General features: G+C 65.8%; 49 protein-coding genes, 1 tRNA gene and 2 pseudogenes (2 of these 52 running past the window's edge). 16 read left to right on the top strand and 36 right to left on the bottom strand.

The window, feature by feature from the left end:
• Positions 1-1,528: the 5' portion of a protein meaA gene (locus M9952_02265; protein ID MCO5311746.1), read on the bottom strand. 467 nt of this gene lie to the left of the window's left edge; the window shows 1,528 of its 1,995 coding nt (coding positions 1-1,528); it begins with the start codon at positions 1,526-1,528; the stop codon falls past the left edge of the window.
• A 283-nt stretch (positions 1,529-1,811) separates the two neighbouring features.
• On the opposite strand from M9952_02265, the gene M9952_02270 reads away from it, so the two are divergent.
• Positions 1,812-2,066 (top strand): hypothetical protein, encoded by a 255-nt coding sequence (locus tag M9952_02270; GenBank protein MCO5311747.1) that lies wholly within the window; start codon positions 1,812-1,814, stop codon positions 2,064-2,066.
• 16 nt (positions 2,067-2,082) lie between these two features.
• On the opposite strand, the gene M9952_02275 is transcribed toward M9952_02270, so the two are convergent.
• From M9952_02275 to M9952_02285, 3 genes are all read right to left on the bottom strand, one after another.
• Positions 2,083-3,681 carry a glycosyltransferase family 39 protein gene (locus M9952_02275; protein ID MCO5311748.1) on the bottom strand — a complete coding sequence of 533 codons (1,599 nt, stop codon included), beginning with the start codon at positions 3,679-3,681 and terminating at the stop codon, positions 2,083-2,085.
• 118 nt (positions 3,682-3,799) lie between these two features.
• The gene (locus M9952_02280; GenBank protein MCO5311749.1) at positions 3,800-4,384 is read right to left on the bottom strand and encodes a hypothetical protein; all 585 of its coding nucleotides are present in this window, start codon (positions 4,382-4,384) and stop codon (positions 3,800-3,802) included.
• Positions 4,385-4,466: 82 nt separating this feature from the next.
• Positions 4,467-5,531 (bottom strand): pirin family protein, encoded by a 1,065-nt coding sequence (locus M9952_02285; protein ID MCO5311750.1) that lies wholly within the window; start codon positions 5,529-5,531, stop codon positions 4,467-4,469.
• 242 nt (positions 5,532-5,773) lie between these two features.
• On the opposite strand from M9952_02285, the gene M9952_02290 reads away from it, so the two are divergent.
• Genes M9952_02290 through M9952_02300 form a run of 3 tightly spaced genes read left to right on the top strand, consistent with a single transcriptional unit; the run spans position 5,774 to position 8,961 of the window.
• Positions 5,774-6,853, top strand: coding sequence for an iron ABC transporter permease (locus M9952_02290; GenBank protein MCO5311751.1), 1,080 nt, complete (start codon positions 5,774-5,776; stop codon positions 6,851-6,853).
• Positions 6,850-7,701: a heme ABC transporter ATP-binding protein gene (locus M9952_02295; protein MCO5311752.1), complete on the top strand. Its 852-nt coding sequence runs from the start codon at positions 6,850-6,852 to the stop codon at positions 7,699-7,701. The genes M9952_02290 and M9952_02295 overlap by 4 nt, the downstream gene beginning before the upstream one ends.
• A gap of 21 nt (positions 7,702-7,722) precedes the next feature.
• Positions 7,723-8,961, top strand: a complete 1,239-nt coding sequence (locus M9952_02300) for a TIGR03862 family flavoprotein (GenBank protein ID MCO5311753.1) — start codon at positions 7,723-7,725, stop codon at positions 8,959-8,961.
• 61 nt (positions 8,962-9,022) lie between these two features.
• Here the strand turns inward: M9952_02300 and M9952_02305 are convergent, their stop codons facing one another.
• Positions 9,023-10,309, bottom strand: coding sequence for a beta-lactamase family protein (locus M9952_02305; GenBank protein MCO5311754.1), 1,287 nt, complete (start codon positions 10,307-10,309; stop codon positions 9,023-9,025).
• Positions 10,310-10,392: 83 nt separating this feature from the next.
• Between M9952_02305 and M9952_02310 the strand changes: the two genes are divergently transcribed.
• Together M9952_02310 and M9952_02315 are read left to right on the top strand one after the other, a co-directional pair.
• Positions 10,393-10,812, top strand: a complete 420-nt coding sequence (locus M9952_02310) for an SRPBCC family protein (protein MCO5311755.1) — start codon at positions 10,393-10,395, stop codon at positions 10,810-10,812.
• A 75-nt stretch (positions 10,813-10,887) separates the two neighbouring features.
• Positions 10,888-11,400, top strand: coding sequence for a nuclear transport factor 2 family protein (locus M9952_02315; GenBank protein ID MCO5311756.1), 513 nt, complete (start codon positions 10,888-10,890; stop codon positions 11,398-11,400).
• 64 nt (positions 11,401-11,464) lie between these two features.
• Here the strand turns inward: M9952_02315 and M9952_02320 are convergent, their stop codons facing one another.
• The 6 genes from M9952_02320 to M9952_02345 form a co-directional block, all read right to left on the bottom strand.
• Positions 11,465-11,890 (bottom strand): hypothetical protein, encoded by a 426-nt coding sequence (locus tag M9952_02320; protein MCO5311757.1) that lies wholly within the window; start codon positions 11,888-11,890, stop codon positions 11,465-11,467.
• A gap of 74 nt (positions 11,891-11,964) precedes the next feature.
• The gene (locus M9952_02325; GenBank protein ID MCO5311758.1) at positions 11,965-12,618 is read right to left on the bottom strand and encodes a hypothetical protein; all 654 of its coding nucleotides are present in this window, start codon (positions 12,616-12,618) and stop codon (positions 11,965-11,967) included.
• A complete protein-coding gene (locus tag M9952_02330; protein MCO5311759.1) occupies positions 12,615-13,511 on the bottom strand; it encodes a hypothetical protein in 897 nt (298 codons plus the stop codon). Before M9952_02330 ends, M9952_02325 begins: the two co-directional genes overlap by 4 nt.
• Positions 13,508-14,374, bottom strand: a complete 867-nt coding sequence (locus M9952_02335) for an ATP-binding cassette domain-containing protein (protein MCO5311760.1) — start codon at positions 14,372-14,374, stop codon at positions 13,508-13,510. Before M9952_02335 ends, M9952_02330 begins: the two co-directional genes overlap by 4 nt.
• Before the next feature lie 10 nt (positions 14,375-14,384).
• The gene (locus M9952_02340) at positions 14,385-15,233 is read right to left on the bottom strand and encodes a hypothetical protein (GenBank protein ID MCO5311761.1); all 849 of its coding nucleotides are present in this window, start codon (positions 15,231-15,233) and stop codon (positions 14,385-14,387) included.
• Entirely contained in the window at positions 15,230-15,808 is a 579-nt protein-coding gene (locus M9952_02345) for an RNA polymerase sigma factor (GenBank protein ID MCO5311762.1), read from the bottom strand. The genes M9952_02340 and M9952_02345 overlap by 4 nt, the downstream gene beginning before the upstream one ends.
• Before the next feature lie 311 nt (positions 15,809-16,119).
• On the opposite strand from M9952_02345, the gene M9952_02350 reads away from it, so the two are divergent.
• Complete coding sequence (locus M9952_02350) at positions 16,120-16,449, top strand: hypothetical protein (protein ID MCO5311763.1); 330 nt, start codon at positions 16,120-16,122, stop codon at positions 16,447-16,449.
• 163 nt (positions 16,450-16,612) lie between these two features.
• Here M9952_02350 and M9952_02355 read toward each other — a convergent pair whose 3' ends face one another.
• The 3 genes and pseudogenes from M9952_02355 to M9952_02365 all read right to left on the bottom strand — a co-directional run bounded on the left by M9952_02355 (position 16,613) and on the right by M9952_02365 (position 17,213).
• Positions 16,613-16,792: a HigA family addiction module antitoxin gene (locus M9952_02355; protein ID MCO5311764.1), complete on the bottom strand. Its 180-nt coding sequence runs from the start codon at positions 16,790-16,792 to the stop codon at positions 16,613-16,615.
• Positions 16,767-16,934 (bottom strand): annotated as a pseudogene (locus M9952_02360) (type II toxin-antitoxin system RelE/ParE family toxin). The gene M9952_02355 and the pseudogene M9952_02360 overlap by 26 nt, the downstream one beginning before the upstream one ends.
• Positions 16,935-16,994: 60 nt before the next feature.
• Positions 16,995-17,213 (bottom strand): annotated as a pseudogene (locus tag M9952_02365) (hypothetical protein).
• 749 nt (positions 17,214-17,962) lie between these two features.
• On the opposite strand from M9952_02365, the gene M9952_02370 reads away from it, so the two are divergent.
• Complete coding sequence (locus M9952_02370; protein MCO5311765.1) at positions 17,963-18,808, top strand: Fic family protein; 846 nt, start codon at positions 17,963-17,965, stop codon at positions 18,806-18,808.
• A 133-nt stretch (positions 18,809-18,941) separates the two neighbouring features.
• Here M9952_02370 and M9952_02375 read toward each other — a convergent pair whose 3' ends face one another.
• Positions 18,942-19,244: a hypothetical protein gene (locus M9952_02375; GenBank protein ID MCO5311766.1), complete on the bottom strand. Its 303-nt coding sequence runs from the start codon at positions 19,242-19,244 to the stop codon at positions 18,942-18,944.
• 162 nt (positions 19,245-19,406) lie between these two features.
• A tRNA-Gly gene (locus tag M9952_02380) sits at positions 19,407-19,477 on the bottom strand.
• A gap of 61 nt (positions 19,478-19,538) precedes the next feature.
• Between M9952_02380 and dcd the strand changes: the two genes are divergently transcribed.
• Positions 19,539-20,108: a dCTP deaminase gene (gene dcd, locus M9952_02385; protein MCO5311767.1), complete on the top strand. Its 570-nt coding sequence runs from the start codon at positions 19,539-19,541 to the stop codon at positions 20,106-20,108.
• A gap of 95 nt (positions 20,109-20,203) precedes the next feature.
• Here the strand turns inward: dcd and M9952_02390 are convergent, their stop codons facing one another.
• The 4 genes from M9952_02390 to M9952_02405 form a co-directional block, all read right to left on the bottom strand.
• Positions 20,204-20,677: a hypothetical protein gene (locus M9952_02390; GenBank protein ID MCO5311768.1), complete on the bottom strand. Its 474-nt coding sequence runs from the start codon at positions 20,675-20,677 to the stop codon at positions 20,204-20,206.
• A gap of 31 nt (positions 20,678-20,708) precedes the next feature.
• Complete coding sequence (locus tag M9952_02395) at positions 20,709-22,958, bottom strand: heterodisulfide reductase-related iron-sulfur binding cluster (GenBank protein ID MCO5311769.1); 2,250 nt, start codon at positions 22,956-22,958, stop codon at positions 20,709-20,711.
• Positions 22,959-23,071: 113 nt separating this feature from the next.
• Positions 23,072-23,494: a cyclic nucleotide-binding domain-containing protein gene (locus M9952_02400; protein ID MCO5311770.1), complete on the bottom strand. Its 423-nt coding sequence runs from the start codon at positions 23,492-23,494 to the stop codon at positions 23,072-23,074.
• 302 nt (positions 23,495-23,796) lie between these two features.
• On the bottom strand, positions 23,797-25,308 hold the full coding sequence (locus M9952_02405) for a glycosyltransferase family 39 protein (protein MCO5311771.1): 1,512 nt from the start codon (positions 25,306-25,308) through the stop codon (positions 23,797-23,799).
• Positions 25,309-25,501: 193 nt separating this feature from the next.
• On the opposite strand from M9952_02405, the gene M9952_02410 reads away from it, so the two are divergent.
• Complete coding sequence (locus M9952_02410) at positions 25,502-29,035, top strand: AAA family ATPase (GenBank protein MCO5311772.1); 3,534 nt, start codon at positions 25,502-25,504, stop codon at positions 29,033-29,035.
• A gap of 49 nt (positions 29,036-29,084) precedes the next feature.
• Here M9952_02410 and M9952_02415 read toward each other — a convergent pair whose 3' ends face one another.
• The gene (locus tag M9952_02415) at positions 29,085-29,720 is read right to left on the bottom strand and encodes a peroxiredoxin (GenBank protein ID MCO5311773.1); all 636 of its coding nucleotides are present in this window, start codon (positions 29,718-29,720) and stop codon (positions 29,085-29,087) included.
• Positions 29,721-29,959: 239 nt separating this feature from the next.
• Here M9952_02415 and M9952_02420 point away from each other — a divergent pair, with 239 nt between their 5' ends.
• Positions 29,960-30,304 carry a hypothetical protein gene (locus M9952_02420; GenBank protein ID MCO5311774.1) on the top strand — a complete coding sequence of 115 codons (345 nt, stop codon included), beginning with the start codon at positions 29,960-29,962 and terminating at the stop codon, positions 30,302-30,304.
• Positions 30,305-30,548: 244 nt separating this feature from the next.
• Here M9952_02420 and M9952_02425 read toward each other — a convergent pair whose 3' ends face one another.
• From M9952_02425 to M9952_02445, 5 genes are all read right to left on the bottom strand, one after another.
• A complete protein-coding gene (locus M9952_02425; protein ID MCO5311775.1) occupies positions 30,549-31,424 on the bottom strand; it encodes a hypothetical protein in 876 nt (291 codons plus the stop codon).
• Positions 31,425-31,754: 330 nt separating this feature from the next.
• Positions 31,755-32,504: a type I pantothenate kinase gene (locus tag M9952_02430; protein ID MCO5311776.1), complete on the bottom strand. Its 750-nt coding sequence runs from the start codon at positions 32,502-32,504 to the stop codon at positions 31,755-31,757.
• 16 nt (positions 32,505-32,520) lie between these two features.
• Positions 32,521-33,729, bottom strand: coding sequence for an L-2-hydroxyglutarate oxidase (lhgO, locus tag M9952_02435; GenBank protein MCO5311777.1), 1,209 nt, complete (start codon positions 33,727-33,729; stop codon positions 32,521-32,523).
• Between the two features lie 108 nt (positions 33,730-33,837).
• The gene (locus M9952_02440) at positions 33,838-35,883 is read right to left on the bottom strand and encodes an ATP-binding protein (GenBank protein ID MCO5311778.1); all 2,046 of its coding nucleotides are present in this window, start codon (positions 35,881-35,883) and stop codon (positions 33,838-33,840) included.
• 56 nt (positions 35,884-35,939) lie between these two features.
• Complete coding sequence (locus M9952_02445; GenBank protein ID MCO5311779.1) at positions 35,940-38,426, bottom strand: DNA topoisomerase IV subunit A; 2,487 nt, start codon at positions 38,424-38,426, stop codon at positions 35,940-35,942.
• A 300-nt stretch (positions 38,427-38,726) separates the two neighbouring features.
• Here M9952_02445 and M9952_02450 point away from each other — a divergent pair, with 300 nt between their 5' ends.
• On the top strand, positions 38,727-40,493 hold the full coding sequence (locus M9952_02450) for a right-handed parallel beta-helix repeat-containing protein (GenBank protein MCO5311780.1): 1,767 nt from the start codon (positions 38,727-38,729) through the stop codon (positions 40,491-40,493).
• A gap of 61 nt (positions 40,494-40,554) precedes the next feature.
• On the opposite strand, the gene M9952_02455 is transcribed toward M9952_02450, so the two are convergent.
• Together M9952_02455 and M9952_02460 are read right to left on the bottom strand one after the other, a co-directional pair.
• Positions 40,555-40,992 carry a hypothetical protein gene (locus M9952_02455; protein ID MCO5311781.1) on the bottom strand — a complete coding sequence of 146 codons (438 nt, stop codon included), beginning with the start codon at positions 40,990-40,992 and terminating at the stop codon, positions 40,555-40,557.
• Between the two features lie 97 nt (positions 40,993-41,089).
• On the bottom strand, positions 41,090-41,482 hold the full coding sequence (locus M9952_02460; protein MCO5311782.1) for a MarR family transcriptional regulator: 393 nt from the start codon (positions 41,480-41,482) through the stop codon (positions 41,090-41,092).
• Positions 41,483-41,645: 163 nt separating this feature from the next.
• Between M9952_02460 and M9952_02465 the strand changes: the two genes are divergently transcribed.
• Positions 41,646-43,511, top strand: coding sequence for an ABC transporter ATP-binding protein/permease (locus M9952_02465; protein ID MCO5311783.1), 1,866 nt, complete (start codon positions 41,646-41,648; stop codon positions 43,509-43,511).
• 19 nt (positions 43,512-43,530) lie between these two features.
• On the opposite strand, the gene M9952_02470 is transcribed toward M9952_02465, so the two are convergent.
• The 5 genes from M9952_02470 to M9952_02490 form a co-directional block, all read right to left on the bottom strand.
• Positions 43,531-44,544 carry an LLM class F420-dependent oxidoreductase gene (locus M9952_02470; GenBank protein ID MCO5311784.1) on the bottom strand — a complete coding sequence of 338 codons (1,014 nt, stop codon included), beginning with the start codon at positions 44,542-44,544 and terminating at the stop codon, positions 43,531-43,533.
• A 33-nt stretch (positions 44,545-44,577) separates the two neighbouring features.
• Positions 44,578-45,384 carry a crotonase/enoyl-CoA hydratase family protein gene (locus M9952_02475; GenBank protein MCO5311785.1) on the bottom strand — a complete coding sequence of 269 codons (807 nt, stop codon included), beginning with the start codon at positions 45,382-45,384 and terminating at the stop codon, positions 44,578-44,580.
• A gap of 57 nt (positions 45,385-45,441) precedes the next feature.
• Positions 45,442-46,632, bottom strand: coding sequence for an ATP-binding protein (locus M9952_02480; GenBank protein ID MCO5311786.1), 1,191 nt, complete (start codon positions 46,630-46,632; stop codon positions 45,442-45,444).
• Between the two features lie 104 nt (positions 46,633-46,736).
• Positions 46,737-47,768, bottom strand: coding sequence for a Gfo/Idh/MocA family oxidoreductase (locus M9952_02485; GenBank protein ID MCO5311787.1), 1,032 nt, complete (start codon positions 47,766-47,768; stop codon positions 46,737-46,739).
• Position 47,769: 1 nt separating this feature from the next.
• Positions 47,770-48,888 carry a Gfo/Idh/MocA family oxidoreductase gene (locus M9952_02490; protein MCO5311788.1) on the bottom strand — a complete coding sequence of 373 codons (1,119 nt, stop codon included), beginning with the start codon at positions 48,886-48,888 and terminating at the stop codon, positions 47,770-47,772.
• A 155-nt stretch (positions 48,889-49,043) separates the two neighbouring features.
• Here M9952_02490 and M9952_02495 point away from each other — a divergent pair, with 155 nt between their 5' ends.
• Complete coding sequence (locus M9952_02495; protein MCO5311789.1) at positions 49,044-51,248, top strand: hypothetical protein; 2,205 nt, start codon at positions 49,044-49,046, stop codon at positions 51,246-51,248.
• 105 nt (positions 51,249-51,353) lie between these two features.
• On the opposite strand, the gene M9952_02500 is transcribed toward M9952_02495, so the two are convergent.
• Positions 51,354-54,062 carry a hypothetical protein gene (locus tag M9952_02500; protein MCO5311790.1) on the bottom strand — a complete coding sequence of 903 codons (2,709 nt, stop codon included), beginning with the start codon at positions 54,060-54,062 and terminating at the stop codon, positions 51,354-51,356.
• A 31-nt stretch (positions 54,063-54,093) separates the two neighbouring features.
• Between M9952_02500 and M9952_02505 the strand changes: the two genes are divergently transcribed.
• Entirely contained in the window at positions 54,094-54,870 is a 777-nt protein-coding gene (locus M9952_02505) for a hypothetical protein (protein ID MCO5311791.1), read from the top strand.
• Between the two features lie 67 nt (positions 54,871-54,937).
• Positions 54,938-55,621 carry a hemolysin III family protein gene (locus tag M9952_02510; protein MCO5311792.1) on the top strand — a complete coding sequence of 228 codons (684 nt, stop codon included), beginning with the start codon at positions 54,938-54,940 and terminating at the stop codon, positions 55,619-55,621.
• Between the two features lie 39 nt (positions 55,622-55,660).
• Here the strand turns inward: M9952_02510 and M9952_02515 are convergent, their stop codons facing one another.
• Complete coding sequence (locus M9952_02515) at positions 55,661-56,776, bottom strand: site-2 protease family protein (GenBank protein ID MCO5311793.1); 1,116 nt, start codon at positions 56,774-56,776, stop codon at positions 55,661-55,663.
• A 60-nt stretch (positions 56,777-56,836) separates the two neighbouring features.
• A protein-coding gene (locus M9952_02520; protein MCO5311794.1) for a DUF2889 domain-containing protein crosses the window boundary here: on the bottom strand, positions 56,837-57,671 show its 3' portion. 227 nt of this gene lie beyond the right edge of the window; the window shows 835 of its 1,062 coding nt (coding positions 228-1,062); its start codon lies beyond the right edge, outside the window; it ends in the stop codon at positions 56,837-56,839.

Below are 57,671 nucleotides of genomic sequence, written 5' to 3' on the forward strand. Positions count from 1 at the left end.
CGGTGGCAGCGGCAACTCCGGTCGGCGCCCGAAACTCGCCGAAGACTTCGCGCAGACACCCTGCCCACTCACCGGTGGTACCTCCGGCATGGGCCAACGCAATCGTGGCGTCCATGATGTTTTCGTCGCTTCGAGCAACGCGCTCGAGCTCATCGAGAGCGGCTTCGACCGCGCCGTTGTCTCGCTGCTTACGCCACTGCTGAAGTTCGTCGATGGCCGCCTGCTCCACCGCAGGGTCGACCTTCATGATGTTGTCTTCGCCGCCGAGCGGTGACGGCTCGGTTTCGGTGAAACTGTTGAGCCCGACAACGGTTTGTTCGCCCGACTCGATTCGGCGCATGCGTTCGGTATGGCTGCGAACCAGACGGCCCTTCATCTCGTCGATGGCCTCGAACGCTCCGCCGAGTTCGAGGATCTCGTCCAGTTCCGCCTGAGCGGATTCGATCAACTCATTGGTCCGGGCCTCGACGACCTTGGACCCCTCGAAGATGTCCCCGTACTCCAGCAGGTCGGTTTCGTACGCGAGCACCTGCATGATGCGAAGCGACCATTGTTGATCCCAGGGGCGGGGAAGGCCCAAGGCTTCGTTCCAGGCCGGAAGCTGCAATGACCGGGCGCGTGCCGACTTCGACAACGTCACCCCCAGGGCCTCCAACACGATGCGCTGGATGTTGTTTTCCGGTTGGGCTTCGGTAAGTCCGAGGCTGTTGACCTGCACGCCGTAGCGGAAACGACGCGCCTTGGGGTCGGTGATGCCGTAGCGCTCCTCGGTGAGGCGGTCCCACATCTGGGTGAAGGCCCGCATCTTGCAGGTTTCCTCGATGAAGCGGATTCCGGCATTGACGAAGAACGACACCGACGCCACGACCTCGGACATGGCATCGGGCGAAACCTGGCCCGAATCGCGCACCGCGTCGAGCACGCCGATGGCGCAGGCAAGGGAATAGGCGATCTCCTGGGTGGGCGTCGCACCGGCCTCTTGAAGGTGATACGAGCACACGTTCATGGGGTTCCAGTGGGGGATGTTGCGGTTGCAGTACGCAAACATGTCCACGATCAACCGGCGCGATGCCTCGGGCGGGAAGATGTACGTGCCTCGGGACAGGTACTCCTTGACGATGTCGTTCTGGGTGGTTCCGCGAAGCACCTTGGAATCGACACCGTGGTCCTCGGCGTTGGCGACGTACAACCCGAGCAGCCAGGCGGCCGTGGCGTTGATCGTCATCGAGGTGTTCATCTCGCCCTGAGGGATGCCGTCGAGCAGCGTGCGCATGTGGCCGAGATGCGAAACCGGAACGCCGACCTTGCCGACCTCGCCGCGGGCCATCACGTGGTCGGAGTCATATCCGGTCTGAGTCGGGAGGTCGAACGCGATCGACAGCCCGGTCTGACCCTTTGCGAGGTTGGTGCGGTACAGCTCGTTGGAGGCCTTCGCCGTGCTGTGCCCTGAATAGGTGCGCATCAACCAGGGGCGATCCTTTGGCCGGGCCTGATCGGTGTGCGCGGTTCCGCTCGGTGTGTCACCCATGTCGACATTGTCCAACATCGATCGGTGTCGCGGCGAATGGTGTCGGTAGACGTGAGCGATCGCTCATGTGGGGCAACCGTCTGCAGCGGTGCGAATTACAGCTCCGGGGCGGAGCGAGGGTCACGTTGCGCCAGCACCTGGAAAGCACTGGTGGCGATGCGTTTGGAGGGAGAGATGTGTCCCCCACTCCATAGCCCCGGCTGTTTGTCCAGTGGGGGCGAATCCACTGGCACAATGTGTATCGACGTCTCAGCGGAGACCTTGAGTAGAAAGTTCCGATTTCGTGGTTTCGGCCTCATTCCTGGCTCAGGACGACCTCACGCTCTTCCTGGGTGACGACCTGATTCCGTGGCTGATGCTCGCGGTGGGCGCGGCGCTCGCCGTCGCGAACGTCGCGGCCTATGTGCGGCCCCCGTTGGTCGATCCGAAAGATCCGGATTCCCCGCGCCGCCCACCCGCCCCGCTGGCACGGGTCGTGCCCTTTGCCGTCGTCGGGGTGGTGTTGGCGCTCTGGGCGCTGGCGACCTTGCTGAGTTGACGGATTCGCTCTGGGGTCAGCCGGCGAATGCCATGACGGTGACCGGCTCGTAGAAATCTTCCATCTTCGGTGAGATGAGCCGCTCGGGAGCCCGTTGGGAGGCGAGGGTCTCGACCACGGCGCCACATTGGCCTTCGAGCGTGAGGAAGCCGTCGCCGAACACGGCAAACAGCGGTCGGCCCTGGGCCAGTTCCAACACCGCGGCCCCGAACGCTGCCGGGTCGTTGTTGGCGTTGCGCTCGGCGTAGTCGACCCAGTCCACGAAGTGCGGATCACCGAAATCGGGGTAGCGCACGACGTCGAATTGGTTCTCGTCGAGTTGGCGCGACATCGACGGCCCGAGTTGATCGGGACACACGACGACGACCCCGCGATCGGATCGGGAGCGGATCGCATCCGCGGCGACGCCGACCTGGGAGCGGTCCTGGCGGTTGGACAGGAACACCCCGGCAACGCTCAGGAGCGCGACCGCGATCAACACAGCGTCTCGCGCCCGACCGTTGGCGAAGCGATTGATTCCGAGCGCGGCGAGGAGGATGACGAACGGGAGGTACACCGACGCGTACCGCGGCGCGAACGCCATGCCGTTGACGAGCGCGACCGCGCTGGCGATCACCACGGTGCCGCACAAGAGCACCAGCGGTACCAGCGCGTCGGAGTTGATCGCCGTGCGCAACTCGATGGCGTTGGCCGAAACGCTTCGCCCGGTGATGGCGATCAGGAGGATGCAAACGAGCACGAAGCTGCCAAGCTGCGCCTCGCTGTACGCGCCACCGGTGAACTCGACCAGCGACGTCACGACCAGGTTGGTGATTCGAAACGACGGCGCCCACGGGGTGCCGGTGTGTGCGCTCTGGTAGAGCATCGTCGGGAGCCACGGGACAAACGCGAGGCCGCCAACGCACATCGCCACAGCCGTCATCCAGGCGCCGCGTGCGTTCGACGGGTTGCCGTTGCGGTGGCTGCGTACGGCGACCCACACGACGAGGAGCCCGGCGGTGGCGATCAGCCACAACGACCAGTACTGCGTCCACAGCCCGGCTGCGGTGGCGACAGCGACCGCGACGAGCCGCAGTGGCCTGGGTGTCTCGAGGGCCGCGCTGACAGCGATGAAGCCGGCGAAGGCGATCAGGGTCAACAGTGAGTACATGCGGGCTTCGCTGCCGTATCGGAACGCGTAGGGCGACAAGGCCAACAAGAGCATCGCGGTGACGCCGACGCGCCGTCCGCCGAGGCGACGTCCAGCGAGGTAGGCGAGGGGAAGTGTGGCGATCGAGATGACCGTCGACAGCGAACGAACCGCGGCATCGCTGTCTCCGAACACCGACATCCAGCCGTGAAGGAGGACGTAGTACAGGGGCGGATGGCCGTCGTGGCGGAGTGCGTCGGCGATGTCTCCGAGCGGGAGCTTCGCGATGTTGACGCTGAGTGCCTCGTCCAGCCACATCGGCGTGTCGACGAAAAACCGTCCGAGGACGAGTGCGGCCGCCGTCAACGCCAGCACGGCGGTGACGATCGGGTGGGCGAACTGTGCGATGGTGTCGCGTACAGGGCGGGGCGTGCTCGCGGCGGAGTCGTCAGGAGCGGGAGACTCCGTGGTGTTGGGTGTGGTCATGGTGGGCGATCGTCTGTGGTCGGCGAAGCGGCTCGCGTGCCGGTGTCGGTGCGCGGCGTGGGGCGCGCTGAACGATAGTGCCCGGCGCGTCCGCTGCCGAAGTGCCCGGGGGCGAGGGTCAGTGAACCGACACGGCGGTGACCAACTCGTCGACCCAGCACCTCTGGGCGATGGCGTCGGTGAGCTGCAACAAGTCTTCGATCGCCTCCTCGGCGGCCCACGGCATGATGACGGTCGAGGCGCCGAGCTGAGGGTCGTGTTCGACGCGCAGTTGTACGTCGCGAAGTGCTTCGCGAGCGTCGGGGTCGTTTGCGATGGCGTCTCGGGCCATCGCCCTTGCGGAGTCCATGACCGCGTCCGCGTGCAACGTTGTGGCGAACGCGGAGATGCGCCGCTGGTCGGAGGGATTCACGACGGCGACCGACACGCCGTTGGTGGTGACCCGGTGGCCACCGAGGCGGATCGCTGCGAGGTCGCCGATCCAGCCGAGGTCCCGCACGATGTCATGATTCGAGACCATTCGGGCCACGAGCGAGCGGAACTCACACGGCGTCATGTCGGGGCTGAGCGACCGGTCGTGACTGATCACGAGTGCCTGGCCGTGGCGCGGTGCCAGCTCCAGTCCGACGTGGGGGATCGCGTGCGTGAGCGTCGCTGCGAGCCGGAGCCGTTCGATGAGGTACGTCAGTTCGTCGCCAAGCATGCACAACAGTATGCGTTAGGGCACCCTAACGTGCAAGCTCCTGCTGGTTACTCGTCGCGCGATGTCGTGGTGGTAATCCCTGTCAGGGTGTCGGTGGAGACTCTCGCCGTCCGTCGCTGTGCAGCGCGAAGCGCGCCTCGTCACGGGGATGCGCCGGGTCGTCGGTCGGCCACGGCCACCCTCCGAATTGAGTGCGTTGGTAGTCGTCGAAGGCCTGTTGTATCTGCGCCTTGGTGTTCATCACGAACGGCCCGTAGCGCGCCACCGGTTCGCCGATCGGGCGGCCCTGCAGGACGAGAATCTCGACCGGGCCCGTCGCCGCTTCGATCTTGAGCGGCGCGCTGGCATCGACGAGGACGCCGCGGGATGCCTCGATGTCGCGCCCGGCGATCCGCGCCCCCGCCCCGTGAAAGACATACAGGGTGCGAACGGTCTCATCGCTTTGCGCCGGCGGGAGATCGAGCGACGCGTGCTCGTCGAGCACGAGGTGCCAAATGGCGACATCGGCCTCGGGGCGAGCGGCCCACGAGTTGGGCGGTGGGGCCTTCGGCGTCGCATCACCGAACGGTCCGGCGACGACGGTCACCGTCGCGCTCGCGCCGTGTTCGTTCACGATCGACACCTTGGGCGTGTCCTCTCCCCAGAACATGGTGAAGTAGGGGTCGACCATCTTGTCGTCCGCTGGGAGGTTCAACCAGATCTGGAACAGTTCGGTCGGGTTGCGTCGGTCCTGTTCGATCAGCGGAAACATCTCGCTGTGCACGACGCCGCGACCGGCGGTCATCCACTGTGTGTCGCCCTTGCCGAACCTCGCTGCCGCGCCCATCGAGTCGTGATGGTCGATGTGTCCGGTGCGTACGTAGGTGACTGTTTCAAATCCGCGGTGCGGGTGTTGCGGGAACCCCGGAACCGCGCTGCCGTGGTACATCGACCAGCCGTTGAGACCGGTGAAATCGGAGCCGATCGGTCGCCCGGCAGTCGACTCGACGGGAGCGAGGCGGTCGTCACCCGCGGGGAAGTCGTCGAGGTGGTGAGCGGTGAAGAGGAACGGGTCGATCGTGGGCCACTGCTGTGCAAGTTCGACCACTTGGAGAATCGGATCGGTCGTCGTTGAGCCGCCGGTGGTGGAATTCTGCTCGTGTGCCATGCCATACCCAACAGCTCCGAGACCCCCGGTATTCCGGCGGTCCGGGGCCTGCGGGCCGGGTCGGGCCGACCGTCGAGACGGCCGAGTGTGGCACCACAGCCAGCTTCGCCTGAGTTTGTGACGGGCGCGGCGACGTGTAGTGTTAGGCCCGCCTTATTCGGGCCGGACCGACCTGCAGCGGACGGGCGCCGAGGCGACAAACCTTCCGAAGTCCCGAACCCGCCGAGGAGCGAGTCACCGCGATGTCGTCCACTGCGTCGAAATCCGATCTGGCGTCGGCCACCTCCGCTCGTGTGAGCGTCACCGCGGTGTTCGGAGTGCTGATCGCCATCGTGGTTCTCGGCACGATCTACTCGGCCGGGCGCGGTCAGTTGCCGATCAGCCCCGGCGAGGTGGTCGGATCGATTCTGCGCAAGGTCGGGATCAGCGGCGGTGCGGAGATGACCCACCCCAACGGTGACGTGACGCTGTGGAACGTTCGCTTTCCACGAATTGCGATGGCGTTGCTGGTGGGCGCCGCCCTCGCGGTGGCGGGTGCGGTGATGCAGGGAATCTTCGGCAATCCGCTCGCTGAACCATCGGTGATCGGCGTGTCGTCAGGGGCGGCGGTCGGAGCCTGTGCGGCCATCGTGTGGAAGGTCGCATGGTTCGGTGCGTACACGACGCCGGTCTTCGCGTTCGTCACGAGCCTCATCACGACGTTCGCGGTCTACGCCATGTCGCGACGCGATGGGAAGGCTGAGGTGGTCACGATCGTGTTGATGGGGATCGCCGTCAACGCCTTGGCCTCGGGTCTGGTGGGCTGGTTTGTGTTCATGGGCGATACCGCGGCCCGCGAGCAGATCGTGTTCTGGCAACTCGGAAGCCTCAACGGCAGCAGGTGGCAACAGGTGTGGGCGGTCGCACCGCTGATCGGCATCGGATTGATCGGCTCGGTGCTCATCGCCCGTCAACTCGACCTGCTCGCGCTCGGTGAACGGTCGGCCCGTCACCTCGGGGTCAACGTCGAACGGCTTCGCCTCATCGCCATCGTGTTGTCCTCGCTGCTCGTCGGTCCGGCGGTGGCGTTCTCGGGCATCATCGGGTTCGTCGGGCTGATCGTGGCTCACCTGATCCGCATGCTCATCGGGCCGGCGCATCGACGTCTGATCCCCGCGGCCGCCCTTGGTGGTGCCAGCGTGTTGTTGATCGCCGACGTGATCGCCCGAACCGCCAAGGACTACGCAGATCTCCCCATCGGCATGCTCACTGCGGTGGTTGGCGGCCCGACGTTCTTCTTCCTCATCCGCAAGACACGCAAGCACGCGGGCGGCTGGGCATGACGCGCATGATTTTCGGCGCCACGCCGAGGGTCCCGTCGCCGGTCGAACTCGGCGATGTCGTGTTGTCAGCGAAGGACCTCAGCGTCACGATCGCGGGCAACACGATCCTCGACAAGGTGTCCCTCGAGGTCCGATCCGGTGAGATCGTCGCGCTCGTGGGCCCCAACGGGGCCGGCAAGTCGACGCTGCTCGCAGCGATCACCGGTGATCGCGACTGCGACAGCGGCACGGTCGAGATCGGCAACGCGCCGGCATCGGAGTGGACCCAACTCGAGTTGGCCATGCGTCGCAGCGTGCTGTTGCAGCGCATCGAGATGTCGTTTCCGTTCGCGGTCGCCGAGGTCATTCGGATGGGACGCGAGCCGTGGCGCAACACCGACCTTGAAGACGAGGACGACGAGGCGATGGCTTGGGCGGTCGAGGCGACCGACGTCGGCCACCTGCTCGATCGGTCGTTCACAACGTTGTCGGGTGGCGAGCAGGCGAGAGCTGCGCTGGCCAGAACACTTTCGCAGCGCACAGCGCTGTTGATGCTCGACGAGCCGACCGCTGCGCTCGACATCGCCCACCAGGAACAGGTGTTGCGGGTCGCCCGTGAGCGGGCCCGACTCGGCGATGCGGTGGTGGTGGTGCTGCATGATCTGGCGCTTGCCGCGTCGTACTCGGACCGTGTGGTGATCTTGTCCGAGGGACGCGTGGTGGCCAGCGGATCGCCGATCGACGTGATGACCGATGAGTTGTTGAGCTCGGTGTATGGCTGTCGTATCGAAACCATGGCTCATCCCCGCACCGGCGCACTGTTGATCTTCCCGGTGCGCGACGACGTCGATTCGTTCGCTCAGGGCTGAGGGCGCGGCAACACTGTTCCGATGTCGTTCAGTGCGATCGTCGTCGGCGGAGGACCGGGTGGGCTCATGGCCGCCGAACACCTGGCAGCCGCCGGCGGATCGGTGCGGCTGTTCGAGCGGACGCCGTCGGTCGGCCGCAAGCTGTTGCTCGCCGGTCGATCAGGGCTCAACCTGACCCATTCGGAACCGACCGACGAGTTGCTTGCCCGTTACGGAGCGGCAACCGGCCGGCTGTCGGAAGCGATTCGTCGTTTCGACGCCGACGCGTTGCGTGAGTGGGCGCGAGGCCTGGGGGAGACGACCTTTGTGGGGTCGAGCGGCCGTGTGTTTCCCGAGGCGATGCGAGCCAACGGATTGCTGAAGGCGTGGATCGCCCGACTCGATTCCCTCGGTGTGGAGATCGTCGTCGGTCATCGTTGGATCGGCTGGGGCGACGATGGGGTGTTGCGCTTCGAGACAAGCGACGGTGACGTGGTCGAGGCGGGCGCGGACATCGTGGTGTTGGCGCTCGGCGGTGCGAGTTGGCCGAGCGTGGGTTCGGATGGCCGGTGGGTCGAAGCGGTCAGCGAGGCCGGCATCGCAGTCGCGCCACTACGTGCAGCGAACAGCGGCTTCGAGGTGGCATGGACTCCTCAGTTTCTGAACAAGCACGAAGGCGAGCCCATCAAGAACGTCGCCGTGACCTGCGGTGATGTGTCGTCCCGAGGGGAGGCGGTCATCACCGAGTCCGGGGTCGAAGGCGGGGTGATCTATGCGGTCGGAGCGGTGCTGCGCGACGTGGCGGAGGCGAACGGTTCGGCGACCGCAATGATGAACTTGCACCCCGACCTGTCGCGTGAGCGTCTCATCGAGCGGTTGGCGCGGCGGCGAGCCAAGGACACGCTGAGCACGACGCTGAAGCGCAGTGGCCTCGAGCCGGTGAAGGCGGCGCTGGTGAACGAGGTGCTGCGTGCTCCCGGGCAGCTCGGTGGGAGAGATGCTCCGGGGGCGAGTGATGTCGAGGCACTTGCGGACCTGGTGATGGCATTGCCGTTGCGGGTGCTGGGCCCGACGCCGATCGACCGTGCGATCAGCACCGCCGGCGGCATCTCGTTCGACGAGCTCGACGAGCGTTTCATGATTCGTCGGTTCCCCGGAACCTTCGCTGTCGGCGAGATGCTCGATTGGGAGGCCCCGACCGGGGGCTACCTCTTGCAGGCGACGTTCGCGACGGCGGTCGCCGCGGCGAACGGTGCGCTCGACTGGCTGAGCGAACGCTGAGCGAGCGCTGAGCAGGTGGTGTTGTCGACGCGCCCTTGGTCGGTTCAGTCGTGGGCCGCGTTCAGTCGTGGATCGCGGCGACCACGCCGGCGATGAACCCGGCGGTGTCCCATCCGTCGCTTGGAGCGATGGTGCCCTTGCCAGGGATGAACCCGTTCGGTGGGTACACGGCGAACAGGTTCGGATCCGCCACGGCGGGGCCCGGATCCTTCACGTAGGTCCCGTTGCGGACGACGACGAGGTCGAGGCTTGGGATAGCGAAGATGTACTGGCCGTCGAAACCGCGGGCCATGAACATGTCGTCGGGAACTCCCGGGTAGTCCTCGAGCCACCATTGGTACCCGTACTGATCCGGAGACGTCGGGGCGCCGGTGAGCGATTCCTCCACCCAGCTTGCCGGTACGAGTTGGGTTCCGTCCCAGTTGCCGTCGTTGAGATAGAGCCAGCCGAACCTGGCGAAGTCGCGGCTCGTGGTGTCGACGCAGCAGTAGGTGAGCGTGTGGCCGGCGGCGTCCTGCCACCAGTCGGCTTTGGAGAACTGCATCGGGTCGAACAGCTTCTCGCGGGCGTAGTCGTCCGCCGACATGCCGGTCGATTGGGCGATCACCTCGCCGAGGAGGAGCGACACGCCGCTCGAATAGTTGAACACCGTGCCCGGTTCGGCTTCCTTCGGTAGTGCTGCGGCATACGCGAGCTGGTCGGCGTGACTGGTCACCAAGGCGATGATGTCGGAGGGGCCGTTGCTGGGGTTGTAATCCTCGTTCCACTGCAAGCCGGTCGACATTTGCAGGACATGACGAAGGGTGATGTCGCCGAGCCCGCGTGCCTCCCAGTCTGGGAACCAGGTCGTCATGGGGGTATCGACGCTCGAGATCTTGCCCTCGTCGACGGCGATGCCCACGAGCGCACTTGCGAAGCTTTTGGCCACCGACCAGCTCGCTGCCCACGAATCGGCTGCGGCGCCGTCGGCGTAGCGTTCGGTGACGATCTTGCCGTGGCGAACGACCACCACCCCCTGGGTGTTGGCGGTTGGGATGAGCGCTGCGTCGAGCGCGTGTTCGAGCGCCTCGGCGTCGAACCCTTCCGTCTCGGGGGAGGAGAGTTCCCAGTCGGCGCCCGGAAAAATGACCTCGTCCGGCGAATCGGCATCGTTGGTGTCGGAATCCGCACCGGCGTTCCCCGTGGGCGCCGACGTCACCGACTCGACGATCGTCGAGTCGGCATCCTGGTTGTCGGCTGAGGTATCGCCCGGGTCGCTGCGGCACGCGGAGAGCGGGGCGATGGCGAGCAGGAACGCAAGCACAGCGCGTTGGGTCCGGCGCGTCGTGGTCCGGGGTGTGATCGACATGGCAGGAGTTTGGCAGGACCCGATTCTCCGGGCGCGGAAAACGACGGCGTCGACTTCGCATCGTCGACCTATCGTTGCGATTGGTGTTTGAGCATTCGATTGAAATCGCCGCCTCGCCCGCGGCCGTGTTCGCTGTCTGGACCGACGTGACGCGTTGGCCGGAATGGACCCGTTCGGTGACCTCGATTGAGATGGTCGGCGACCTGCCATTGCAGATTGGCGCGAAGGTCCGGATTCGCCAGCCACGACTCGGCACGACCACTTGGACGATCAGCGAATTCGAACCCGATCAGGCGTTCACGTGGGTCAGCTCGGCTCCCGGGCTGGCCGGCCAGGCCACCCATCGCGTCCAACAGACCCCGACGGGCACTCGGGCCACGATGAGCGTCGATCACACCGGGTTCCTGGCACCCATCGCTCGAGCGCTCACCGCCGGTATCACGCGCCGGTACCTGACCTATGAGGCCGAGGGGTTGAAGGCCCGCGCCGAGTCCGGTGAGTGACCGCGCCGTCACCGACATCGAACCGATCGGTGTTGCAGGGGCGTTCGGCGACTGCCGTGTAGGTAGGCTGCGGCGGTGGGTGACATCATCGAACTGACACACGACGACCTGGTGAACATCGAGCTGCTCAAGCGCTTGAAATACCGGTATCTACGGTGTCTCGACCTGAAGATGTGGGACGACCTCGCCGAGTGTTTCACCAGCGACGCCACCGCGAGCTACGGGGGCGGGGCGTACCAGTTCGACGGGCGTGATGCGATCATGGAGTTTCTTCGGACGTCGATGGGGAGCGAGTCGATGCTCACGAGCCATCGGTGCCATCACCCCGAGATCGACCTGGTCGACGCGGACTCGGCGACCGGAACGTGGGCGCTTGACGACGTGGTGATCCTGTCGGACTTCGGCCTGACGATCCAGGGTTCGGCGTTCTACGAGGACCGCTACGTTCGGGTCGACGGTCGATGGCTGATCGCTCACACCGGCTACAGGCGTATCTACGAAGAGATGTATCCACGCGAATCGGTGGACGGGCTCCGATTGACGGCGTCGTGGTGGGGGACCGACGGACGCTCCGAGTTGCAGGCGTAGTCGCCTGCAACGCCTCCACTAATCGGGCTGCTTTGACCGATCGCGTTCCGAGGCGCTCGGTTGGCTAGCCGCCGTTGCCGGGGGCGCCCGGAGGCGGGCCGGGCTGGGTGATGCCACACTCGTCGGATTCGAACACCGCGATCTCGTCGGCGGCGGCCGAAGCGTCCGGGTCGGCGAACACCGCGTCAAGGTCACCCTCGGCAGCCTCGAACGCTGCGACGAACGCGCCGACCGCCTCAGCGATACCAACGGGCGCTGCCTCTGCGTACGCGGCGAGTTGCTCGCTGGTCGGAGTGACTCCGACCAGCTCGGTGGCGACGGCGCAGAAGGCTTCGAGGTCGTCGGCGGGAGCGGTCGCGTCGGCGGCCGTGGTCGTCGGCGCTGTGTCGGCAGCGTTTTCGGTGTCGTTGCTGCACGCGGCGAGCGAGCCGACGCACAGCGTGGCGATCAATGCCGCCTGTGAGATGTGGCGGATACGGGTGGACAACATGGGTTCCTCCAAATGCGGGCGGGCCCGACGGCTTCGGGTCCCGCTGCTCTGTCGCTTCGGTGATCGCTTCGGGATCACCGATCGCTGCGATGCGGGTAGCCGAGGGATCGACGCTGGCGGGCGTCGCTCCACAAGGCTCCGACCCCGACCAACACGGCGCCTACGCCCAGTGCCATCCAGATGGTCAAGGCACGGTCCCAGTTCTCGTGTGGCCATACGGGGAACAGCGGGAGGTCGGTCTCGAAGGGGCGAGCGAGTGCAACCCCTGCGATCAAGGGGATGGCCGTTGCGGCCAAGACCGTGCCTGGCTCGCTGCGGCCGCTCGCCCGGGCGCCGGTGGCCAGCCCGAATCCGATTCCCGCAGCGACCGCGCCCTGCAGGATGAGGACCCAGAGGTGTTTGGGCAGGGACGCTCGAAACACCCAGTGAACTGTGGCCCACACCGCGACGAGGACCGTCGGGCCGATGGCTCGGGCCGCGGTTCGCCACCAGAGCGGACGGGGGCTGACGTCGACCACGAGGGCGCACCGCTCGTCCACGGCGACAGCGGCTGCTCCGACCACGACTCCCAGAACGGTGCCGTGCACCGGCCAGAGAGCATCGGGCCAGCGCGCCACGAGGGCGACGCCGCCGGCCACGAGGCAAACCGCGCCGGTCAGCAGGGGCCATCGGGTTGCTGCGCTGAGGTAGCGCAGTGCCCCACCGCGCAGCCCTGACACGATGCTCACCCGCCCGAGTCGGTTGGGTCCCCGGGCACGGGGCTGACGATCGTCTCCGGCGTCCCGGTGAACATCGCGAGCAGGACGGTGACCGCCGCCATCCCGACCAACACGAAGAGGGCCGACCGACTCCGGGCAGTTCGGGCCTCCGGGTCGGCGCGCACGGCGAGAACCGCACCGATCGCGCAGAGCGCGAGGAGGTAGACCAGCCACCATTGCGGTGAGCCGCTGAGCACGATCGAGCGCTGCGGGTCGCCCTCGGTGCCGAAGGGGCCACCCCAGTAGGTCCAGGGAAGTAGGACCCGGACACGGCGGAGCGGTTCGAACAGACCCTGGAACACGATCACGGTCAACACGAGACCGACTGTCGCGAGGACGGGTGCGGCGGCACGTTTTGTCCTCCGGGCCACGGCCACTCCGAGGACCGGCCCGCCCAGGCAACTCACCGCTCCCAGGGCCAGCCACACCGCAGCTACCCACCCGTCCGACATCATCTCCGCGTACCCGCCACGAGGAGTCGACACCGACTGCGCCCGCACCAGCGTCACCAGCACGAAGCCCAGGCCGGCCAGGGCTGGCACGAGGCAGGCGACCAGGTGCCCGACGGTTCGCGACACCTGACCGACCGGTGTCGGGCCAGCTGCCTCTGCGCAGCGGTCCGACGCCCACACCCGATGCGCGCTCACGCTGATGCCGACCATGCCGACCAAGGCGGCCGGGGCGATCATTGCCAGCTCATCGGTCGCCTTGTCGCCGTCGAGGTAGGGGAGGAGCGAGGCGTAGGTGAGCGCCAACCCGAGGAGGAACGCAGGCCGACCCAGGTAGCGTCGAATCTCGATCCGTGCCAGCTGTGCCCACGGCGACCGGACCGGCGCGATCGCGGAGGTCTGGGTGGCGGTCATGCCGCACCTTCCATCGCAGGCGGACCGACGAGGAGCAGGTAGGCGTCCTCGACCGTCGGCGGTGCGGCTTCGGCCCCTGGCGGCGGGGTGCCACCGACGGAGCGCACGCCGCCACCAGGGTCGCGCCAGGTCGCCACCGCGTCGGCGACCGGTCGGTCGCCGAGCCACACCCGATTGCGAGCAGTCGCGACGAACCCGGCGACGTCGCCATCATGGGCAACACGCCCGGCGACGAGCACGATGACGCGGTCGCACACGGCGGCGACGTCCTCGGTCTGGTGGGTTGCCAACAACACGGTTCCGTGGCGGGCTCGTTCAGAAAGCGTGGCCCGGAACCGGGCTCGTTGTTCGGGGTCGAGGCCGGTGGTGGGTTCGTCGAGGATCAACAGGTCCGGGTCGCCGATGAGCGCCTGGGCGAAGGCCAAACGGCGGCGCTGCCCGCCCGACAGCTTGCGCACCTTGATCGTGGGTCGGTCATCCAGCCCCACGACGCTGAGCACCCGCCGCACCTCGGCGTGGCGGGCACCGGTGTCGTCCCACTCCTTGAGTACGGCGATGTAGTCGAGGAATCCGAACGCGGTCATTCCGGCAGGGAACCGGACCTCCTGTGGCAAGAAGCCCAGCCGTCGGCGGATCTCGATCCGCTCGGCCAACGGTCCATCGCTGCGATGCCCGAACACGGTGATCTCACCAGCGTCGGGTCGACTCGCCGTGCTCAACAACCCGATCAGGGTTGTCTTGCCCGCACCGTTGGGGCCGAGCAGCGCCGTGATGCCAGGGGCAAGGTCGAAGCTGACGTCATCGAGGACCGTGGTTGGGCCGTAGCGGCGGGTCGCGTGCGAGACATGAATGGTGGTGGGCACGGGTCCTCCTTCAGGGTCCGCCGAACACGGGCCGGGTTGGGTCGTTCGAAAGCCGGTGGTGGATGACCAGCGCGGCAGCGGCCGCGATCGCCGCGGCAACGAGTTGTGTTGGAGCGGTAGCGATCGCCCACGGCGTGTCGCGCACCTGCCAGGTGACCACGACAGCGGTCCACCCCATCGCGACGGCTGCGGCGGGGCGCACCGGGTCGTGCCAGCTCGCCGCGGCGACGACGCACAACGTGCAACCCAACGCCGGGAGAAGCCAGCTCACCGCCGCCCATGGGTGCTGCAGGACCGCCACGCCGGCGGCGACTGAGATCGGCACGGCGGTGACCACCACGTACGCCGTGCGCCACAACAACAGGCGCGCCGGCGAGTACGGGGCTGCCCGCTCGAGCATGTCGATGCCATGCGGCACCAGCCGATAGATAGCTGCGACGCCAAGGGCGGGAAGTAGCGGAGCCACGACCAGAAACGCGGTGTGGGCCGAGTCGACGGGACCGAGAACCGCCGTCACCGCGGTGACTGCGAGCACCAGCGTGGTGGCGATCGTCCATTGGCGGCTCTGAGCGGCGACGACACGTGTCACCACCACGTCCGACATTGACAACCCGAGCCGGAGCAACGCCCGATCTGCGCGCCCGACCTTCGGAGTGGAGACTGCGGACTCGACCCGCGTCCACAAGCGGTCGAGGTCGAGAGCGGGTGAACGCTGGTCGCCGACCACGCGGGTGCCCAGGATGTCGCGGCACTCCTGGCACCTGGCCGCGTGCGCTTCGACCGACGCCCGCTGTACGGCATCGAGTCTGCGTTCGCCGTAGGCGGTCACGACGGCATCGTCCACGTGCCAGGCGCTCACCGGAGATCTCCCAGGTGCAAGGTCGTGCCGGCGAGTTCGGTGCGCAGGACACTCTTGGCCTTGCGCATCCGCCCCTTCACGGTTCCCTCCGGGACACCGAGCATCCGACCTGTCTCCTTCGCCGTCAGACCGTCGAAGACCATCGCTTGGACCACCTCCATCAGCTCGGGCGACAGCGACGCCAACACGACGCCCGCTTCGCCGAGGTCGATCGACTCCAGAACCCGTTCCTCCGTACTCGGCGCGGCAGCTCGCTCCCGGAACGGAGCAGGTCGGGCCTGACGTCCGGCCCGGCGCAGGTGGGTGACGAGCTGGCGCACACCGATTCCCCAGATCCACGCACCGACATCGCCGTCGGCGCGCCACCGCGCGGCACCGCGCCACACCGCCAAGAACGTGTCCTGAACAGCGTCTGCAATCAGGGCATCGTCCCAACAGCGGGCGCGAAGGCGGGCGACCAACCACGGAGCGTGTCGGTCATAGAGCACCCGGAGCGCAGCGGCATCACCACCAGCGACTGCAGCGACGAGGGCCACGTCGTCGCGCTGGTCTCCGGAACTCCCGGACACGCTCATCGTCGTCTCCCCGATTGGCTCATCGTTTCACTGTCGTTCGAACGCAGCGTTTCAGATCATGGCGTGTTCGCTGGGTGTTGTCGTGCCCGCTTCGAGGCTTTGATTAAGGCGTGATCGTGGGCCGCCTCGCCGATCTCCTGAGTGAACCGGTGATCCTCGCGGACGAGGTCGGGGGCGGGTTGAACCGGCTGCCAAGGCGCCGTGCCCCGTCACCGATCCGGGGACCAAACCCTTTGGCCTTGTTCCGGTAGGCGACAACAGAGAGCGAGGCAGCCGGCGCACGATCGGCCGCCCGAGGATCGAGCGACGCCGTGTCAGATGGTCACGCCCTCCGCCAACGCAAGCAGCAGGTCGACGACGTGCTGGTACTGCCCGGTTGGGATGGGATCGAGGGGCTTTTCGTAGCCGACGGCGCGGAGTTCGAGCAGGCGTTCCTCGGCGTGACGCCGTGGGGTCTTCGTCGCTTATATGTCATGTTGGACATCGAGTCCCCTCGACGGGTCTCCGGAAACTCATTTCAGATGGCCCGCGTGAGAGCGGCGAGTTGCGGGTCTGATGATCTGCAAATCCTCAAGTCGGCGATCAAAGATCCTCAAGCGATCGGCCTGCCGAGCGTTGGGGTCTGGCGAACCCTGGAGTGAACACAGTCAGCTCCGTTTGAGAATCAGGCGACCTGTAGTGGTGTGATTGCTGCGACGAGTTCGCCCAGCGTTCGGCGCTGCACGCGCAGCTCGTAGTGCGTTTGCAGGTTCATCCAGAATTCCTCGAAGGTCCCGAAGTATCGGGCGAGGCGGATCGCCGTGTCTACGGTGATACCGCGTTACCGTGCACGATTTCGTTGATTCGTCGCGGAGGAACGCCGATCGACACCGCCAGCTTGTGCTGGGTGATCCCGAAGCCTTCGATGAAATCCTCCAAGAGGATCTCGCCGGGGTGGATCGGCTCGATCGAATCGCGTTCAGTGGTAGTCGACGAGTTCGACATGTTCGGCACCTCCGTCTCTCCAAACAAAGCAAATGCGCCACTGCGCGTTCACGCGGATGCTGTGCTGGCCGCGACGATCCCCAACGAGCTGTTCCAAGCGATTCCCTGGAGGGATGCGCAGATCGTGGAGGTCCGCGGCCGCTGAACGGCTCCACATCTCCACGAGCGTTGTGACCACCGAGCGGGGCGTGTAGAACGCCCCGGCGTCCTTACCGGTTTCCTTGCCGGCGAACTGGCCTAGGAAGTATTCGTACACCCGGCCCAACACGTCGTCGCTGCCGTGGTCGTCGGACTCGCCGAACCCGATCGACCCGATGAGGTCGACGAGCTGTCCCAGGCGGCCCTTGTCGAGGCCTTCGCGTGCGTAGTTGCGGGGGAGCACGCCGCGGATTTTGGGGTTCTCCTTCTCGATGAGGTCCATGGCCCGGTCGATCGTCTCGCCGACTTCGCTCTGTTTGGTGGAGGCCTGGATGACCTCCCACCGGGCTTCGGCTGGAACTCAAAAGATGTTGTGGCTGGCGTACTCGTCGCGGTCGTCGACGAACTCGCCGTGACGGCTGGAACGCCCTCAGTGGCGAGTTCCCCGACGATGGCCGCGCGGCGTTCGTTGAATCGGTCCGAGATGTACTTGAGGAACACGAGCCCCAACACGACGTGTTTGTACTCGCTCGGTTCCTGGTTGCCGCGTAGGGCATCGGCGGCGTCCCAGAGCTTTTGTTCCAGCGTTCGGTTGTCGGCCTTCGCGCCGGACTTCTTCGCCACCGGTGCTCCCTGTCCTCGTCACGTGGCGGACCATGCTCCACCCCTCGACCCCGCTGAAGCCTACCGGTGTGGGTTTCGGTGTCGGCGGTCCCTCGTAGCGTCTCGCTGCGGACAGCGAACTCGGAGATGGCGTCGCAACCCGGAACGGGCGTTCACGGGGAAATCGGGCGAGGTTGTCCACATCGCACGCCCGGAGCCGCCTTGCTGGCCGGGAGCGCCCTACTGAAAGCCCCCTTTCATTCGGACCTCCCTAACTAAAGCAAAACACCGATTGCTTTAGTTAGGCTGAGTTCCGGAAGACGAGTCAGCGAAGGAGACGCATAAGGAACCAAGACCGATGTCGGCGAACTGCTCCGGTTCGAAGCCGGGCAGGTCCTTCCCGACGCAGCTGTCAGCGACGCTACTGACGTGAGCAACTACATCGTCGCCATGGAACACGGACTTGCTCGGGTACGTGAGGGGTTCCCCATCTCGATTCGGCTGTTCCGAGAGATGCACGCACGGCTGCTCGATGGAGCACGGGGTCAGCATCGAAGGCCCGGCGAGATTCGAAGGAGTCCGGTGTGGCTTGGCGGAAGCACCCTCGATGATGCCGTTTTCGTCCCGCCACCAGCGGAGCAGATGAACCGCGCGCTCAACGATCTCGAACGTTTCCTCCACGAGACCGAACTTCCACTCCTCGTCCAACTCGCCATCGCGCATTACCAGTGCGAGGTCATCCACCCGTTCCTCGATGGCAACGGGCGTATCGGCCGGCTCATGATCCCACTGATGCTCGTGCTGCGCGGCGCCTTGCCCCAACCGTTGCTCTACCTCTCCGCGTTTTTCGAGCAGCATCGCAGCGAGTACTACGACCACCTACTCTTCACCAGCCAGCAGGGCGACCTCATGGCATGGATCGCATTCTTCCTCCGCGGCGTCCGCCAACAGTCCCGTGATTCCGAGGAACGGACCGTACGCCTGGTGGAACTCCAGCACCAGTTCCGGAGCGAGTTGCTCGCCGAGGGTCGACCGAACTCGGTGGTTCGACTCGCCGAACAACTCTTCGCCACGCCGCTCGTTACCGCATCCGCTGTTGAACGCTCGATCGAGGTGACCAGACCGACCGCGCAGGCAGCCATCGATTTGCTCGTCGAGCGCGGTGACCTCGCCGAGATTACGGGTCGTTCCCGAGGGCGGATTTACGAAGCTCACGCCATCTACGAGGCGGTGTACGGCCCCGTTTCAGACGAGGTTTCGGCGGTCGATCCATAGGTGCTGAAATCGCTGCGGAGTTCTCTCACGCGGGAGATCTGTGAACTCGACGCTCAACGGGTGTCAGCGGTCCGTCGTAGCGTCTCGCCATGAACTCTGTTCCGCTGGCGCGGATCTTCGGGTTGGAGCCCTCTCAGAACATCGAGCACGTCGTGGCGTGCAACGCGAGGCCGCTATGCCCGAGGTTCCTCAGGTTCCACCGTCCATCTACATCGCGTCCCTTGCCGACTACAACGCCGGCCGTCTTCATGGTTGCTGGATTGACGCTCGAATGTCGGTAGAGGAGATGCAGCGGCTGGTTGCCGAGTTGCTCGACAGTTCGATCGGCCCAGCCGCCGAAGAATGGGCGATCCACGATTACGAAGGCTTCGGCGACGCGACGATCGACACGCACGATTCGCTGGAGGAGGTCCACGAACTGGCTGTTCGGCTTCAACGAGACGCCAGCGCGGCGAACCAAGCGAGCACGACCGATGGGTTCGACATGCCCGGACCCATTGGACAGGGGTCACGCGGAGCCACGCCGCCGGTTCTGGCCCGCTCGCGACGAAGGCCCAGGCGTTCCGGAAACCGGGACTTACCTGGACCTTCGCTAGAGAGCGGGTGACGAGAATCGAACTCGCGTATTCAGCTTGGGAAGCTGATGTTCTACCATTGAACTACACCCGCAAGTGCGTCGAGATCGTAGCAGGATGTGCGGCAGATTCGCCTCCCGCTAGCGTGCAGGCCGATGATTCTCTCCGACCGCACCATCCGTGAGGCCATCTCCTCGGGCCGCATCGTCATCGAGCCGTTCAACGACCGGATGATTCAGCCATCGTCGGTCGACCTCACCCTCGATCACCGATTTTTGGTGTTTCGCAATCACCAGCGGGGGATCATCGATGTCAAGGAGGATCTCAGCGATCTCACCGAGATGGTCACCATCGATCCGGATGGGGTGTTCATCTTGCACCCTGGTGAGTTCGTCCTCGGATCCACCGCCGAGCGCATGGCGTTGCCGAACGACCTCGTCGGCCGGATCGAGGGCAAGAGCAGCCTTGGCCGTCTCGGTCTGCTCATTCACACCACAGCGGGCTTCGTCGACGCGGGGTTCGATGGGGCGATCACGCTTGAGTTCGCGAACGTCGCGTCGATGCCGATCACGCTGTACCCGGGTATGAAGATCGGCCAGATCAGCTTCCTGCAGATGACCACCGAGGCCGACACGCCGTACGGCTCGGCATCGCTCGGTTCGAAGTACAGCGGTCAGATGGGTCCGACTGCGTCGCAGTACTGGAAGAACTTCGAGCGCGATTGACCGCCACAAGCCTGTTCTCCGATAACCAGTGGTCGTGATCACGACCACTGGTTATCGGGAAACAGGCCGGGCGGGAGAACAGGCTTGCGGCGGGGTCAGTTGAACTGAACGGCGGGCTGGTTGGCGTCATCGCCGACGCCGGCACCCAACCCGGGGCGTACCTCGTCGAGCTGCTTGACCCGCCACGCTCCGCGCTCCTCACCGGTGCGGCTGATCGCCGCGGCAAGTTCCTCAAGCAACGTCTCGCCCCGGTAGGGCCGTCGCACGATCGCATCGGCTCCGGATTGCCAGGCGAACGCGATGTGCGTGCCGGAATCCATGATGAGCACGACCCGCACCTGGTGGACCTTGGCCTCCGGTGCGTGTCGGATGGCATCGAGCAGCTTGAGCGCCGCACTCGTGCCACCGGCCGAGAACGATGCCACCACCGCGGTGATCGGCACCTGCTCGGTGGTCAGGGTCTGAAGCGCAACCTGGTCGTCGCCGACCGTTGCCACCTCGTAGCCGGAACGGCGCAGGAGCTTGGCAACAAGCCTGGCCGCATCCGGGTGATCGTCGACGACCAGCACCCGCGAGGGTGTGTCAGATCGCTTGGTCTTTTCAGTTTTCAGCCGTTTCAGCATGAGGGACACTCACCGCTTCTGCACGTTCAAGTGCATCGATCAGATGCATGGCAAGGTCTGCCACCTTTATCTGATCGTCATCAACGCCCTCGGCTTTAACTCCATCGTCGATCATTACGTAACAAAACGGGCAGGCGGTGGCGATTCGTGAGGCGCCGGTGGCCAAAAGCTCCTGGCTGCGCTCGACGTTGATCATCTTGCCGACGTTCTCTTCCATGAACATCCGCGCCCCGCCGGCGCCACAGCACATGCCCTTGGTGCCGTTGCGGTTGGCTTCGACGATCTCGATGCCCTTGAGCGAGCCCAACACGTTGCGGGGGGCGGTGTAGACGTCGTTGTGGCGCCCGAGATAGCAGCTGTCGTGGTAGACGATGCGTTCGTCGAGGCGGGCATCGGTCATGTCGAGCTGTCCCGTTTCGATGAGCTGCTCGAGGAACTGAGAGTGGTGGATGACCTCGTAGTTGCCGCCGAGTTGGGGGTACTCGTTGGCCAGCGTGTTGAAGCAGTGAGGGCACTGGGTGATGATCTTCTTCACCCCCATCGAGTCGAGGGTTTCGATGTTCTGCATGGCGAGCATCTGGAAGATGTACTCGTTGCCCGAGCGTCGAGCTGGGTCGCCCGTGCAGTTCTCGGCCGGTCCGAGGATGGAGAACGAGACGTCGGCGCGGCGCATGAGCTTCGCCATCGCCTGGGTGACCTTCTTGTTCTTGTCGTCGAACGAACCCGCGCAGCCGACCCAGTAGAGGTAGTCGCTCTCGAGCGGTTGGCCGCCGTCGAGGATGTCGATGCCCTCGAAGCCCTTGGCCCAGTCGCCGCGCTCGGTTTGGCTCATGCCCCACGGGTTCGCAGAGTTCTCCATGTTGCGGTACGCGCCGCCGAGCTCGGTCGGGAAGTTCGACTCCATCAGCGACAGGTAGCGGCGCATGTCGAGGATCTTGTCGAGAATCTCGATGTTGACCGGACAGATCTCGTCGCAGGCCTTGCAGCTCGTGCAGGCCCAGATCTCCTCGGCCGAGATGCGTTCGAACAGCGAGTTCGCCTCGACCTTGATCTCCGCCACGGTGCCGAGCGGGGGCGTGACGACCGGGTTACCGGTGGCGGCCATGACCTCACCGGTCTTCAACACGATCTCGCGGGGATCGAGGGGCTTGCCCGTCGCATGCGCGGGACACACCGAGGTGCAGCGGCCACACATCGTGCAGCTATCGGTGTCGAGGAGTTGCTTCCACGTGAAGTCCTCGACGACCGAGGCGCCGAAGTTCTCCAGTTCTGTCTCCATGAGGTTCGGCATGGCCTTCATGGCGCCCTTGGGACGGTCGCGCTCGCTGAGATACATGTTGATCGGCGAGGTGAAGATGTGGCGCAGCATCGTCGAGGGCAACATGATGACGAAGGCGATGAAGCTGAAGATGTGCGCGGCCCAGAACCACTGATGGGCCCCGTGCGCCCACGACACGTCCTCGAAGAGCGTGGCGATCGGATAGCCGACGAAGGCCCACTTCTCGTAGTTGGGCATGCCCTGGGAGACGATGCGGAAGACCTCGGCGCCGAAACCGGTCACGCCGATGGCGAGCATCGTCGCGAGGATGAGCGCGTGCTCGGGCTTCGACTTGATCCGAATGCGGTAGGGGCGCTGCACGTAGCGGCGGATGATCGCCCAGATGACACCGACGGTGAAGGCGAGGCCCGCCAGATCGGCGACGAACGCGTACGCCTTGTAGGTGCCGCCGTGCAGGAACTTCAGCCCGACGGGCGCCTGCAGGTTGATCTCGCCGATCGTGGTAATGGCCAACAAGATGAGGAAGCCGAAATAGATCAGCGAGTGCATGATGCCGGCCGCGGGGTCGCGCAGCAGCGTCTGCATGTAGAGCCCGGCGCGTACCTTCTCGGCGCGCTTCTTGACGTTCTTGGTGGTCGTCTTGCGAGACTCGGGTGCGCCGCGCTCCCAGTTGCGCATCCGGTTCGAGAAACTGATGGCGCCGTACACGATCGAGATGATCGTGATGAGGTAGAAGCCGATGACGAACGCCTTGGGGACGTTGAAGAAGAACTCGCGGGTCTGGCTCTTCTCCTCGAGGTATTGGTGTTGCCACTCCTCGGCCCACAGCTTTTCGGCCGCGAAGCTCAACGCGGTGATCGCAGCGAGGCCGAAGCCGATGATGAGCGCGATGTGGCGGGGCCGGAAGCGCTTCTCGGCTGCGGTGTCGGTGGTTCCAGACGCAGTCATACCGGCCAAGGTACTCGGTGGAACCTCAGTAACCGAAAACGATCGGCCTCGACAATGTGATAGGGCCGCCTAACCGCGGCTCCGTGATCCGGGGGGCCGGCGACGGGCGCGGGTCAGCCCCCCGGCGGGTGTTCGAGATCTCTGATGATGCCGGCGAGCGTCGCCATGATCTTGCGAGCAATGCCCGGCTGTTCGTCGAGCAGGCCCATGAACGCAGGTCGATGGATCACCAGCAGACGCATCGGGGTGGCTGCATCGACGTTGGCCGTTCGGGTGCCGCCGTCGAGGAGCGCGAGCTCGCCGAAGTGGTCACCGACCGAGAGTTCGGCGATGGCTCGGTTGTCGAGCACCACCGTGGCGGTTCCCTCCAGGATCACGAACGCCTCCCGGGCCGAATCGCCCTGTTCGACGATGCGGTGACCCTCGGCGATGTCGACCTCGTCGCTGAGGCGGGCGACCTGTTCGAGTTCCTTGTCGGAACACCCGTGGAAAAGTCGGATGTTCCGAAGCGGTTCGAGGTAATCGAAACGTGACACGCCCGTCAGCTTAGCTCATGGGTCTCGGCGAGCTATCTAAAATGCAGATAGTTTCCATCTCTTGGGTTGACAGGATCGTGGGGCGTGGGCATACTGAGTTCCAGGTCAGCGCAGCGATTCGAAAAGCCGAAAAGGGGGTTGGGTTGAAGCGCTGATGATCGGAAACTGCCACGTTCGTCGACACCTCCCGCGAACCTTCGGATGATTGATCTGTTGAGACCCACGACGTCTCCGGAACACTCACCGGGTTCGCTCGCAAGCCGGGCCGACGGACGTGGCAGTTTCTATCTCTGCGTTCGAACTCAGCGAGCGGTGACTTCGTAGACGTCCACGTGCGTTCCGGACGCGAGCGGTCGAAGCGTCACGAGATCGCCGAGTTCGTCGAGGGTCACTAGGTGACCGTAGGTCGGGTCGAGGGAGATCCATACCAGGCAGTAGCGGGTTCCGGCCTCGGTTCCGGCGATCAGTTGATCGAGGTCGTCGACGACGTCGTTCGACTCGAGGCCCGTATGTCGCCACGACCATCTGGCGTCGACCCCGGAGCCGTACAGAGCATTGGGGAGGTTCGACACCGTCGGACAGTCAGCGGGAATCGCGTCGAGTGCCGGCGACTCGCGAACCACCTCGAACTCGTCGCGCTCGTAGTTGCCGGGGAACAGCGCCGGGTCGGTCGTGAAGAAGCCGACCATGCCGATGCCGACGACGACATTGAGCACCGCCCAAGCAACAACGCAGTACCGCGCCGCGCGGCTCCACAGGGAGTTCTCGGGCGTGTCCGGCAACGCCAGCAAGCGATCGGCGACGACCAGGGCGCAGATGACGAGTGGGAGATAGATCGGATTCAGTAGACGAAAGTCGAGTTGATTGAGCCCGGTCGTCGTGCGCGCATAGAGCATGTACGCGGCGTATACGGCAACGTGGAGGGCGACCAGTCCCACCGGAGAGGCGACGACATCGAGGAGGCCGCGTGCTGAACGAAAGCGCGTGTCGGCGCGAACCGCACGCCACAGCATCGCCACGACGACCGCAGATCCGGCCGCGCCAACGAGGATCCAGAGTCCGCGCCGCTCGCTTTCGATCGCTGGGGACAGGAAGTTCCCGATCGTCGCCGCGGTGTCATAGATGTTGTGGATGAGGCCTCGGGCGCTGGAGTACCGCTCGCCGAGCGTGGTGCCGTCGGCGTCGATGTTTCGGGCAACCCACGCAGCGGGCAACACCGCCGCGGCCACACCGAACCCGATGCCATGGACGACCCGCTTCGACAATGCTGCACGGCGATCAGCCAGGACCCAGAGGCCCACCGTGCCGATATGTACGACTCCGGCGTAGCGGGTCAGGAAACCGGCCCACACCAGGGCTGCAGCCGCGGCGAGCCACACGAATGACCCGGTGTCGCGATAGCGAAACATCACCAGGAACAGTCCCAGTGTGATCGCGGCGAACGCGAAGTCGGTCATGAGGAGATGACCGAAGATCATCGACGACGCGCCGACGGCGGTGACGGCCATGCCGGCGAAGCGAGGCAACTCGTGACGTGTGAGCCGGCTGAGGATTGCATGCATCAACAGCACCACGACCGCCGCGGTGATCATGTTCAACAGCACCGCAGCTTGAACGGTGTCGAGGGGCGTCACCTTTGCGACCGCCGCCATGAGCGCCGGCCATCCGGGAGGCCAGATGGTGAGCGGGCGCTCAAGGAAGTAGCCGAGGCCCTCGCCGGCGAGGAGCGAATCGGCGATCGCCTGATACCCGACCCCGTCGTCGCCGACGGCGATACCTCGGAGGTTGCCGATGAGTACGGCGATCGCACTCATTGCAGCCCACAGTGCTGGACGTCGCCACCACACCACGATCGAATCCTCTCCTCGGTGTCGCTGGGCTCGCGAGGCGCCGCGAGCCGTGCCGCGGTTGCGGCGCTGCTTGCCCGAACGGCCACGCGGAGCGGGGGCCATGTGTCGTGGGGGACAAGTGTACCGACCGGCACGGGTTCGTTCGTAGGATGGTCCTGTGAAGTGTGGGACCTGCGGATCCGAGAATTTCCATGACGCTCGGTTCTGCGCATTCTGCGGTGGACCGTTGCGGGTCCCGGCCGACGAACGTCGCGTCGTCACCGTCGTATTTGCCGACCTGGTCGGGTTCACGACCCTGTCGGAACACCTCGACCCGGAACGGCTGAAGGGCATCGTCGATCACGCGTTTGAACGCCTGGTGCAAGACATCCACGATTTCGGTGGTCGGGTCGACAAGATCATCGGCGACGCCGTCGTGGCGCTGTTCGGCGCTCCGGTTGCACACGAGGACGACGCCGAACGGGCGGTGCGCGCCGCACTTCGCATGCACGAGACGCTCGCTGCCTACTCCGCTGAGGTGGAGGTTGACATACGGATGCGCATCGGTGTGAACACCGGCGAGGTGCTGGTCGGCGCGCTGCGAGCCGGCGGTGACTACACCGCGATGGGTGACGTGGTGAACACCGCATCGCGACTCGAGACCTCGGCCAACCCGGGCGAGGTGCTGGTCGGCCCGGCGACCCACGCGGCGACACTTGCGGTGATCGGCTACGAGTCCCGCGGGTCGTTGATCATCCGTGGGCGTGAGGGTGCGGTCGACGTGTGGGCGGCGAAGGAGGCGCTCGTTCCTCCCGGGCACCGGTCGCGGCGACACATTCCGATCGTCGGCCGGGACGCGGAAGTGACGCTGTTGCGCAACCTCGGCGAGTTGTCCATGCGCAACCGGCGAGCCCAGTCGTTGGTGATCATCGGGGAGGCAGGCGTCGGAAAGACCCGCCTTGTCGAAGAATTGGCGCCGATCATGTTGGGAATCGAGCCGACGACGGTGATGTTCAGCGGTCGCTGCGTTCCCTACGGTGAGTCGAACCCGTGGTGGCCGATCGCGGAGGTTCTGCGCGACGCGTGCTCGGTCGAATTGTCCGATTCGGTCGACGTCGCCCGTTCCAAGTGCACCGCCGCGGTCCGAGAGGTGATGGAGCCCGATGCGGTCGCAGACGTGACGGCGCGCCTGTTGCTTCTGCTGGGATACGACGACCCGTCTCGCTCGCGCGACCCCGATCGACTGGCGGAGTCGACCCGGCAACGCCGCGATCCCGCATCGGGATTTTTGGCCTTCCTCGAAGCGACGTTGCGTGTTCGACCGGTGCTCATGCGGTTGGCCGACCTTCACTGGGCCGAACAGGTGGTGATCGAGTTGGTCGACGAGATGATGGTGCGGATGGCTCGTCGCCCACTCGTGTTCGTCGCGACCGGACGACGGGCGCTGACCGAGCGTTGGTCGCCGGCGACGGGACGTCACAACACACTGGTTCTCAATCTGGGTGCCCTGCCGAGGCAGGCCTCCGAACAGTTGCTCGACTCGATACTGGGTGCCGGCTCGCCCCAGGCCGTGCGCGACATGCTGATCGACCGCAGCGGCGGGAATCCTCTCTATCTCGAGGAGTTGGCGACGCTCATCGGCGGACGAGAGCACGCTTCGGCCACACTCGATCTCGACGAACTCCCCGACACTTTGCGGGGGCTCATCGGGGCGAGAATCGACGACCTCACCGCTGATGAGCAGGGCGTGTTGGCCGACGCCTCGGTATGGGGGCCGGAAGGCCCGGTGGCCGCGCTCCGAGAACTCGGGCAAACGATTCGGGGTCGCGCCGACGTCGACCCGTTGATCGCCACCCTGTCGTTGAAGGACATCCTGGTCGCCGAGTCGGGTGTGTGGAGGTTCCGCAGCGATCTCCTGCGTGAGGTCGCGTACTCGCGGCTGACAAAGAGCGAACGTATGCGTCGACATCGCGGCATTGCCGAGTACATCGGCGAGCGTCGCCCCGGGGTCCCCGACACCGCTGCGGTCGACCTGTTGGCCCGCCACTACGGTGAGGCGGCGCGCCTCACCCTCGAACTCGACCCGACTGCGCCGGATCGCGAACTCATCGCGGCGGCGATCCAGTGGATCGGCGAGGCGGCTCGGCGAGCGGCCGACGGTGACTCCTGGGTTGCGGCGGCGACGCTGAACGAGCAGGGGATCGAACTGGCGGCGGCGGTCGATCGCGCTGCCGACCTACTGAGGTTCACGACGGGGCGAGGCACCGCTCGGTGCGAATTGTGGGACAACGATGGCGCGCAACACGACGCCGCCGCGGCACTCGATCTGGCCGACCGTCTCGGAGATGAGGCCGGACGGGCCGCTGCGGAGTTGCTTCGCGGAGCGGTCGATGCGCGCAGCAACCGCGTCGAGGAGGCACACGTTTGGTTCGACCGGGCCATCGAACGGTTCCGTGACATCGGTGACGAGCGCGGACGGGCCGTCGCCCTTCGCCGAAAAGGGATGGCCTTGCTCGTTGTCGGTAACGCCCGCGAGGCTGAAGGGCCGCTCAACGAGTCGCTGGTTGCGTTTCGCCAGCTTGGCGATCGTCGGGGGCAGGCATGGGCGCTGCAGAATCTGGCGTGGATCGGATTCATCACCGGTCGAACGGCGGTGGCAGAAGACCGGCTCGCCGACGCCTATCAGGTGTTTGCTGAACTTGGAGACCCGACGGGGACCGCATGGTGCGACGGATTGTTGGCGTACGTTCGCTATTACCAGGGGCGCTTTGCCGAGGCGAACACGCTCGCTCGCGACTCGTTCGACGCGGCGAAACGGCGGGGAGATCGCTGGGGTCAGGCGATGTCGCTCGTCGTCGTCGGCGCGACCGATCTGTGGGAAGGCCAGTCCGCTGCGTCGGCCAAGCGCACCGCCGACGCGTTGAAACTGTTCGAACAGATGCACGACATGTCGTGGGTCCGTCAGACCACGGCGCTGCACGCCCGGGCACTCGCTGCGAGCGGTCGGGTGACCGAAAGCCTTGCTGCCCTCGAGCGCCTCGATAGCGGGAGCGAGCATTCGGGGTGGATCGGTCAGCCGCTGATGGTCACCGCCGGTGTGCTCGCAACACTGGTGCATCTCGGCGGAGGCTCGACAGATGGCGACCGACTCTTCGACGACATCCTTTCGGCTGTTGAAGGTGCCGAGAACCCAGCGCCGGTCGAGTTGTACAACGCCGCGATCCTTGCCTCGTTGCAGCGAGGATCGTTGGACAGAGCGATCGAGTTTGCGGCGCTGTGTGAACGCGAGCTAGGCGAATCAGGTCAGGCGCCGAGCGTCGTTCGTAACGGATATGCACTGAGTGCGCCGGCGTTGCTGGCGGCAGTCCGTGGCGAACACGACGCCGTTGCGGCGCTGTTGGCTTCGGACGAACCGGTGACCTATACCGATCGCGCCTTGTTGCATGTGGCGGTGGCGCTGGGTCGCGGCGAGGGTTGGCTCGGCAATCTCGCGTTCGCTGAGTCGGTTGTGCGCGCTACCGACGACGTCGTGTCTCAGGCGACCGTCGCGTTGGCGAAGGCCACGATCGGCCGTGCGGTCGGCCATCTCGATGCGCCTCGTTGGGAGGCGTTGGCCGCCGAGCACTGGGACGCCATCGGGATCGAGCCGTCGGGTTGGACGCGGGTGTTTCTCACAGCGGTCGCGACAATGCCCGCCGCCCCCATGTCGTAATGACACGAAGACGACGGGCATCGGGTGAATCGCTGGTGAGGTGCGAACCTCAGCCCTGGGGCTGGGCGACGTAGCGAAGATAGGGCTTCTCCGCGCGCCAGCCTTCGGGGAACTTCTCCTTGGCGTCGTCATCGCTGACCGTGGAGCCAATGATGACCTCGTCGCCTTGTTTCCAGTCCGCCGGGGTGGCGACCGAGTGCTTCGACGTGAGTTGCAGGGAGTCGATCACCCGCAGGATCTCGTCGAAGTTGCGCCCAGTTGATGCGGGGTAGGTGAGAATGAGCTTCACCTTGTTGTCGCCACCGATGATGTAGACCGACCGGACGGTCAAGGTGTTGTCGGCGTTGGGGTGGATCATGTCGTACAGGTCGGACACCTTGCGGTCGGTGTCGGCGATGATCGGGTAATTCGGACGGGTGCCCTGGGTTTCCTCGATGTCGTCGGCCCAACCGTGGTGGTTGGTGAGCTCGTCGACCGAGAGCCCGATCGCCTTCACGTTGCGCTTGTCGAATTCCGGCTTGAGCCGGGCGACGGTGCCGAGTTCGGTGGTGCAAACCGGTGTGAAGTCCTTCGGGTGGGAGAACAAGATGGCCCAGCTGTCACCCTTCCACTCGCGGAAGTTGATGGTGCCTTCTGTGGTTTCGGCGGTGAAATCCGGGGCCTCGTCGCCAAGTCGAACGGTCATGTAATGCCTCACTTGTTGCTTCGTTTGTGTGGGGATCGGATGATTCCCAATTCCCGACCAAACTAGTCGGGTTTAGCTGGACCGGTCAAAAGATCGACAGGGCAAGGCGGTGTGACGGATGCCGCTGCAAACAATTGCAAGCATTTGCTTGCAGTCGAAGCGGTTGCTTGCTACAGTTAGCACTATCAAGCCTTGAGTCGCACTCCCCCCAGCGGCTCCCTCGGCCGAAAGGAAACATCATGGCTACTCCAGTCCTTGAGAAGATCACCACCGTCCAGACCCAGGTCGTCGACACGATCGCTCTGGTGAAGGAACCCATCACCACCGGCGTGACCACCGTCGTCGACTTCGTCATCGGCAAGGTCCCGAACATTCCGGCCGTGCCCTACGCCGACCAGATTCCGACGCCGAAGGAAGTCATCGACAACCAGTACAAGTTCGCCAAGTCGGTCATCGACGTGAACAAGGACATCGCCCTCTCGCTGGCCAAGGCTGCGGCGCCGATCACCGACAAGGTGCTCGATCGTCACACCCCGGCCGCTCGCAAGGGCACGACCGCTACCGCCGCCAAGAAGTCGGCGTAGGTCCAAAGTCACCGTTCCCTACGGGTGAACGGGCCCGGAGCCACATCCCCCCTGATGGCTCCGGGACGACGCTGACACCCCCCTGTCGGCGCTTGCAATCGCCGCGGCCCCACGAATCCTCCCCCCTTTTCGTGCCGGGACCCCACGGCGACATGCGAAAGTGCGAAGGCCCCGTCCCCCCACGGGGCCTTCGCCGCGTTTTCGAACTCGTCCGGTGCGAACTCGTCCGGTTCGGCCAGCGGTATCAGGCCGGCCTGCCGCCGAACGGCTCCAGCGGGTTGGACAAGGCGGGAACGGGCAAGGTCGGGCCGGGTGCCGTCGTTGAGGTGGTGCTCTGTCGGCGCCACGCAGTGTCGTAACCGACAATCACGTCCTCATAGGTTGCGAGCGCGCCGTCGGGTAGGTGGCCGATGTACCACCCGGGGACACCTTCGAAGTTCGCGGCCTTCGGCAGAATGACGGTCTCGGTCGATGTCGAATCGTTCCAGTCGGGTTCCGGGCGCGACGCACGCCAGGCCTTGAAACGCAACTCGTTGCCCTCGACCGCCGCACACAGCCGTCGGGGGGTATCGACGGAGTCGACGGGGCCGAATCGGCGACGGAGATCCACCGAGGTCAGCAGCGTCGCGGGCACCGCGCCGCGGCGAGCGGTGTCCCAGAGGTGAACGTTGTAGACCCACGTCGCCCCGAACATGATGTTCTTGGTCACGGTGATGGCTCGTACCCGAGCGTCATCGGTGCGGATGCGCAACGCCACCCCTTCCTGGGTGCCACCACCCTCGTGGCGAACGGTGGCGCACGACCACTGGGAGGAACCGGCCATGGCGTTGTTCCACGCGAACACGCTTCGGGCGTTCGACCCCGTCGATCTTGCGTCGGTGGCCTCCACGAGAATCGAACGCTCGTCGACAGCGCGCAGGGTGGTGATCTCACGGTTCGGGCGGGTGATCTCGAACAAGTCGGTCGCTCGATCGGGTTCCGGGAAGCTGGATGCTTCCGACACCTCGCTGCAGCTCACCGCCAGCGTCGACAGGCCCACGAACACCAGGATCGACAACCCGCGCGCGGTGGCCCCCGTGATACCGGATCGCGTCGTGCTCAAACGCCGGAACATGGTCACGTCACCGCCTTGGGAGCCGCCTGTATGGACCGATGAGTTTACGGGGTCGGGCGACAGTCGGCATCGGCAATGTGTGAAAAGCGCCATAACGACGCCAAATCGGATGCTAACTGGAGTGAGCGAAGCTATGGTGAGTGGCGTTGCGAAGCGGACCATCCCCCCGGTTCGCTCGCCCTCTCGGCGCAACTGTCGAGAGTACTGGCCTACGGGCCATCGAACGTTCTCGACCATCTCCCCCCCCTCCGATCGTCGAGAACGAGCGAAAGCGATAGCTGACGCAACGACGAAGGCCCATCCCCCCGGGCCTTCGTCGTGTTTTCGGCCAGGCGCTCAGATGGGGAAGCCGAGCTCGGCGATCTCGATCGACTCGATCGAGTGATCATCCGCCTTGGTCACGATGATCGTGGCCTCTGATCGAGCGGGGGCGATGTGCTTACGAAGATTGACACCGTTGATCTCGTCCCACACGAGCTCGGCAGTCGCTACGGCATCTGAATCGCTCATGTCCACGAACATCGAATAGAAGCTGTCCGGGTTGGATGCCGCCTGGACGCGGAACTTCATGAACCGGTCGACGAACCATGTGGCGACGACTGAAGTGTCGGCGTCGACGTAGATGCGTTCGTCAAGGCACTCCGCGACTCGACGGTCTCCGGCGACCGCACTCGACCCAAACAGGTTCAGCCCTTCGACGATGACGATGTCGGGGTTCTCGATGCGTCCGCGTTCCGCCGACAGGTCGTAGCGAATGTGGTCATACAGCGGAAAGGTCGCTTCGGCGCCGGACCGGATCGTCTCGAGAAAGTCGATGAGCCCCGCGGTGTCGTAGGTGTCGGGGAAGCCCTTGTGAAAGGCCCGTCCGAGCGGTTCGAGCGTCGCGTTGGGGAGGAGGAATCCGTCGGTCGACACGACCTCGACGGTGAGGCGGTATCGAGCTTGAAGTGCGGCTGCGAGCTCGGCGGCCATCGACGATTTCCCGACGGCGACCGAACCTGTCACGCCGACGAGATCGGGGCGGCGGCCGCGTGCCTCGGACCGAGCGGCGACCAGGTCGATGAGCTCCACAACAGGTTCGGTCATCGGCCCGCCCTAATGGTCAGGTGATCTTCGACCACCGCTGAGCGATGTCGTGGGCGATGGCGAGGCTTGCCGTCGCCGCCGGGCTCGGAGCGTTCACAACGTGGACCGACCGAGGGCCATCGGCGAACTCGAAATCGTCGACAAGGGTTCCATCAGGTCGGATGGCCTGGGCGCGGATTCCGGCCTTGCTCTTGATCAGGTCGGCCGCGGTCACCTCGGGAACGAGACCCTGCAGCGCGTGGACGAACGCGGACTTGCTCAACGAGCGGTACATCTCGCCCATGCCGGTCTTCCAGTACTTTTTTGCCAGCACCCAACTGCCTTTATCGAACGCCATCTCCTTGATGTCGTCGAAATCTGCGACGCCCCACGTGTAGCCCTCGCGTGCCAGCGCGATCACGGCGTTGGGGCCCGCATGAATCTCGCCGTCGATCATGCGGGTGAAATGTACTCCGAGGAAGGGAAAGCGTGGGTCGGGAACCGGATAGATGAGGTGTCGGACGAGACTGCGCGACTGCGGGGTGAGTTCGTAGTACTCGCCGCGGAACGGCATGATCCGGGCTCGGGTATCGCGTCCGGCGAGCTGGGCGACCTTGTCGGATTGCAGGCCCGAACAGTTGATCATCGTCCGAGCGGTGACGACGCGGCTGTCGGTGCGCACCGTCACCTGGTCGGCGGACTCGGTGATGGCGGTCGCAGGGGTGTCGAAGAGCACCTCGCCTCCGGCGGCCCGGATCTCCTCGACCAGCGCGTTACACATCGCCTTGTAGTCGGTGATGCCAGCTTCGGGCACCAGCAGCGCCGAGAGCCCTTCGCAGTGAGGTTCGCGTTCGCGAAGCTGGGCGCGGGTCATCGTCGAGATGTTCAGGCCGTGTTCCAGGCCCCGCTGGTGGAGCGCGTCGAGCTTGTCGAGTTGGTCGGTCGCGGTGGCCACGATCACTTTGCCGCACACGTCGACCGGAATGGAGTGCTCGTCAAGGAATGCGAACAGCAACTCGCGGCCGCTCTTGACCATGGCGGCCTTGTTCGAACCCGGCGGGTAGTAGATGCCCGAGTGGATCACGCCCGAGTTTCGGCCGGTCTGATGCGCGGCAGCCTTGGATTCCTTTTCGATGACCGTGACCCGCGTGTCCGGGCGAAGCTGTTGAACGGCGCGGGCGGAGGCCAGGCCGACGATGCCGGCGCCGATGACGACGAGGTCGAGGTCCGTGGACGTGGCGGTCATGGTGGGGAATACTCCGGATGGGAAGGCGGGGAACTGAGCGGCTTTCACGCTAGCGGTGGTTGGGAAAACCGCGACGTTGTGTGACCGAAGCGATGCGGGGACCCCGCGTTACACGTCGAGCGCTTCGAGGTCGATGAGTGAGCTGTTCTCGAGCAGGAACTGGCGGCGACGGGCGACGTCGGAACCCATGAGGGTGTCGAACACTTCGGCAACGCGCAGCGCCTCGGCGGCATCGTCCATCGTGATGCGCCGTAGGATGCGCGTTTCGACGTCGAGGCAGGACTCGGCGAGTTCCTCCACGTCCATCTCGCCGAGCCCCTTGAAGCGCACCCATTGCAGGTTCTCGGCGCGACGGTTGCCCTTGCAGAGTTCCGCGGTGAGCGCGTCCTTCTCGTCGTCGGAGTAGGCGTGGTATTTCTGGTCGCCGACCTTGACGGTGTACAGCGGCGGCTGAGCGGCGAACACCCGGCCGTCCTCGAGCATCGGACGCATGTAGTGATAGATCAGCGTCAACAACAGACAGCGGATGTGGCTGCCGTCGACGTCGGCATCGCACAGGATGATGATGCGGCCGTAGCGGGCATCGTCGATATTGAATTCGCGACCCGAACCCGCGCCGATCGCGGTGATGAGCGCCTGAGCCTCGGCATTTTCGATGACCTGCTTGAGCGTCGACTTTCCGGCGTTGACCACTTTGCCGCGCAATGGCAGCACGGCCATGTACTCGGAGTTGCGGCCAGCCTTGGCCGGCCCGGCGGCCGAGTCGCCCTCGACGATGAGGAGTTCTGAGCCGATGCCGTGGGTGCGGCAATCGGCGAGCTTGTCGGGCATGCCGGTCGAGGAGAGGTTGGCGGCCTTGCGCTTGGCGTCGAGGTTCTGTTTCGTCGCCACGCGGTTGAGTACGGCCTGCGCGATCTTGTCGCGCACGGCGTTGACGTGGGTCTTTCGCCCGCCGCTCTCGATCCAGTTGGTGAACCCGTCTTTGACGGCCTCATAGACGATCGACTGCACGGGCGGGGTGCCGAGTTCGCCTTTGGTCTGACCTTTGAACTGGGGCTCGGGAAAGGTGACCTTCACCGCGGCGACCAGACCTTCTTGGACGTCGGTCTTCTCGGCGCGGTCCTTGCCTTGTTTCGCCAGCTTCGCGAGCTTCTTGGTGGTCGCCAGCAACACGTCGTTCGCGACCTTGTTCATCGCCCGCTCGAACCCGGCCACGTGGGTGCCGCCTTCCGCCGTGGGGATCGTGTTGACGAAGCTGACGAGCTTGGTCTCGTAGCCCTTCACCCAGCGAAAGGCGATGTCGACCTGGCACGGCCGCGTCACCTCGGTCATCTTGCCCTCGACCGGCACCTTCTCGGTGAACGTGCTGGTGCCGAAGATGGTGACGATCTCGGAGACGGCTTCGCCGATGCTCAGCAACTCCACGAAGTCGGCCAAGCCGCCCTTGGCGATGAACTCCTCCGGTTCGCGCGGCTCGCTGCCGCGCTTGTCGATGAGACGTACCTTGAGTCCGGGCACGAGGAAACACACTTGGGCGACGTGTTCGCGCACGAGTTCGTATTCGATCGTGAGGCCCGGGTCGAAGACCTCGAAATCGGGCCAGAAACGAACCCGCGTGCCGGTGCGTTTGGCGGGGATCTTCTTGACCTGCTCGAGCTTCGAGGTGGCCTTGAACCCGCCATTCGGTCCGAAATGTCCTGGCTTGCGGTCCTTGAATCCGAGCCGTTGGGTGAGTCCGTCACGGTCGACTTCGACGGTGACCTTCGTGGACAGCGCGTTGACGACCGAGGCGCCGACGCCGTGCAGACCCCCGGACGCGGCGTACGCGCCGGCCCCGAACTTTCCACCGGCGTGAAGCTCGGTGAAGACGTATTCGAGCGCGGTGCGCTTGCCGTCCTTGAGCCCGGTGGGGATACCTCGCCCATTGTCGGAGACCTCGACGGAGCGGTCCTTGTGCAGGGTGACTTCTATGAGGTTGCAATGGCCGGCAGCGGCCTCATCGACGGCATTGTCGACGATTTCCCAGACGAGGTGATGCAGGCCTTCGGGTCCGGTGCCGCCGATGTACATGCCGGGGCGCTTACGCACCGCGTCGAGCCCTTCGAGGACTTGGATGGAGTGTTCGTCGTATGCCTGGGGGGAGGTATCGGCCATGAGAAGTCAGTTCTGAGGGTTGGTCGAGTGAAGGTGGGCGATGTGTCGAGGACGGGTCACCATCGCCCGAACCCGACGTCGAGGATGCGACGCGAAACCGGTCGACTGATGAGGTCGCGGGCGCTCGGAGCGATGGTCAATGATTCGGGGTTGGGGTCGGGTTTTGAGGGGTTGTCCTCGGTGCCGACGATCACGCTGAGGCCGGCGGCGTCGGGACCGACGTAGGCGAAGTCGACCCTGCGCTCGTCGCGGAACTTCGTGAGGCGCACCCCGGCGGTGCCTCGCCCCTTGAGCGGAACCTCCGCAGCGTCGGTCACCTTGGCGGTCATGGCGTCGGTGTGCGTCAACACGATCGCGTCCGACCCGACGACCGCGGCGGCGATGACGGCGGCACCCTCGGAGAGCTTCATCCCTGCGACGCCGCCGGCACCACGGCCTTGTACCGTCACTGTCGATGCCGAAATCCGAAGGGCTTGGGCATTCGAGCTGACCAGCACGACCTCGGCGTCATCCGGTGCGGGAAACATGGCGACGACGGTGTCGCCGCTCTTGAGGTTCACGATCGTGCGCGTGCTGGCGGTGGAGGTGATCTCCTTGGCCGCGATGCGCTTCACGACGCCATTGGCGGTCACGATCATCCAGGGGTCGGAACTCGGCGTCGGCTCGTCGTTGCCCGCAAGGTCGTCGCCGGTGGCCGTTGCCGCGCTCGGTGCGGGCCCGGCCACCAGCCCGACGATGGACTCGCCCTTTTGGGTGGTGAAGGCTTCGGATTGAGTCACCCCGCGCGACCGGCCGGTGATTTCGGGGATCGCCGCGGCGGGTGACACCAGGACCCGACCCGTGTTCGTGATGCTGATCACCTTGCCGGTCGTTCGGGTTTCGACCCGTGTTCGCAGGACGTCGTGGCGGCCGAACGTCGACTGCTTCGGACCCCCAGCCGGTTCGCGGCCGACGATGCCGGAGGCCGACAGGGTGATTCGGCACGGCTCATCGACGAGACCCTCGGGGGCTTCGATCATCGACTCGATCGAGACGTCGTCGATCTGGTCGGGGCGGATGATGCGGCTGCGGCGCGGGGCCCCGTAGCGCTCGACCATCTCCTCGAGTTCCTTCAACACGATGGTTCGCTGGCGCTGCTCTGAGGCGAGGATCTTTTCGTACTCGGCGATCTGGTCGCGCAACGCCGCAACCTCTTCTTCGAGCTTGAGCTTCTCGAGGGCCGTGAGGCGCCGAAGCTGCATGTCGAGGATGTGGTTGGCCTGGATCTCGCTGAGGGAAAGCTCCTGTTGGAGCCGCGCCCGGGCCTCGGGTACGTCCTGGCTCGAGCGGATGATCGAAATGACCAGGTCGATGGCGTCGAGCGCGATGAGGAGACCCTCGAGGATGTGCAGCCGGTCCTGTGCCTTCTGCAGCCGGTGGGCGGTGCGTCGGCGAACGACGTCGAGGCGATGCTCGGCGTAGTAGTTGCACAGGTCCCAGATCCCGACCGTGGTGGGGACGCCGTTGACCAACACGACGTTGTTGATGCCGAAGCTCTCCTCCATCGGGGTGAGCTTGTAGAGCTCGGTCAGCACGGCCTTGGCGTTGACCCCCGGCTTGCATTCGATGGTGATGTTCATCCCCGTACGGCGGTCCTGGAGGTTCTTGACCGCCGAGACGCCGTTGAGCTTGCCGGCGTTGACGAGGTCCTGGATGCGTCCGACGATGCGCTCGGGGCCGACCATGTAGGGCAATTCGGTGACGACGATGCCTTGGCGCGACTTGGTGAGGTTCACGATCTCGGCGGTGGCTCGCATGCGAAACGATCCGCGTCCGGTCGCATAGGCCTCGGCGATCGAGTCGTCGATGATGATGCCCCCCGAGGGGAGGTCCGGTCCGGGCAGAACCGCCATGAGATCTTCGACGGTCGGTTTGGGTCGACGTTGGGTCATGACCAACTTGATCGCCTCGTACACCTCGCTGAGGTTGTGTGGCGCCATGTTCGTCGCCATGCCGACCGCGATGCCCGTGGTGCCGTTGACCAACAGGTTGGGCAGCCGCGCCGGCATGTAGATGGGTTCGTCGCGCTCCCCGTCGAAGGTGGGGCGGAACTCGACCGTGTCCTCATCGATTTCGTCGAGCATCTCCATCGCGGCTGGGGATAGCCGGCACTCGGTGTAGCGGTACGCGGCAGGCGGATCGTCGAGGGTGCCGAAGTTGCCGTGGGGGTCGACGAGGCGGATATTGCGGCTGAAGTCCTGCCCCATGCGGGTGAGTGCGTCGTAGATCGACCCGTCCCCATGGGGGTGGTACTTGCCCATCGTGTCGCCGACGACACCGGCGCACTTGCGGTGGGGCCGGTCGGGGCGCAGGCCCATCGACTGCATGGAGTACAGGATGCGGCGTTGCACCGGCTTGAGCCCGTCGCGAACATCGGGGATGGCGCGGGAGGTGATCACCGACAGGGAATAGGCGAGGAAGCTCTCGCTCATCTCCTGTTGGACGGGTATCTCGACGATTTCGCGTGCGAAGTTCGACTCGAACAGATCGCCTTGAGGGGGCATGAAGGTCTCCAGCTGATGGGGGGCACCACAACGGGTGCGTGTTGGGGCCTCGCGGGGGCGAAGGCAGCACCGCCTGCGACGCGGGCAGAACGCACGTTCGTCGACGAGTCTAGAGGCTCTCGCGGAACCGCTCGCGGACAGCGGCCGGTCGATCTACGCCGCAGGCTCGTCGAACCGAAGCGAGGGTAGCCTGTGCCGGTGGGCGGGGATCGGTCGGCGAACCATGGGCACGGCGAGGCTACGGGGCCGCCGGAGCAGCGAGGTGAAATCGGTCGTCGTCCGCGCCGGCCGGAACGCCGAGTGATCGGATGCGCCGTGGTGGTCGTGCTGGCCGGCATCATCGCGAGCATCGTGTGGCGGAACGCTCCGGGTTCGGCGGCCGATGCGGACGTTGCGCTGGGCGCCCCGGGTTTGAGGACGGTTCCGAGTCCTCGGGCGGAGCCGCTGTCGGACGAGGAGCCCGTGCCTGGGGAGGTTGCTGTCGATCCGGGGCCGGGGGCGGTGCATCCCAGCGTCGCGGCCCCGCTTGACGATGCCGGCTTCGCCCACGTGAGGACGGTCGACCCGAGCCGTCCGGTGAGCGGCACCAACTTTCACTCGTTGAGCGAGGCGGTTGCCGCGCTGACCCCGCAACGGGGGGTGCCGAGGGACGACTCGAAACTCATCCGCGTGTGGGAGCATGCCGACGGCTATCGGGAGGGCGAGATCGCGATCGAGGTGAGCAACCTGACGATCGCGAACGCTCCCGCGAATTCACCGCGGTTCGTCGGCACACAGCGACTGTCGCTGGCGAAGCTCGACGCCACGACGTGGGTGGGGCACGGCGCGGAGGTGGATGCCGTCGACGCCATGTGCTTTGTCGACCGGCACCCGGCATCGTTCGACCAGGACGTGTTCACGACGGTGGTCGGCCAGACCCTGTGGCATCCGGCGCTCGACCCACATCAGCTTTTCGTCGGCGATACGGCCTACACCCGAACGCTGGGAAATCTGCGAGAGCATCATGGGCCAGCCGGTGGCACCTACACCGTCGAATCCCCGGGCACGGTCACGGTTGCACTACCCCAAGAGGTTGATGTTGCGCCGGTGGCGGAGTTCACGACGAAACGGTTCGCTCTCAAGGTCGGCGACTACGCCCGCAACGTCACGCTGATCGGACTGAGCTTCGCGAGATACTCGCCCTGCCTCGCCGACACCCGGGCGACCCTCGAACTCAACGGCCCCGGCGTGTCGCTCATCGACGTATCGGTCACCGAAAGTGCGGCGACCGGCATTGCGGTGTCGCGCGGTACGGATCTGCTCGAGGGGGCACAGCTCATCGGTGTCGACGCTTCGAACAACGGTGCATCGGCCATGACGGTCTACGAGCGGGGGGAGAACCCGATCCGCAACGGAGCGGACGAGTGGGACCCGTCGGTCGACCTGTCCGGCCTGTTGGTCGAGCGGTCGCGCTTCGACGGCAACAACACACGGTCGTTCAACTGGACGGGTGACGGGCCATTCGGTTGTGGCGACTACTGCCGGATCGCGGGGGTGAAGGTCACCCGAGTGGAGAACTCGGTGTGGCGCGGCAACAGTTTCAGCGACAACGCAGCACACGGTTTGTGGTTCGACCTCCACAGCGACAACGCCTCGATTGTCGGCAATGTCTTTGCCGACAATGCGGGAGCCGGGCTCTACGTTGAGGTCTCGCGTTCGGCGTTGATCGAGTCGAATTCCATCACCGGCAATGCCGGGGACGGGTCGGACCGTTCGGCGGGTGCGCTCAGAATCGGCGGGTCCCGCGATGTCGTCGTTCGCGGCAACGTCTTTGACAAACAGGCTCGTAGCGTCCTGATCTACGACGACTATCGCGATATCGACCCACCCGACTGGTATCGCTCCGGGTTCGGCGGTGGCGCGCCGCAGGTGGTCATGGAGGCCAACGCCTACCCGTCGGCGAACGGGACCGACCAGGCGCTGGTGTTCGTGTTCGATCACCCGTGGTATCGGCCGGTTCCCGACGCGACGTGGTCGACGGTCCTGCCCGGAGACGGGGCCGACGGCCGGGTCACCTACGAAGGGTAGGGCTTGTCGCCCCGGCCGTGACCGTCGGCGGCCCGGCGCGGCGAACGCGAGGTCTGCGGCGCTATGCGGCGACCAGGTCCGGTGCGTCGACCGCGCGCCCTCGCACGAGGTACCCGTCGCGTCCGGCATCGATCACCGTCACCAACCGGTCGTCCACATACACGGCGGTTCCGCCGCAGCGACGACTGTGCGGTCCGATTTCGGCGGCGGGTTCGAAGGTGACCGACTGGCCCGGCTGCAAGGTGACCCGCACCGGTCGGAGGCGGTTGGCTCGGCGCAGGACCAACACGTTGTCGTGGCGTTGCACCGTGGTGATGGCACCGGTCGCCGCAAGGTCGACCAGGAGACCAGCCACGACGAAGAACGCGATGACCCACGGATTCGCACCTTCGCTGATGAGCAACAGCACCCAACCGCCGAGGATGACGTTTGTTGCGATCAACTCTTCGACCGTCGCACCGTCGCGGCCTGAACTGCGCTTGTGCTTCGTGTTCAACATGACGACGACACCCCCGGGGAACGAGACGATTCGCGTCCCCCGTCGGCCGGTTCTGGTCGAACTTGAGCTTTTTCGCGAAAGAGACGTTCACCACCGGTCAGTGGCCCGCGCGATGCCCGTCGATCAGCTTGGCGAGCAACCGGTGCAACTGTGCGATCTCCGCGTCGTCGAGTGGGGCGGCGACTTCGGTCGCGATGCGCCGACGCTGCGACTCCATACGTCGGAGTACGGCCTCGCCGGCCGCGGTCAGCGACACCACCGTGGCGCGTCCGTCGTGGGGGTCGGGGGTTCGAGCGAGGAACCCGCGCGCCACCAGGAGCTCGACGACATCGGTGGTGCTGCGCCGCCCGATCTGGAGGGCGTCGGCGAGGTCGCTCATCCGTGTCGGCCCGTCTCGGCGGCCGAGAGTACGCAGGGCTCGGGCTGTCGCTGGCGAGAGGTCGAGCGGGGCCAAGGCGACGCGGGTTCGGCCCCGGACCGTACGTGACACCTGTGTGAGCAGGTCGATGGTTTCGGCACGTCGTGACACGGGGGCTCCGGCCGGTCGGGAATACGCGGGCAGGTAGTGAGGTTACCTCTCCATACGCTGGCCACGTCGCCTGGCACGACCTGGCTGAACGAGTCGGCGGACCTCGCCGGAAGGGAGTGAAAGTATGCGACCAGGAACCTCCTCATTCAGTGCGGATCGCTCCGTCATCGCCCACCGGCTGGCCCCGGGTACGACCCGTCGCATCGTTGCGTTCGCCCGTCCCCATCGCCGAACGATCACGATCTTTGCGGTCTTGGTCGTCATCGACGCGATCCTCGGCGCCGCGACACCACTCGTCTACAAGGCGATCGTGGACGACGCCATCATCCCGGCGCGACGCGACCTCGTGGTGTGGTTCGCCACGTTGCTCGGCGTGGTCGCGCTCGTCAGTGCCGCGCTCAGCCTCGTGCAACGCTGGTACTCCGCCCGCCTCGGCGAACAGATCATCGTCGACCTGCGAACGCGGGTATTCGACCACGTCCAGACGATGCCGATCGGATTCTTCTCGAGGGCACAGACCGGGGCACTCGTCAGCCGACTCAACACCGACGTGCTCGGCGCGCAGCAGGCCTTCACCTCGATGCTGTCCAACGTCGTCGGCAACGTCTTCAGCGTGGTCGCGACCCTGGCGGCGATGGCGGTGCTGAGCTGGCAGATCACCGTCCTGGCCATGGTGCTATTGCCGCTGTTCATTCTCCCGGCACGGTGGGCGGGTAAGCGGCTCGGGGCGATCAAGCGGGAGAGCCACGACCTCAACGGGCAACTGGGGCATCTGATGACCGAGCGCTTCGGGGTGTCGGGTGCGCTCACCGCCAAACTCTTCGGGTCACCGGAGCGTGAACACCGGCTGTTTGCCGAGCGCGCCGAACGCGTCGCCGACATCGGTGTTGCCGGAGCGATGTATTCGCGGGTGCTGATGGTGGCGCTCGGGCTGTTGGCATCGATCGCCACGGTCATGTTGTACGGCGTCGGAGGGTGGTTGGCCATCGGCGGGTCGCTCGGAATCGGCACGCTCGTCGCGCTCACTGCGTATGTCCAGCGGCTCTATGGACCGTTGACCTCACTGTCGAATCTGCAGGTCGACGTCATGACCACGTTGGTGAGCTTCGAGCGGGTCTTCGAGGTGCTGGACCTGAAGCCCAGCATCGTGGACCCGGAAGTGCCGCGCACGCTCGACACCGCCGGCGGGCTCAGCGTCGAACTCGACGAGGTGCGCTTCCGCTATCCGACCGCGGCCGAGGTGTCGCTCGCCTCGTTGGAGGGGGTCGCGGTCCTCGAGTCGACGCGAAACGAGGAGGTGCTGCGCGGCGTCACGATTCGCGCCGGTGCGGGTGAACGCATCGCGCTGGTCGGTACGAGCGGCGCGGGAAAGTCGACGATCGCTCAACTCCTCACCCGGCTCTACGATCCGACCGACGGTGCGGTCCGGCTCGGCGGCATCGACCTTCGCGACCTCACCCAACGCGACATCCGATCGGCGGTGGCGATGGTCGCCCAGGACGTACACCTCTTCCACGACACGTTGGCCGCCAACCTTCGCTACGCGAAGCCCGATGCGACGAACGCCGAGCTGGAGACGGCGCTGCGTGCGGCACGGATCTGGGACGTGGTCGAGGCGATGCCCGCGGGGCTCGACACCGTGGTGGGTGACCGCGGCCATCGTCTCAGCGGCGGCGAGAAGCAGCGCATCTCCATCGCCCGGGTGCTGTTGAAGGACCCTGCGGTCGTCGTGTTGGACGAGGCGACCGCACACCTCGACAACAACGTCGAGGCCGAGGTCCAAGCGGCGCTCGACGACGCACTCTCGGGGCGTACCTCGGTCGTGATCGCGCACCGCCTGTCCACGGTGCGCGATGCCGACCGGATCTACGTGCTCGAAGCGGGGGAGGTGGTGGAGTCCGGCACCCACGCCGAACTTCTCAGTGTGGATGGCCCCTATGCGCGCCTCGCCGCCAACGCGACCCTGGGTCCGCTCGTCCCCGCGGCATGATCGCGGCATGACCGCGGCGTCAGTCTCCGAGAATGATCTCGGCGGCCTGCCGGAGTTGGTCGGGCGAGGACGGATACATCGTCACCGTGGTGACGGGTGAGTTCTTCCATTCCTGCAGCCGCTCTTTGATGCGCCCGGGCGGGCCGACGAGTGAGATCTCATCCGCGAACTGGTCGGGCACCATGGCGATGGCCTCGTCGCGACGGCCTTCGAAGAAGAGGTCCTGGATCCGGTAGGCCTCCTCCTCGTATCCCATGCGGGCCATGAGGTCGGTGTGGAAGTTCTTGCCCTTCGCTCCCATGCCACCGATGTAGAACCCGAGCGCGGCCTTGACCGGATACAACCCGGCCTCGAGGTCGTCGGTGATCGTGATGTTCGCCATCGCCGTGACCTCGAACCCGTCCTTGGCCCCGTCGAGGTGCTCCGCGTAGACCTCGGGGCGGAACGGCGAGTAGTAGAGCGGCAGCCAACCGTCCGCGATCTCGGCCGTCATCGCCACGTTCTTCGGCCCTTCGGCCCCGAGGAAGATCGGGATGTCACGCCGGTACGGATGCGTGATGGCCTTGAGCGGTTTGCCGAGCCCGGTAGATCCCTCGCCGCGGAACGGGTGCTGGTGGAACTCGCCCTGGAACTCGAGGGGCTCCTCGCGGGCGAGCACCCGGCGAATGATCTCGACGTACTCGCGGGTGCGGGTGAGCGGTTTGCGATACGCCTGGCCGTACCACCCCTCGACCACCTGGGGTCCCGAGACACCGAGCCCGAGGATGAGCCGACCTTGGGAGAGGTGGTCGAGGGTGATGGCGTGCATGGCCGCGGCGGTGGGGGTGCGGCCGGACAACTGCACAACTCCGGTGCCCAGCTTGATGGTCGAGGTGTGCGCGGCCAGGTAGGCGAGGGGACTGAACGCGTCGGATCCCCACGCCTCGGCCGACCACACCGAATCGAAGCCGAGACGTTCGGCCTCCTGGGTCAACTCGACGAGGTTGCCGGGCGGCAACGCGCCCCAGTACCCCCAGGTCAGTCCGAGCTTCATGTGTTTGCCTCCGGATCGTGCGGACCGGTCAGATCACTTGCCCTTGTACACCGGGTCGCGCTTCTCCTTGAACGCGACGGCGCCCTCCTTCGCGTCCTCGGTGGCGAAGACGTCCCACCCGTAGGTGAACTCGTGGTCGAGGGCCTCGGCCTCGCTCATGCCATTGGTTTCGCGGAGGGTTCGCAAGAGGGCCTGCACCGCGAGCGGTCCGTTCGCGCAGATCGCAGCGGCGATCTCCTTGGCCTTGGTCAGCGCCTCGCCGTCGGGTACCACGTGGTTGATGAGGCCGAGGTCGTAGCCCTCCTGCGCAGTGATCGTGTTGCCGCACAACAGCAGTTCCGCGGCACGGGCCCACGGGATCTGGCGTGGAATGCGCACGGCTGATCCGCCCATGGGGTACAGCGCCCGGCGAACCTCGGCAATGCCCAGTCGCGCGGATTCGCCGGCGACGCGAATCTCGGTGGCGCCGAGCAGTTCGGTACCACCGGCAATGGCGGTTCCTTCGACTGCGATGATGAGCGGCACCGCCGGCTTCCACGACCGAAGCAGCGCCTTCCAGTGCAGGTCGGGGTCTGCGCCGAGGCGAGCCTGGACGTCGATCTCACCGGAGTCACCGTTGAAGCCCCCGGCCATCTCCTTGAGGTCCATTCCCGAACAGAAGTTGCCGCCGGCGCCGGTGAGGATGGCGACGCGGATCTCGGGATCCTGTTCCGCCTCGACAAGGGCGTCGTAGAGCCGCACGAGCATCTCGCCATTGATGGCGTTTTGTCGTTCGGGGCGATTCAGGGTGATGACGAGCGCGTGACCGTCGCGCTCGGTGAGCAGTGCGGGTGCAGACATGGTTCGCAGGTTAGAAGAAAACGAGAACGCGTTCTATCGGGCTGTCAGCGACCGCGTTCATGGCCGTTCGGCCCTGGCGCGGCGGCGAACGAAGTCGGCCATGCCTGGAACGGTGAAGGCGATGGAGCCGTGTTCGGGCGAATAGACGATGCCCTTGTTGATGAGACTCGCCCGCGCGGGGCCGAGGGAGCTCAGCGACTTGCCGAGCCGGCCGGCGACGTCGCTGCTGGCCGACGATGCTCCGTCGTCGGGGGCCATCGCTTCGAGAAAGCGTCGTTCGGTCGGCGTCGCTCGCTCCCAACGGGACGCGTAGAAACCGTGATCGAGTTGCTGTTGGCCCTCTGCGATTCCAAAGGTCGCGTCGTCGAGGGAGATCGTCGACGGCCCGATGGCCGCATCCCAGGTCGACTTGCCGAACTGCTGAATGAAATAGGGGTACCCGCCCGATTCGCTCAACGCGAATTCGCAGGCGTCATTGGCCCAAACGACATCGGCCGCTGCAGTCGGCAAGACCAGCGCCGAACGCGCCGCCTCGTCGCCCAACCGGTCGATGGTCCGATACTCGAAAAGCCGCTCGGCGTAACTCTCGGCTTCGGCGAGCGCCTTGGGGAGGTTGGGAAGACCGCCACCGATCACGAACCAGGGCAGGTGGCGTTGCGCGGCGAGGTGGCAGGATCGGCATACCGCCGACATCTGTTCCGCTGTGAGGTCCTGCATCTCGTCGATGAACAGCGCCACCCCAATTCCCGATTCAGATGCGGCGACTCCGACGGACGTGGCCAGGTCGGCCAGGTCGATGTAGAGGTCGCCGGTGTTCGCCCGGGCGGAGGACCGGTCGAGGTCGATGTCGAACCGGAATCCGTCGAGGCCAAGCGATATCTGAAATGAGGTGATCGTTCGGAGTGCGTCTCGGACCTGTTCGTTCCGCTTGGAGAACCAGCGGCGCTGACTGCGGGCTCCGTTGATGAATTCGACGGCCAACGAACGGGCGAAACGCTCGGGGTGGGAACGATCGGCCTCGATCTGCACGGTGAACCAATTGCGCTGTTGGGTTCGTCCCGCCAGTTCGTTCAACAGCACGGTCTTGCCCACGCCGCGAAGCCCGCTGAAGACCATGCTGCGCGACATCAGCCCGCGAGTCGCGCGGTCGGCGAGTACCTCGACCGCCTCGATGTCGTCGTCTCGTCCGGTGAGGGCGAAGGGTCGAAGCCCGGCCCCAGGGTTGTACGGATTGGAACGAGGGTCCATCACTCGAGGATATAGCGATATCTAGGCAAGTATAGGAAAAATGCTAGAGATGCCTACAGATCGATAGATTGGGCTGCATCACTCGTGATCGGACGCGACCGAAGTCACCGCGAAGAGGGCAACGGCACCGCTGATCCGGTGCGGGCCGACTCGTACCAACCCATAACCAGTTCGAGCGCTCGTCGGGCATCCGCGAGGGTCACCGGCAGGTCGGCACCGGTGGTGACGGCACGGTGAAACGCTTCGAGCTGACCGCCGAACCCCGATGGGGTCTCGCGCATCGCGGCCCAGATCCCTTCGGCCTCGTCGGCGAGCGCGTCATCGTCCCAATCGAATCGCCATGATCCGTCGCCGGGTTCGTAGGGAGCGGTGGAGGACTCGATGCTGACGTGCTGGAAACTGAAGCGGAGTCGCGTGATCTCGTGCACCGACCCCAAGGTCACGGCCATGGAGACGAGGCCGCCGTCTGTGGTGCGCCCGAATCCGGTCGCGGTGTCCTCGGTCTCGATGTCGTTGACGAGCGTCGCCACCTGTCCGGTCACCGAGGTCAGCGGCCCGGCGAGGTAGCTGATCAAATCGTGCGCGTGGGTTCCATGCCCGAACACCGCGCCGCCACCCTCGCCTGACCACGTGCCCCGCCAGGCAGCGGAGTAATAGTCCGAACCGCGACACCATGAGGTCTCGGAGGTCGCGAGCCGAAGCGGGCCTCCGAGCCCGGCGTCGATGACCGCCTTGGCCTGTGAAATCCCGCGCCCGAACCGGTACTGGAAGATCGGCATGAGCCGTCCGGTCGCCGCAACCTCGGCGGCCTCGAGACGCTCGAGCGCGCCGAGGGTTGCCACCAGCGGCTTTTCGCAGATGACGTGGCGTCCGGATTCAAGGACGGTGAGGCACTGTTGTTCGTGCAGCGCCGGGGGCGTGCACAGATCGACCACGTCGAGTTCGAAATTCAACAGGTCATCGAGCGATGGCACGGCGGGCACACCCCAGTCGGCTGCACCGCGGTCGCGGCGCTCCCGGTCCGGTTCGGCGATCGCGACGACCTCGAAACGGTCGGGATCCAGCACATAGGCCAGCAGGTGAGCCTGGCCGATCCCAAGGCCGACCACGCCAACTCGCAAACGGTTCGGACTCATCTCAACCTCCGGAGGAGTACGAGCCGTCGGCGACCGCCTGTGCTCGCAGGGTCAACTCGCACGCGGACACGGCGTGTTCGTGGCTCATCAACGAATCGCTGCCGGAGGCGATGTCGGCCGAGAGCCGCGCTGCCCAGTCGACATCGGTGGCGGTGCAGTCGATGCGTCGAGCGCCGTCGCCATCGACGAGGATCAGATGCTCGGAACCGTCGATCCCGGTGACGTCGATGTTCGACCGAACCTCGATGGTGCCCGCCGCACCCACGAGGTTGAGCCGAACATCGCCCCAGGTGCCGAGACCGCTCGGTGAGAGCCAGTCGACGTGATGATCGCTCAGCACCACCCGGCCACTCGACGTGGTGTGTCGAAGCGACATCCGTCCGATGTCTTGAAACTGCGGGCAGGTGGGCGACGCGGCGTTGCGGACGGTGGCGCTGGCAACCTCGGTGATTCCGGGGCCGGCGAGTGCGAGGAGTTGATCGCCTTGATGGGCGGCAAGATCCACCAGAATCCCGCCGGAGAGCATCGGGTTGAAGAACCAGTCGGGCCGACTCGTGGGTTGCAGCGAATGAGGCGCCCATCCACTGATCGAGACCAGGTCTCCGATGGCTCCCGCGCCGACCAACTCGACGGCCTTGGTGATCGCCCGGTTGCTCAGGCGTTCGGAGAAGAACACCCACCATCTCCGCCCGGTCGACCGTGCCGTGCGATCGATGAGCGCCAGGTCGTCGGCCGAGGTCACCGCCGGTTTGGCGACGAGCACGTGACGACCGGCCTGCATCGCGGCGACGGCGGTGGCGGCCCGCGTCGACGGCACGCCGGCGAGGACGACGAGGTCGAGGCTGTCGTCGCCGATGATGTCGGCGGGGGTTCGCGGCTCTGAGTTACCGCGCCAGTTTCGGTACAGCTCCTCGAGCGATCCCTGGCCAACGTGGCACACCGTCTCGAAGCCTGTGGCGGCGAGCTGGTCGACCATCTCGAAGAGATGGAGATGCTCGATACCGATCACGCCCAGTCGCAGCGAGGCCATGGCGCTATCCGGTAGCCCGGGTCGACGCTGAGTGCCGTTCGACGCCCGCGCCCCCGCCGGGAGGATCCGTTGGCTGGTGCCCTCGACCATGCGCAGAGTGTAGGGGGTGCCGGCATGACTCGATCGCTGCGCCGGTGAGGCCGTGAGTTCTCCGGCGCCGAATCACCACAGGTCGCGCCTGCCGACAGTCGGGGGCGTGGTCCCGAGCCGAGGCGCGCACGGGGCGAGTTCGGTAGGTTGCTGCGATGCGCCGACGCACGTTTCTCGCCTCCGGCTTCGCGGCCGTCGCCGCGCCCTCGCTGATGGCCTGCTCGACCTCGGATCCCACAGAACCGCCCGGATCGGGCGCCTCGACGACCGGCTCCGCGGCGACCACCGGAAGCGGCACCGGGCCGGGCGGGTTCGCGGCGCGGGCGGCCCGCTACTTGAGCGTTGCGGCGCAGCACGAGCCCGCATCCGACGCCAGTCGAGCCCGGGTATGGCGTGCGACGGCTCAGGCGGTGCTTGGACAAACGCCGGAACTGTCGGTGGCCGACCTGGAGACGATCACCGAGCGGTTCGCTCGGTTCGAGGACACCACCGACTTCGACATGGTGGCGCTCATCAACCTCTGGTATCGCAGCGACTTCGGCGCCATGGTCCCGGAGGAGACCGCCGCGCACCTGCGTCGGCTGATCCTCGAGTTCAAGTACTGGTACGCCGAACCCCAACCCGAGGGGATCACCGACGAGCGCTGGTACTGGTCGGAGAACCATCAGATCCTGTTCCACGTCATCGAGTACCTCGCCGGGCAGGCGTTTCCCGACGAGACCTTCACCAACGACGGTCGCTCCGGGTCCGATCACATGGACCACGCCAGGCCACTCATCGAACGGTGGGTCGAGCAACGAACCCGGTGGGGATTCTCCGAGTGGTATTCGGCGGTGTACTACCAGGAGGACCTCGAAGCGGCGATCACCCTGGCCGAGTTCTCCGACGACGAGGACCTGGCGACGCTGGGTGCGATCGCCGCCGACCTGGTGCTCTACGACATTGCGGGACACTCCGTCGGAAGCTTCGTCGCCGCGACCCAGGGCCGCACCTACAAGAAGGACAAGATGTCGGGCCCCGACACCGACACCTGGGACCTCGCGACCCTGGTATTCGGCACCGAGGTCGCCTACGGCTCGGCAACCGGCAGCGTGTATCTGGCGAGCGCGGCGAAGTACCGCCCGCCAGCGGTCCTCGGAGCGATTCACGACGCAGCGTCCGGTGCGGCCACGGAGCCGACGGTCGAGCGGGCACGCCACAGCCTCGCCCTCGACCCGCTCGCCGAGGTGAGCGACAGCCCCGAGGCTCCGATGGGGCTGGCCTTCGACGACCACGACAACCTGATGACCTACTGGGCCATGGCGGCGATGACCCCGTGGCAGACCGTCATCGAATCGACCGACGAGATGACCGCCTACAACCTGTGGGACTCCAAGTTGTTTGCCCCGTTCGCACCGTTTCGCCCGATCGTGGAAGCCGCCGATGCCGACACGGTGAGGGGCCTGGCCCGATCGCTGGCACCGCAGCTCAACATCGGCCTGTTGTCGGAGGCGAACACCTACACGTGGCGTTCGGGTGGCACGGCGCAGCGGGCGATGCTGTCGACGGTGCAGGACTATCGCAAGGGGCAGGCGAGCCAACAACACCACATCTGGCAGGCGACCCTTTCGTCGGAGGCGATCGTGTTCACGACCCACCCGCGGGTGCCGACCGAGGCAGGTGTGCCGTGGCGCTCGAACAGCGACGATTGGACCGGCGGTGCGTCGATGCCGCGCAGCGCCCAGCACGAGAACCTGAACGTATCGATCTACGCGCCGCTGTACGCATCTGGTGACAACCTTCAGGGTTCCTACGTGGAGTCGACCCATGCGTACTTTCCACAGGAGCGTTTCGACGAGGTCACCACGGTCGGCAACTGGGTTCTCGGTCGCGTCGGTGACAACTACGTGGCGCTGTATTCGTGGCGTCCGCTGAGGTGGGTGAGCTATGACCCCGCCGAGTACGACACCGACAAGATGACCGAGCCGTTCGAGTTGGTGGCCGACGGTGGGCCGAACAACGTGTGGATCACCGAGCTGGGCTCGGCCGGTGAATACGCCACGTTCGAAGCGTTCGTTGCGGCGATCACCGCAAACGAGCCGGTGGTGACCCCGCTCGGCGATGCCGCGGTGTTTTCCACCGGGTTCGATGTTGAGTGGGTATCGCCGTCGCAGGGACTCGTCGAGTTCGGGTGGGAACGTCCGTTCACCGTCGGCACACCAGACGCCGCTACGACGGTGGAGCTATCGGAGTACCCGCGCATCGACGCCCCCTGGGCGCAGGTTGCGTTCGACTCGACCGCCTACGACATCGAGGCGGGCGGCGAGACCCTGCATCTCGACGTCGTCGCGCGGACCCGTCGATCCAGCGGCGATCTGTAATCGCCCCAGCATCGCCGCGAGGTTGCCGTTTGACCAACAGGACTGGGCGCGCCGGCGGGTCGGATGTGACCCGCTGGCGCGCCCAGTCCATGCCGGCGTCCGTGTTCAGGGTCGACCGAGCGGGCCGCAGAGGTCGACGATCGCGTCGGCGGTGAGCGCGCCGATGGCCGTTGGGCTGAGCGCGGCCTGCCGGGCGGACATCGCTCGTCGTGAGGCGTTGAGCGTCGCGGCGTCGAGGCCGTCGATCGCCGCCCGCCACGACCCGACGCTTTGGCCGGCACGGATCGCCGCATCGCCGAGGTACTCGTGCAGATACGGCCAGTCCGATACGAGTGCCGGTGTGGCCAGGCCGACGAGGTCGGAGGCCGTGCCGGTGCCGAGCATCGAATGTTCGATGAACGGCAGCGCGATCACATCGCAGGCGGCGATACGAAGGTCGTAGGTCTGCCGATCGACATTGTCGTACCGGTGCCCGACGATGCGGGGATCGCTCGACAGCTCATCGAGGAACGAATGCGACCAGATCACCAACTCCACGTCGTCCCGCGTGCACCCTTCCACCGCCTCGATCACGACGTCCAGGTGCTTTTGGCGCCGCGGAGCGCCGATCACGCCGATTCGCAACGCCGGGGTCGTGTCGAGTCCGACCCGTTTCGCTGCCTCATCGCGGTCGATCGAGTGGAGCGACGGGTCGGCGAGTTCGCCGAAATGAGGATGAGGGATGACGACGTGGCGGCACGGCGCGGCGAATTCATAGCGCGAGGTCGCGAGGTCGCGCCCCCACTCCGAATGGTGGATCGCGAGATCACAGGCCTGGGCCCACACCTGGTAGATCGGTTCATAGAGGCCGGGGTTGTCGAGATGCGGGGTCAGGTTGTGCTGGGTCCATGCGACCTTGACGCCTTCGTATCGAATCGCTTCGGCAATTCGCCGGTGTTGTTCGCCGGTGAGCTCCAACCCGAACGCCCACTCGGGCCAGTGCAGATGGAAGATGTCGCCGAGTGAGGTGCGCTCGATGCGGTCCTCCCAGTTCCACCCGCGCGTCCGAAGCCGGCCGGTGCCGGGGGTGTCGATCGATCCGTAGACCGCCCGGATGTAGTGGTGGTCGAGGTCGGTCGTTGTGACGACCGGAACCGGCCGGACGCTCCAGCGCAGCTCGATCGATTCGGCCGGCTCCACCATCAACTCCGCGACCTCGGTGGCCGGTCCCCACGGCGACGCCCATTCGTGCATCCCGTCGACCTCGACGTGTTCGATCCGTACCGCCGTCGACGATTCCTCGACGGCGATGCTGAGCGGTCGATCGAAGGACGGAACGAGAACCGAGACCGCCTCGGGGGTCTCGTCGAATCGAAGCGACTCGGTGAGCTCCAGCGCGCCGTCGACGACCCGATAGGTCGCGTGGCGTGTTGCCGAGATCGGCGGGCACGGCCGCGGGTCGTCGATGCCGTGCAACGCGCCGAAACCCTCGTGGCACACCGACACCGATCCTTGGCGCCACTCGATCGACGTCGGTGTGCCCGTCGGGGCGAGGCGCCGCTGGGGGTTGAGCCCGTCACCGCTGCGATGGACCAGGGGGACGAACGTGGCCAGGGCTGAATCGACCGGCGAACCGAACAAGCCGGGACGCCGAGGGCTTGGGGCGTAATCGCTCGACGGGCCGGAGACGAAGGGAACGACGAACTCGAGGGCGTCGTCCCGGTAGGCCCACACCGCCGCGTGCTGGTCGAGGCGGACGAGTTGGTCGCGGGGTTCCAGGTCCCGTGAAGTGGCACCGTCGATGTTGAATGATCCGGTCGGTTCGTCGAGGGCGTCGTCGACGCGAGCCCACCGTGCGGCGGCCTCGGCGAGTTTGCCGAGGACGTCGAAGGTCATCTGCAGGCGACGGTGCGGACCGCGGTAGCCCTCGGTCGCGCCGAACCGATGGGCGGTGATGACCCCGTCTCGGTCAAACCAGCGTTCGGGGAAGCCGTCGGCGGCGATCGCTGCCAGTCGGAGATACCAGTCGCGTTGGGTCGCGCTCCCCGCGATGGCGAGGCGTTGCCCGTCTGCGGTGACCAGCGCCGCGAGTTCGATGCTGAGGGCTTGGGAGAGTGCCCCGGTTGAACGCCCCCACCCGAACGCGCTCGCGTCGCTCGCAGCGACGGCCTCCACGAGCGCGAGCGCCTCGATCATGCCGTCGCGCCAGACATGGCCGAGTCGGTCGGCAAAGGGTTCGCAGAACAGGTAGAGGTCTGCGGTGTAGATGTCGTATCTGCCATCGCCGTCGTGGGAATCGTCGAGGAAACCGCGCGGATTCTCGCCCAGCAGGGTCCGCACTCCCGCCAACAGCGCCGCGAGGCCGGCGTCATCGTCGAGCAGACCCAGGCGCTCACGAGCGATCTCGCATCGGCTGAGAACGGCCAGGTAGTTGCGCGGCAACGCATCGAGGAGCGCAAGAACCTCGGTGCTGTCGCAGGCCAGACGGAGGTTGTCGAGCGTGGCGGCGTCGAAGCCGTCGAGCGCTTCGTTGTGGTCGAACCCGCCGAAGCGGCCGATCGTCTCGGCAACCCGATAGCTGAAGAACGTGTGGGTGGCGGCCCCATCGACCTGCGCCAGCACCGCGCGGATTGCATCGATGACGGCGGTGCCGGCGACTTCGGCCACCCCGGCCTCGTGGAGCCAGCCGAGGGTGAACGCCAGGTCGGCCACCGCGTCGGCCCCGACGATGTGGCCCGCGAACAATCGGGGAAGTTGCCAGTTCGGCGCGTGGCGTTCGACGAACGCCTCGAGGGTGTTCACCACGGTGCCTTGAAGCCCAAGAACGTCTCGCACGGACGGTTGCCTTCCTCGGTAGGGTGATCGAATGGCCGGTCCCCGTGTCTACATCCACGAGTTCATCGACATCATCGGTCACGGTCGGGCGAAGTACATGTACCACATGACCGCCAACTGGGTGCCGGTCGGCATCGCCGAACGAAACCAGCGCTGCTTCGGCGTGTGGGGCGTCGTCGGGTCGACCGGCACCTGGCCCCAGGTGGTCAACCTGTGGGAGTACGACGACTGGGCGGCGCTCGGCCACAACTTCGAGGTGGAACAACGGGGCCTTGGGCTGCAGGATCCGTCGCTGGAACGGTGGTGGCGGGCGGCGGCCGAGTTCCGTTCCGGAGGGGTCGATCGGATTCTCGTCGCGGCGCCGTGGTCGCCGTCGGTCGCCGACCACGAACGGAGCTTCACGGCTCCGCCGGCCGGCTACGTCCACGAACACTTTCGCGTGAAGCCCGGCCATGACCTGACGCTGCTCGATGCGATACGCGACGCCGGTATCGATGCGTACGAGACGGCGGGGCTACGCCTGGTCGGAGCGTTTCGGCGAGCGATGGCCGGCGACGATGAAGTCATCGCCATCTGGGCCTTCGCGAACTGGCAGGTGTGGGCCGACTTCGAAGCAGCGCTGGATCCACTGTCGACGCGGTCCGGCGACATCGACTGCGAGTCTCCGTGCGGCCTCCTGCACGCCTGGTTCGGGTCGATTGCGGGTATCGTTCGGGGTCGCGAGCGGATTCTCCTTGCAGACGCACCGCTGTCACCGTTGAGAATCGGTCGCCAGCCTGATGAATCGGATCGGACCACTGATGCCTGAAGTGCCGATGAGTGAAGTGCCGAGGAGTGAAGTGCCGGCAGCCCACGTTGATGTGCGGTCGTCACCGATGATTCGCCACCCTCGGTTACACCCACCGATCCCCGTGTTCGGCCACTACGGCGAAAAGCCGCGCTGGCGTGGCCGGATTCATTCGGCCGCGTTCCTCGTCTCGATCCCGGCCGGGCTGTGGCTCATGTCGGTGGCCGACTCCGCCGCAGCACGCGTCGCGGTCGGCATCTACTGGCTGTCGCTGGCGGGCCTGTTCGGCACGAGCGCGTCCTACCACCTGTTCGCCCATTCGGCCGGCGCGGTGAAGTGGATGCGGCGGGCCGATCACTCGATGATCTTCGTGCTGATCGCCGGAACCTATACGCCGTTTTGTCTGGTCGTGCTCCCGAAGCCGTGGGGAGTGCCGATGCTGGCGTTGCTGTGGACGATCGCCGTGGCGGGCATCGTGATGAAGATGGTGCGTGTCGGAACCGACAAGTCGCAGGCCTCTGGGTCGTGGCTCTATGGGGTGATGGGGTGGATCGCGGTGATCGCGTTGCCCAAGCTGGTCCAGGAACTGGGCTGGAGTCGCATGGCACTGCTGTTTGCAGGCGGCGTGATCTACTCGGTGGGCGCGGTGATCATGAGCACGAAGAAGCTCGACCTGCGCCCCGCAACCTTCGGCTATCACGAGGTGTGGCACGCGATGACGGTCGCGGCGAGCGCCTGTCACTTCGTACTGGTCGCCATGGTGGTGCGCTGAACCGCAGCGGGATCGCCCCGCCGGATTCGGCCCTTCCGTTCAGACCAGTGCCGCCTCGACGCGCCCAGTGAGGCGCTCTCCGACGACCGCGGCAGCGGCGGGTGGCAGCGAGGCCACGTATCGTTCCAGACGCTCAAGCTCTCCGAATCTTCGGAACGTGTACTCGAAATAGTTGTCGGGGATGTCCGTCGAGCCGGTCGCCAGCGACTCGGTGATGAGGCCCATCGCACTGGTCAGGTCACCCTGGTACCAGCGCACTGCGGCATCGATGAGTGGGCGATGGTCGGGGTGGACGCGAGCGAGCTCGAGGGCTGCGAGCTCGTCGAACCGTTGCCGGTACAGCAGCGCCCAGGCGACGGTGGTGTAGACCTCGCTCGAAACGAGCCAGCCGTGTTCGGACCAGATGACGGCCAACAGGGGTTCCAAGCCACGGTCCTCATCGCCGTCGAGGAGCCGTTCGTGCGCGATCCGGATGTCCTGTTGGCGGCGTTCGCGTGCGGTGAACGCGAATGCGGTCGAGTTGGTCACGATCATCAGTACGAGCACGCTGAACACGATGTAGGGGTGCTCGCGACCGGCGAACCACCAAGCGGCGGCACAGATGGCGGCGGTTGCGGCGATCAACCAGCCGATCGCCGCGCCGCGCCGCCGCGATGCCATCTCGACCAGCTCGCTGGTGATGTGGCCGCCGTCGAGCGGCACGATGGGAAGGAGGTTGAACAGGCTCCACCACACGTTCACGAACCACGATGCCGCGCTGAACCACACGATCTGGCGGCCGTGGATCGGAATGAGCGCTGAGTTGATCGTGATCCCGAGCAGGATCGCGGCGGCGGGTCCCGCGAGGGAGACGCCGATCGACTGCCACGGCGAGATGCGACCCCGCTCATCGGTTGAGGTGAGCCCCCCGAACGCGTTCAACGAAACTCCGGGATGGAATCCGCAGGCCCGTAGCGCCGCGACGTGGCCGGCCTCGTGGACCAGCACCGAAACGGTCACGAGGACCAGCCAGGCGGTCAGCATCCACGGGTCTCGGCCAAAGTGGCCACCGAAGATCAACGGCAACGCCACGACCATGAGCGGGAACGTGAGCCCGATCCTGACGGGGGTGCCGAAGACCCGGAATCGAAGTGCAGGTCCTCGGCCGCGTTGCATCGCTCCAGTTTGCTGTGAATTCGGTCGAGGCGTTGCGCGTTTCTGAGAGTCGGACGACGACTATCGGTGAGGCGGCGCGTCGAGGCCTCCCATGGTGGCGATCGAGTCGAGCGAACGGATCGTGTCGTTGAGGTGCGTACACGTGGAGGTCCCGCGGAAGTCGTGCCGTACGAGAGACCGCAGTTCGCCGACCCGCTGGCCGACACATCGTTGTGCGGACGCCAGGGCCGACGGACACTCCATCCACGGCAACACCCGGGCCTCGGCATCGAGGTCGGCGATGACTCCGTCGCGGAGGGTGCCGCGTACGAGGTACTCGTGGAGCACCCGCTCGGTGGTCCCGAAGTCGGCGTGCGAGTCGCGAAAGTGGGTCTCGAACCGCCGCTCGCCGCCATCGTCGGGTCCGAGGTCGATTCGCCGTACCCGTCGGGTTGTGTTGGCGCTGAGCGGCGGAATCGGGTGCCACGACCCGGTCGCCTGTGGGGCCTGGGTGTGAGCGGTAGTCCACAACGCCGGTGCGGGCGGACCTACCGGTGTGAGCATCTCGCCGTCGTTGCGCAGCGAGGAAATCAGCGTCGCCTCCTCGGCCCATCCCGCACAGGTGTCGGCCTGGAAATCGATCGCTTCGGGGTTGGAGGCGAAGATCTCTGAGATCGCGTCGACACCGGTGCGCGAGTCCTCGTACTGCTCCGCGTACCCGCCGACCAGCGTGATACCGGGCAGGTCGTCGAGGAGAAACATGGCCAGCGCCGAACAGCCGCCGACCTGGCGAAGGGCCGAGTCGAGTCGCGCCCGGAATCCACCTGCGGTGCTGTGCCCGACGAGTGCGGACAACTCGAGGGCGCCGTTCGGTGCGCCGCTGTCGTGGACCGAGATGGCGCTCAGCGTGCGCGCC

The organism is Microthrixaceae bacterium, from assembly GCA_023957975.1.
Taxonomy (GTDB): domain Bacteria; phylum Actinomycetota; class Acidimicrobiia; order Acidimicrobiales; family Microtrichaceae; genus JAMLGM01.

Bases quoted from the DNA above. Each gene is read 5' to 3' on its own strand.
- M9952_02275 (MCO5311748.1), bottom strand. From the start codon at position 3,681: ATGACCACACCCAACACCACGGAGTCTCCCGCTCCTGACGACTCCGCC.
- M9952_02280 (MCO5311749.1), bottom strand. From the start codon at position 4,384: ATGCTTGGCGACGAACTGACGTACCTCATCGAACGGCTCCGGCTCGCA.
- M9952_02285 (MCO5311750.1), bottom strand. From the start codon at position 5,531: ATGGCACACGAGCAGAATTCCACCACCGGCGGCTCAACGACGACCGAT.
- M9952_02290 (MCO5311751.1), top strand. From the start codon at position 5,774: ATGTCGTCCACTGCGTCGAAATCCGATCTGGCGTCGGCCACCTCCGCT.
- M9952_02295 (MCO5311752.1), top strand. From the start codon at position 6,850: ATGACGCGCATGATTTTCGGCGCCACGCCGAGGGTCCCGTCGCCGGTC.
- M9952_02300 (MCO5311753.1), top strand. From the start codon at position 7,723: ATGTCGTTCAGTGCGATCGTCGTCGGCGGAGGACCGGGTGGGCTCATG.
- M9952_02305 (MCO5311754.1), bottom strand. From the start codon at position 10,309: ATGTCGATCACACCCCGGACCACGACGCGCCGGACCCAACGCGCTGTG.
- M9952_02320 (MCO5311757.1), bottom strand. From the start codon at position 11,890: ATGTTGTCCACCCGTATCCGCCACATCTCACAGGCGGCATTGATCGCC.
- M9952_02330 (MCO5311759.1), bottom strand. From the start codon at position 13,511: ATGACCGCCACCCAGACCTCCGCGATCGCGCCGGTCCGGTCGCCGTGG.
- M9952_02345 (MCO5311762.1), bottom strand. From the start codon at position 15,808: ATGAGCGTGTCCGGGAGTTCCGGAGACCAGCGCGACGACGTGGCCCTC.
- M9952_02355 (MCO5311764.1), bottom strand. From the start codon at position 16,792: ATGTCGAACTCGTCGACTACCACTGAACGCGATTCGATCGAGCCGATC.
- dcd (MCO5311767.1), top strand. From the start codon at position 19,539: ATGATTCTCTCCGACCGCACCATCCGTGAGGCCATCTCCTCGGGCCGC.
- M9952_02395 (MCO5311769.1), bottom strand. From the start codon at position 22,958: ATGACTGCGTCTGGAACCACCGACACCGCAGCCGAGAAGCGCTTCCGG.
- M9952_02405 (MCO5311771.1), bottom strand. From the start codon at position 25,308: ATGAGTGCGATCGCCGTACTCATCGGCAACCTCCGAGGTATCGCCGTC.
- M9952_02415 (MCO5311773.1), bottom strand. From the start codon at position 29,720: ATGACCGTTCGACTTGGCGACGAGGCCCCGGATTTCACCGCCGAAACC.
- M9952_02420 (MCO5311774.1), top strand. From the start codon at position 29,960: ATGGCTACTCCAGTCCTTGAGAAGATCACCACCGTCCAGACCCAGGTC.
- M9952_02430 (MCO5311776.1), bottom strand. From the start codon at position 32,504: ATGACCGAACCTGTTGTGGAGCTCATCGACCTGGTCGCCGCTCGGTCC.
- lhgO (MCO5311777.1), bottom strand. From the start codon at position 33,729: ATGACCGCCACGTCCACGGACCTCGACCTCGTCGTCATCGGCGCCGGC.
- M9952_02440 (MCO5311778.1), bottom strand. From the start codon at position 35,883: ATGGCCGATACCTCCCCCCAGGCATACGACGAACACTCCATCCAAGTC.
- M9952_02445 (MCO5311779.1), bottom strand. From the start codon at position 38,426: ATGCCCCCTCAAGGCGATCTGTTCGAGTCGAACTTCGCACGCGAAATC.
- M9952_02455 (MCO5311781.1), bottom strand. From the start codon at position 40,992: ATGTTGAACACGAAGCACAAGCGCAGTTCAGGCCGCGACGGTGCGACG.
- M9952_02465 (MCO5311783.1), top strand. From the start codon at position 41,646: ATGCGACCAGGAACCTCCTCATTCAGTGCGGATCGCTCCGTCATCGCC.
- M9952_02470 (MCO5311784.1), bottom strand. From the start codon at position 44,544: ATGAAGCTCGGACTGACCTGGGGGTACTGGGGCGCGTTGCCGCCCGGC.
- M9952_02475 (MCO5311785.1), bottom strand. From the start codon at position 45,384: ATGTCTGCACCCGCACTGCTCACCGAGCGCGACGGTCACGCGCTCGTC.
- M9952_02480 (MCO5311786.1), bottom strand. From the start codon at position 46,632: ATGGACCCTCGTTCCAATCCGTACAACCCTGGGGCCGGGCTTCGACCC.
- M9952_02485 (MCO5311787.1), bottom strand. From the start codon at position 47,768: ATGAGTCCGAACCGTTTGCGAGTTGGCGTGGTCGGCCTTGGGATCGGC.
- M9952_02490 (MCO5311788.1), bottom strand. From the start codon at position 48,888: ATGGTCGAGGGCACCAGCCAACGGATCCTCCCGGCGGGGGCGCGGGCG.
- M9952_02495 (MCO5311789.1), top strand. From the start codon at position 49,044: ATGCGCCGACGCACGTTTCTCGCCTCCGGCTTCGCGGCCGTCGCCGCG.
- M9952_02505 (MCO5311791.1), top strand. From the start codon at position 54,094: ATGGCCGGTCCCCGTGTCTACATCCACGAGTTCATCGACATCATCGGT.
- M9952_02510 (MCO5311792.1), top strand. From the start codon at position 54,938: ATGATTCGCCACCCTCGGTTACACCCACCGATCCCCGTGTTCGGCCAC.
- M9952_02515 (MCO5311793.1), bottom strand. From the start codon at position 56,776: ATGCAACGCGGCCGAGGACCTGCACTTCGATTCCGGGTCTTCGGCACC.